This window comes from Neiella litorisoli, assembly GCF_014773395.1.
GTDB classification, from domain to species: Bacteria; Pseudomonadota; Gammaproteobacteria; order Enterobacterales; family Neiellaceae; genus Neiella; species Neiella litorisoli.
Map to the genome: position 1 here is coordinate 115,344 of NZ_JACXAF010000008.1, position 57,671 is coordinate 173,014.

At 50.4% G+C, this 57,671-nt stretch carries 42 protein-coding genes (2 of these 42 cut by a window edge); 11 read left to right on the forward strand and 31 right to left on the reverse strand.

The window, feature by feature from the left end; genetic code table 11:
• The 4 genes from IC617_RS07725 to IC617_RS07740 all read right to left on the reverse strand — a co-directional run.
• A protein-coding gene (locus tag IC617_RS07725) for a CobW family GTP-binding protein (protein ID WP_191144412.1) crosses the window boundary here: on the reverse strand, positions 1–502 show its 5' portion. Its footprint begins 407 nt before the window's first position; 502 of the gene's 909 nt are visible here — the first part of the coding sequence; it begins with the start codon at positions 500–502; its stop codon lies off the left edge, out of view.
• Positions 503–1,903, reverse strand: a complete 1,401-nt coding sequence (locus tag IC617_RS07730) for a uroporphyrinogen decarboxylase family protein (RefSeq protein ID WP_191144413.1) — start codon at positions 1,901–1,903, stop codon at positions 503–505.
• Between the two features lie 79 nt (positions 1,904–1,982).
• Positions 1,983–2,651, reverse strand: a complete 669-nt coding sequence (locus tag IC617_RS07735; RefSeq protein WP_191144414.1) for a corrinoid protein — start codon at positions 2,649–2,651, stop codon at positions 1,983–1,985.
• Positions 2,651–3,679, reverse strand: a complete 1,029-nt coding sequence (locus tag IC617_RS07740; protein ID WP_191144415.1) for a uroporphyrinogen decarboxylase family protein — start codon at positions 3,677–3,679, stop codon at positions 2,651–2,653. Before IC617_RS07740 ends, IC617_RS07735 begins: the two co-directional genes overlap by 1 nt.
• Before the next feature lie 374 nt (positions 3,680–4,053).
• On the opposite strand from IC617_RS07740, the gene IC617_RS07745 reads away from it, so the two are divergent.
• Complete coding sequence (locus IC617_RS07745) at positions 4,054–4,857, forward strand: crotonase/enoyl-CoA hydratase family protein (RefSeq protein ID WP_369410381.1); 804 nt, start codon at positions 4,054–4,056, stop codon at positions 4,855–4,857.
• 6 nt (positions 4,858–4,863) lie between these two features.
• Here IC617_RS07745 and speB read toward each other — a convergent pair whose 3' ends face one another.
• From speB to IC617_RS07785, 8 genes are all read right to left on the reverse strand, one after another.
• Positions 4,864–5,757 carry an agmatinase gene (gene speB, locus IC617_RS07750; RefSeq protein WP_191144416.1) on the reverse strand — a complete coding sequence of 298 codons (894 nt, stop codon included), beginning with the start codon at positions 5,755–5,757 and terminating at the stop codon, positions 4,864–4,866.
• 77 nt (positions 5,758–5,834) lie between these two features.
• Complete coding sequence (gene nspC, locus IC617_RS07755; RefSeq protein ID WP_191144417.1) at positions 5,835–7,025, reverse strand: carboxynorspermidine decarboxylase; 1,191 nt, start codon at positions 7,023–7,025, stop codon at positions 5,835–5,837.
• 305 nt (positions 7,026–7,330) lie between these two features.
• The gene (locus IC617_RS07760) at positions 7,331–8,539 is read right to left on the reverse strand and encodes a saccharopine dehydrogenase family protein (RefSeq protein WP_191144418.1); all 1,209 of its coding nucleotides are present in this window, start codon (positions 8,537–8,539) and stop codon (positions 7,331–7,333) included.
• 10 nt (positions 8,540–8,549) lie between these two features.
• A complete protein-coding gene (gene speA / locus IC617_RS07765; RefSeq protein WP_224745874.1) occupies positions 8,550–10,475 on the reverse strand; it encodes a biosynthetic arginine decarboxylase in 1,926 nt (641 codons plus the stop codon).
• Between the two features lie 218 nt (positions 10,476–10,693).
• Complete coding sequence (gene radD / locus IC617_RS07770; RefSeq protein WP_191144419.1) at positions 10,694–12,409, reverse strand: DNA repair helicase RadD; 1,716 nt, start codon at positions 12,407–12,409, stop codon at positions 10,694–10,696.
• Positions 12,410–12,478: 69 nt separating this feature from the next.
• Positions 12,479–13,201, reverse strand: coding sequence for a YebC/PmpR family DNA-binding transcriptional regulator (locus IC617_RS07775; protein WP_191144420.1), 723 nt, complete (start codon positions 13,199–13,201; stop codon positions 12,479–12,481).
• 162 nt (positions 13,202–13,363) lie between these two features.
• On the reverse strand, positions 13,364–15,325 hold the full coding sequence (locus IC617_RS07780; protein ID WP_191144421.1) for a sensor histidine kinase: 1,962 nt from the start codon (positions 15,323–15,325) through the stop codon (positions 13,364–13,366).
• A gap of 14 nt (positions 15,326–15,339) precedes the next feature.
• The gene (locus IC617_RS07785) at positions 15,340–16,530 is read right to left on the reverse strand and encodes a sugar ABC transporter substrate-binding protein (protein ID WP_191144422.1); all 1,191 of its coding nucleotides are present in this window, start codon (positions 16,528–16,530) and stop codon (positions 15,340–15,342) included.
• A 226-nt stretch (positions 16,531–16,756) separates the two neighbouring features.
• Between IC617_RS07785 and IC617_RS07790 the strand changes: the two genes are divergently transcribed.
• The 4 genes from IC617_RS07790 to IC617_RS07805 all read left to right on the forward strand — a co-directional run bounded on the left by IC617_RS07790 (position 16,757) and on the right by IC617_RS07805 (position 22,583).
• On the forward strand, positions 16,757–17,986 hold the full coding sequence (locus tag IC617_RS07790) for a glycosyltransferase (protein WP_224745885.1): 1,230 nt from the start codon (positions 16,757–16,759) through the stop codon (positions 17,984–17,986).
• Positions 17,987–18,177: 191 nt separating this feature from the next.
• Positions 18,178–19,761 carry an alkaline phosphatase gene (locus IC617_RS07795; protein ID WP_191144423.1) on the forward strand — a complete coding sequence of 528 codons (1,584 nt, stop codon included), beginning with the start codon at positions 18,178–18,180 and terminating at the stop codon, positions 19,759–19,761.
• 12 nt (positions 19,762–19,773) lie between these two features.
• Complete coding sequence (locus IC617_RS07800) at positions 19,774–21,681, forward strand: alkaline phosphatase (protein WP_191144424.1); 1,908 nt, start codon at positions 19,774–19,776, stop codon at positions 21,679–21,681.
• Positions 21,682–21,785: 104 nt separating this feature from the next.
• On the forward strand, positions 21,786–22,583 hold the full coding sequence (locus tag IC617_RS07805) for a hypothetical protein (RefSeq protein WP_191144425.1): 798 nt from the start codon (positions 21,786–21,788) through the stop codon (positions 22,581–22,583).
• A 16-nt stretch (positions 22,584–22,599) separates the two neighbouring features.
• On the opposite strand, the gene IC617_RS07810 is transcribed toward IC617_RS07805, so the two are convergent.
• The 3 genes from IC617_RS07810 to IC617_RS07820 form a co-directional block, all read right to left on the reverse strand.
• Positions 22,600–23,376 carry an alpha/beta fold hydrolase gene (locus IC617_RS07810; RefSeq protein ID WP_191144426.1) on the reverse strand — a complete coding sequence of 259 codons (777 nt, stop codon included), beginning with the start codon at positions 23,374–23,376 and terminating at the stop codon, positions 22,600–22,602.
• Entirely contained in the window at positions 23,373–24,473 is a 1,101-nt protein-coding gene (locus tag IC617_RS07815) for a DUF2817 domain-containing protein (RefSeq protein WP_224745875.1), read from the reverse strand. Before IC617_RS07815 ends, IC617_RS07810 begins: the two co-directional genes overlap by 4 nt.
• 128 nt (positions 24,474–24,601) lie before the next feature.
• Positions 24,602–26,380 carry a polysaccharide lyase family 7 protein gene (locus IC617_RS07820; protein WP_224745876.1) on the reverse strand — a complete coding sequence of 593 codons (1,779 nt, stop codon included), beginning with the start codon at positions 26,378–26,380 and terminating at the stop codon, positions 24,602–24,604.
• A gap of 501 nt (positions 26,381–26,881) precedes the next feature.
• On the opposite strand from IC617_RS07820, the gene IC617_RS07825 reads away from it, so the two are divergent.
• Positions 26,882–27,457 (forward strand): hypothetical protein, encoded by a 576-nt coding sequence (locus tag IC617_RS07825; protein ID WP_191144427.1) that lies wholly within the window; start codon positions 26,882–26,884, stop codon positions 27,455–27,457.
• A gap of 62 nt (positions 27,458–27,519) precedes the next feature.
• Here IC617_RS07825 and IC617_RS07830 read toward each other — a convergent pair whose 3' ends face one another.
• Positions 27,520–29,637 carry a methyl-accepting chemotaxis protein gene (locus IC617_RS07830; protein ID WP_191144428.1) on the reverse strand — a complete coding sequence of 706 codons (2,118 nt, stop codon included), beginning with the start codon at positions 29,635–29,637 and terminating at the stop codon, positions 27,520–27,522.
• A gap of 187 nt (positions 29,638–29,824) precedes the next feature.
• Here IC617_RS07830 and IC617_RS07835 point away from each other — a divergent pair, with 187 nt between their 5' ends.
• The 3 genes from IC617_RS07835 to IC617_RS07845 all read left to right on the forward strand — a co-directional run bounded on the left by IC617_RS07835 (position 29,825) and on the right by IC617_RS07845 (position 32,489).
• Entirely contained in the window at positions 29,825–31,537 is a 1,713-nt protein-coding gene (locus IC617_RS07835) for a proline--tRNA ligase (protein WP_191144429.1), read from the forward strand.
• Between the two features lie 474 nt (positions 31,538–32,011).
• Entirely contained in the window at positions 32,012–32,170 is a 159-nt protein-coding gene (locus IC617_RS07840; RefSeq protein ID WP_191144430.1) for a hypothetical protein, read from the forward strand.
• Between the two features lie 160 nt (positions 32,171–32,330).
• Positions 32,331–32,489, forward strand: coding sequence for a hypothetical protein (locus IC617_RS07845; protein ID WP_191144431.1), 159 nt, complete (start codon positions 32,331–32,333; stop codon positions 32,487–32,489).
• A gap of 156 nt (positions 32,490–32,645) precedes the next feature.
• Here IC617_RS07845 and IC617_RS07850 read toward each other — a convergent pair whose 3' ends face one another.
• Both IC617_RS07850 and IC617_RS07855 read right to left on the reverse strand, forming a co-directional pair.
• Entirely contained in the window at positions 32,646–35,600 is a 2,955-nt protein-coding gene (locus tag IC617_RS07850; protein ID WP_224745877.1) for a TonB-dependent receptor, read from the reverse strand.
• 625 nt (positions 35,601–36,225) lie between these two features.
• Positions 36,226–39,156, reverse strand: a complete 2,931-nt coding sequence (locus IC617_RS07855) for a TonB-dependent receptor (RefSeq protein WP_191144432.1) — start codon at positions 39,154–39,156, stop codon at positions 36,226–36,228.
• A 674-nt stretch (positions 39,157–39,830) separates the two neighbouring features.
• Here IC617_RS07855 and IC617_RS07860 point away from each other — a divergent pair.
• Positions 39,831–40,988, forward strand: coding sequence for a patatin-like phospholipase family protein (locus IC617_RS07860; protein ID WP_191144433.1), 1,158 nt, complete (start codon positions 39,831–39,833; stop codon positions 40,986–40,988).
• A gap of 91 nt (positions 40,989–41,079) precedes the next feature.
• A complete protein-coding gene (locus IC617_RS07865; RefSeq protein WP_191144434.1) occupies positions 41,080–41,946 on the forward strand; it encodes a GGDEF domain-containing protein in 867 nt (288 codons plus the stop codon).
• Here the strand turns inward: IC617_RS07865 and tilS are convergent.
• The 13 genes in view from tilS to IC617_RS07930 are tightly spaced (at most 35 nt apart) and all read right to left on the reverse strand, a layout consistent with a single transcriptional unit that may run on beyond the window.
• Complete coding sequence (gene tilS / locus IC617_RS07870; RefSeq protein ID WP_191144435.1) at positions 41,938–43,251, reverse strand: tRNA lysidine(34) synthetase TilS; 1,314 nt, start codon at positions 43,249–43,251, stop codon at positions 41,938–41,940. The two genes, IC617_RS07865 and tilS, sit on opposite strands and share 9 nt — an antisense overlap.
• Before the next feature lie 7 nt (positions 43,252–43,258).
• Entirely contained in the window at positions 43,259–44,215 is a 957-nt protein-coding gene (gene accA, locus IC617_RS07875) for an acetyl-CoA carboxylase carboxyl transferase subunit alpha (protein ID WP_191144473.1), read from the reverse strand.
• Positions 44,216–44,249: 34 nt separating this feature from the next.
• On the reverse strand, positions 44,250–47,738 hold the full coding sequence (dnaE, locus tag IC617_RS07880; RefSeq protein WP_191144436.1) for a DNA polymerase III subunit alpha: 3,489 nt from the start codon (positions 47,736–47,738) through the stop codon (positions 44,250–44,252).
• 15 nt (positions 47,739–47,753) lie between these two features.
• Positions 47,754–48,329 (reverse strand): ribonuclease HII, encoded by a 576-nt coding sequence (gene rnhB, locus IC617_RS07885; protein ID WP_191144437.1) that lies wholly within the window; start codon positions 48,327–48,329, stop codon positions 47,754–47,756.
• Positions 48,326–49,501: a lipid-A-disaccharide synthase gene (lpxB, locus tag IC617_RS07890; RefSeq protein WP_191144438.1), complete on the reverse strand. Its 1,176-nt coding sequence runs from the start codon at positions 49,499–49,501 to the stop codon at positions 48,326–48,328. The genes rnhB and lpxB overlap by 4 nt, the downstream gene beginning before the upstream one ends.
• A 20-nt stretch (positions 49,502–49,521) precedes the next feature.
• Positions 49,522–50,286: an acyl-ACP--UDP-N-acetylglucosamine O-acyltransferase gene (gene lpxA / locus IC617_RS07895; protein WP_191144439.1), complete on the reverse strand. Its 765-nt coding sequence runs from the start codon at positions 50,284–50,286 to the stop codon at positions 49,522–49,524.
• Positions 50,287–50,288: 2 nt separating this feature from the next.
• The gene (gene fabZ / locus IC617_RS07900; RefSeq protein WP_191144440.1) at positions 50,289–50,744 is read right to left on the reverse strand and encodes a 3-hydroxyacyl-ACP dehydratase FabZ; all 456 of its coding nucleotides are present in this window, start codon (positions 50,742–50,744) and stop codon (positions 50,289–50,291) included.
• Between the two features lie 27 nt (positions 50,745–50,771).
• A complete protein-coding gene (gene lpxD / locus IC617_RS07905) occupies positions 50,772–51,797 on the reverse strand; it encodes a UDP-3-O-(3-hydroxymyristoyl)glucosamine N-acyltransferase (RefSeq protein WP_191144441.1) in 1,026 nt (341 codons plus the stop codon).
• Positions 51,798–51,805: 8 nt separating this feature from the next.
• Positions 51,806–52,303 (reverse strand): OmpH/Skp family outer membrane protein, encoded by a 498-nt coding sequence (locus IC617_RS07910; RefSeq protein WP_191144442.1) that lies wholly within the window; start codon positions 52,301–52,303, stop codon positions 51,806–51,808.
• A 33-nt stretch (positions 52,304–52,336) separates the two neighbouring features.
• Positions 52,337–54,811: an outer membrane protein assembly factor BamA gene (gene bamA / locus IC617_RS07915; RefSeq protein ID WP_191144443.1), complete on the reverse strand. Its 2,475-nt coding sequence runs from the start codon at positions 54,809–54,811 to the stop codon at positions 52,337–52,339.
• Between the two features lie 35 nt (positions 54,812–54,846).
• Positions 54,847–56,187, reverse strand: a complete 1,341-nt coding sequence (gene rseP, locus IC617_RS07920; RefSeq protein ID WP_191144444.1) for a sigma E protease regulator RseP — start codon at positions 56,185–56,187, stop codon at positions 54,847–54,849.
• Positions 56,187–57,395, reverse strand: a complete 1,209-nt coding sequence (gene ispC / locus IC617_RS07925; RefSeq protein ID WP_191144445.1) for a 1-deoxy-D-xylulose-5-phosphate reductoisomerase — start codon at positions 57,393–57,395, stop codon at positions 56,187–56,189. Before ispC ends, rseP begins: the two co-directional genes overlap by 1 nt.
• A gap of 2 nt (positions 57,396–57,397) precedes the next feature.
• Positions 57,398–57,671, reverse strand: the 3' end of a protein-coding gene (locus IC617_RS07930) for a phosphatidate cytidylyltransferase (protein WP_191144446.1). 584 nt of this gene lie beyond the right edge of the window; only the last 274 of its 858 coding nucleotides appear in the window; the start codon falls outside the window, past its right edge; its stop codon occupies positions 57,398–57,400.

Below are 57,671 nucleotides of genomic sequence, written 5' to 3' on the forward strand. Positions count from 1 at the left end.
TCAACTCAGTCAAATCGCCGGGGTAACAATCTTGCTTATTGAGTAGTACGACATCAGCAATCATGATTTGATGACGAGTGCGGGCTAACATTGCCAGACTGCGCTCGATATTAGCGGCATCAACCAGTGTGATGATCTGGTCGAGGACCAACCGCTCGGATAATTCATCGGCTTGCAACAGTTCGACGATGTTAATGGGATCCGCCAAACCTGAGGCTTCAAGCACGATGTAATCGGGTTGATATTCATCCAGTAAGCGCTCGAGAGTATGAATAAAGTGACCGAGCAAACACACGCAAAACACCGAGCCATTATTTATTTCAATTAACTCAAACTGATCATTGGCCAACTTCAGCTCTTTGCCATCAACTCCCGAAGCGGCAAATTCATTTTGGATCACAGCCACCCGGGCCGACTCCCCCCAGTCGCTGAGCATGTGTTTGACTAAGCTCGTTTTACCGCTGCCAAGAAAGCCGGTCACCAAAATGAATTTGCAGGTCATTTACTTCTCCGCCAGCTCCTTCTCTGCCAAGTCCTTCTTCACTAGGTCTTTCTTCACCAAGTAATGCTTAATCTTGGCGGTGATTTCGCTGACTGGCGGAATTTGCGAAACAAATTCAATATTGCCGTCCATGACAATGGTTGGAATATTGCGCACGCCGAGGGTCGCCATCATTTGAATCCCCTCCGCTTCTTTAACCCGATGCTCTTTATAAATGACTTTGCTGCCCGCTGACTCTGCTGCTCGGGCAACGGCATTGACCATGTATTGGCACGGTGCGCATGATGACGAATCCAAGGTGATGACATCGACCACCACTTTATCAGTTTGCCAGTGCTCGGACAGATCGAGCAATTCAACGTCCAAAGTCGGCGCAGAAGCAGCTCTCAGTTGGCTTTGCAACATCTCATCATGAACCAGCTCACTGACCGCTACGAGGTTTTCAGTGGGGGTCGCCATCGCTAAATCACAGCCCGGAGCTAAGATAAAACCTTGCTTGCCGCCCGTGTCCATGCAGGACAATGCATCAAATCGACAATCTTGTTCATTACCCATTAGCAGCGATAAGGTCAGCTTGATATTGCCGCCAAAGCTGACCTGATTGGCCAATGCAATATCGCGAACAAAATCGAGCGGAATGTTCTCATCGATGGAAATATTGTCCGGCTTGGTTTGGCACATTACCTCGATATTCTGCTTGGCGTTGCCACAGACAAAAAACGAACTCAAAGCGCCCTGCTCTCGAACATTGGCAAAAATCTCAGTGCCATATGGTGAGACAAAGGTTTCGAACGACATGGGATCAATTTGACTAGTCATCGGGTCAACGACCGCAATGACATCCGCGCCGGCTTCGATATAGGCATCGGCCATCATATTGGCGACATCGGTCGTAAAGCGCATGATCTGATGGACTTCATCTGGCTCCATCATCATCTTCATGAAAATATCAGTGCCGAGTAAATGCAATGCCAACGTAAACGGCCCAGTGATTAGGCCATAGAGCGCCAGCTCCGGATGTTGGTCGCGCAGTCGCCGAGTCGCTTCCATCACCACAGGAATACGGCCTTTGCAGGGGCAAGGGACTTTCATTTCTGCCAGAGCCACACCTTGACTCAGTGGATGGCTAATCACCGCTGGCGGATTGTCATCGGCCCAGGCTAACTCGCAGCCCAACGCTTCTGCTTCAATCTGCAAATCAAACGCCACCGGAATGCCATCGGGGTTGTAGAGATCAATGGCTTTGTTGACCCCAGCGACAATATTGTCTGCCGATTTAAGAAATTCAGTGGCCGTCATGCCCAATAGGCTGCCCGCATGCGCACCGACAAATGGCACCCATGGAATTCGGTCAACGGGCTTTAACTGCATGGCTTGTTGAATGAGTGATAAACCTTTCATCTGCTTACCCTAGATTGTCAATTCGATTAAATGATGGAGCTCTCGGCTGTTAACAGCAGACCTCAGCAACGCTGGTCTGTTAAGACGCTAGCCGGTTGAGGTACTCAACCACGCCTTGCGGATCTGGGTTATAACTATCCGCCCCTATCTGATCGCAAAATTCCTGATTGACTGGTGCGCCGCCAATGCAAACGGGACGATCCGGCTCTGCTTGTTTGATTTTGGCGACAATGTTCTTCATGTTTTCCATGGTGGTCGTCAATAAGGCAGACAAACCAACCGCAGCGCCGGGGTGTTTTTCCATCTCGGCAATAAAGGTTTCAGCACTGACATCAACACCCAGATCAATCACTTCATAGCCATTTCCTTCAACCATCATCGCGACTAGGTTTTTACCGATGTCGTGCAAGTCTCCCTCGACCGTACCGATAATAAAGGTGCCTTTACGGGCGCTACCTTCCTCGGCAAACAGTGGCTTCAAGTGGTTCATCGCCGCTTCCATTGCTTTGGCCGACATCAACACCTGCGGCACAAACACCTGGCCATCGCGAAATTTAACGCCAATTTTTTCCATGCCAATGATCAAGGCTTGCGACAAAATATCACTGGCGCTATGGCCAGCCTCGAGAAGTTGTTGGGTTAACTCATCAGCGCCATCTTGGCCTTTCATATCGGGTGGGTACGGCGCATCTTTGTTGACCTTGCCGAACTCAATGCAGTGGGCCAGTTGTGCTAGTAACTCGTTCATTATTGATTCAGCCTTTTGTAGTCAGATTGGTTTTGCGCCATTTCGATAAACTTAAGAATGTTCTCTAAACTGGTGTCGCTTTCTACCGAGTGCGATGGCGAGAAGATATAGCCGCCCTCTTTGCCAAGCTCGAGCAAGCGTTTCGATTCTTGCTCTACTTCCTCAACGGTGCCGAATGGCAATACTTTTTGCATCGACAGGCCGCCATGGAATGCCAACCGGCCGCGATATGCAGGTAGAATTTCATCCAGATCCATCACTTCAGGCTGAAACGGGTTAAAACAATTGAGACCGCATTCAATCAGGTCGGGGAATAGCTCATCAACATCACCACAGGAATGAATCATCACGTACTTGCCATGCTCACGCGCCAAGCCGTACATTTTCTTCAGCTGTGGATAGACAAATTCTTTCCAAGTGTCATAACCGAAGATCAGCCCCTTCTGCTGACCCCAATCATCGCCAAAGTAAATAGCGTCAATGTCGTACTCCATGGCTTTGCGCATCTGCGCCATGTTGTATTCAGCAATGCGATCGAATAAGGCATGAACGAAATCTGGATACATCATGAAATCCATCAACAAATTTTCGATGCCACGCATGCTCCAAGCGCGTTCATACAGGCTGAAGCCGATTTGGAACACTCGAAAACGATCGGGCTTTTTAGCGATTTCTGATTCGATGTTGGCGAAGAATCGAGGATCTAAAGGGTCAGGAAATTCAACGCCATCCATCGATGGTTGCTCAATTAGTGGTGGCTTAATCGGGTCTCCAATGTCTTTGTCGACACTGCGGTCCCAAACCACGCCAAAGACATCCTTGTGCATATCCGGCTCAACTTCTTCGAAGAAGCCGATATCGCTACCCAGATTAAGAATGTGATTGCCCAGAGGGATATCTAAGTCATCCTCAGCAAAATACTGTTGCAGCATTTGCTTGGGCTCTTCGGTGAATTTAAAAGACCAAGGCACATAAGGCGGCTTCTCGCCATCCAGTACCATTTTGATCACTTCGCGTTTGGTCACCATGCAACAATCCTTAGCAAGTCATTCGTCTTGAAAAATAATTTACCTTCAGACCAAGACAAGAAATTCAAACGGGATCACACCAGGCAGCACAGAACCCCAACAAATTGTATTAATTACAATTTTTAATAATTGCCATTTTTTTACATCAATCAAACAAATAATTATGTGTACTATTTTTCCCTCAATCTATTCGAAATTTCCTTTCATAGAATTGCCAATTATTAGCCAATCAACCGGCAACAAGCTCCATCTTGGCGATGGAGCGATCGCAACTGACAAATTGGCAGTAATAAACGAGACCTAGGTTTAAGTTTTCACTGGTCCGAGCTGTTAGCTTCTACTCGCGTATCTGTCGGTAAATTAAGGAACCAGCCGTGACCAGCCAATCACCACAACAGCCACTCGTTAAGATGTCTATCGACAGCGGCATCGCCCATGTCAGCCTCAACCGCCCAGAAAAGCACAACGCTTTGGATATGGCGATGTTTGTCGCTATTGATGATGTCATCAAAACCATTGGTCGAAACAGCAGTATTCGTGCCGTTGTGGTTTCCGGAAATGGGCCAAGCTTCTGCTCAGGACTAGACGTCAAATCGGTGCTGTCCGATAGCAAGAGTGCCATCAAATTGTTGTGGAAATGGCTGCCGGGGAATGCCAATTTGGCGCAGCGAGTCTGTGTCGGCTGGCGTCGATTAAAGGTGCCAGTGATCATGGCGCTGCATGGCAAATGCTGGGGTGGCGGGATGCAAATCGCCTTAGGTGGCGATTATCGGATAGCCGCCAGGGATTGTTCGTTAGCCGTCATGGAAGCCCGCTGGGGCTTAATACCGGATATGGGCGGCACCCTTGCCCTACGGGAATGCTTAGGCGCCGATCAGGCGATGTTGCTGGCAATGACGGCGGCGCCCCTAAGAGCGCGGCAAGCGCGCAAACTAGGGTTGGTTACTGAGGTCGTCGATCAACCGATCGCTGCGGCAATGGCGCTGGCTGAACAATTAGCCGCCCGCTCGCCAGATACCAACCGAGCAATCAAGGCCGTTTACCATCGTGCTTGGTGCCCCGCTGAACGGCGTATTTTGGCGCAAGAAACGTTGAATCAAATCCGCATTATCGCAGGCAAGAATCAACGTATTGCAGTGAGGCGTGAGCAGGGCCAGCACGATCTACAGTTCAAATAGTTCAGCTTACTCGACGCTATTACGCTCAACGATACCCATCATTTTGTAGGTCAGTAACGCGGCGCTAAATTCGTAGGCGTGGAACCCTTTGATCGGTGCAAACTCCATGACATCAAAACCGATGATTTGGCGCTGACGGGCGACCGATTCAAACAAGTTGAGGGTTTGATACCAACTCAACCCACCCGGTACAGGCGTTCCGGTTGAGGGGAAAACCGATGGGTCCATGCCGTCAATATCTAAGGTGAAAAATACCTTTGATGGGAAATCCGCAGGCAACTCGAAGCTTTGAATATTGTTTGGCACCAATTCATCGGCATCGAGATAATGCACCCGGCAATCGCTTCGGATCTCGCGCTCTTCATGACAAAACGCGCGGATCCCCAATTGAAATAGTGGGATCCCTTCGTCCACCACGCGCTTCATCACCGATGCGTGGCTATAGGGGTTGCCTTCATAGGCTTCACGCAAATCAGCATGAGCGTCAATTTGAACCACACCAAAATCGCGCTCGCCGGCTGCTAGCAAGCCTTTGATCACGCCATAGGTCACGGTATGCTCACCGCCTAAAGCAATCGGAAACTTACCGGCCTCAACGATGGCTTGAGTGGCTTTGGCAATATTGTTGACCACCTGCTCGGCACTGCCTTCCATCGATACCGGCGGGTGAGTATAAATACCCTGCTCGCTCGGCGTTGATTTGCCATCCCAGGTTTCGAGCTGCCAACTGGCTTCGAGAATAGCGGCCGGCCCCAAGGCCGTGCCGCCGCCGTACGAAACAGATTCTTCGTAGGGCACTGGCAAAATGTGAAAACGGGCCTGCTCGGCACTTGGATGCTCAAACTCTGAGCCTAAAAACACCGGATAGCCCGGCGCAGCAAGTTGATCAAATTGTTCCATTGTTCAGTCCTAACAGCCACTAAGTTCGACGCTTTTAACCATCAGCTAACCATCAGCGGCATCATGATTGATTCGAATTATGACAACCGATGTTTAAAGTCTGGGTAGCCAAATTCTCGCACCACGCGAAGCGCATCGGTTTCAGAGTTCCACAGGGCAATCGCCGGTAAGCCAATGCCATTGAAGGTCGATGTTTTGACCATGGTGTAATGACTCATGTCATCAAACATCAAACGCTGCCCCACTTGCAGTGGCTTATCAAAACTGTAATCACCCATGACATCACCGGCTAAACAGGTTTGGCCGCCGAGTCGATAATCGTGGGCCTTCTGTCCCCGCTCGCCCGCTTGCCAGATCTCCGCGCGGTATGGCATTTCTAAGGTATCGGGCATATGACAGGTCGCCGAGGTATCAAGGATCGCCAAATCCATTTGATTGTGAGTGAGATCCAGCACTTCTGACACCAGCACGCCAGAGCGAATGGCAATGGCCTCGCCTGGCTCAAGATAAACCTGCACATCGTATTTGGCAGAAAAGGCTTTAATCCGCGCAATTAAGCCATCGACATCATAATCAGGGTGAGAAATGTGATGACCACCGCCGAAATTGACCCACTTCATTTGGCCAAGCAAATGACCGAATTGGCGCTCAACCGCAGCCAAGGTTCGGTCTAGGGGTGCAAAGCCTTGCTCACACAAAGTATGAAAATGCAGACCGCTGATGCCAGATAAATCTTGGCCGGAAAACTCTGCGAGCGGAATACCCAAACGAGAGCCAGCAGCGCAGGGATCATAAATCGGCGTGGCGCCTTCTGAATGCATTGGGTTGATCCGCAGGCCGAAATCTAACTCTGGGTTGTCTGCCAACGCAGCCTGAATTTGCGGCTGAAAGCGTTGCCACTGAGCAAAAGAGTTAAACACCACGTGATTAGAAATTTGCAGAATTTCTGGCAAATCTTTGGCGGTAAAAGCAGCACTGAAGGTGTGTACTTCATGGCTACCCTGTTGGCCGCCAAATTCTTCGTATCCGAGCTTGGCTTCATGCAAGCCGCTGGCGCAGGTACCCGACAGGTACTGTTTAACCAGTGGTGCCAGCGCGAACATGGAGAACGCCTTGAGTGCCAACAACACTTTGGCACCGGACTCGTTTTGCACTCGGGCAAGAATCTTCAGGTTATGCTCAACGGCAACTTCATCAACCACAAAACAGGGTGATGGCACGCGGTTAGGATCAAAGGAGTGGAAAGTTGTGGCGACCACATTGGTCATGATGAATTACCTTGAGTTTTTGCAAATGGCCATAGCCAGACAAACTACATCATTGATTAGCAACAAGAGTATGCTGTTATTCAGCGGCGGCCAGTTAGTCGAGTTCGTTACTGAGGGCTGACTCGAGCCGGAGTACACACTGAGTCAGCAAGCTTCACAGCTGAAAATTCGCTCAATGGGAGCCAAGCGACAAGCCGCTGTATGAGACGCCGTAAAATCATCCCTGATGGCTCAGCTGCCGCATCCCTGCGGCAGATGCTCTGACAACTACTTATCCCTCAGCTCCCTTGGTCTGTTCCCTTCCGTTAAACCAAATCGAAACCTGGCTCTTCAATCACCTGCCATGGCAAACCATACTGGTTCAAATCCGCCATAAACGGATCTGGATCCAATTGCTCCATGTTCCACACACCGGCTTTCATCCACTTGCCTTCCAGCATCATTTTGGCGCCAATCATCGCTGGCACACCTGTGGTGTAGGAAATCGCTTGCGACTGTACTTCACCGTAGCAGTCTTGGTGATCTTTGATGTTGTATACGTAAACCGTGCGCTCTTTGCCGTCTTTTACGCCTTTGACCACACAACCAATACAGGTCTTGCCTTTAGTGCGTGGGCCAAGCGTTGACGGATCAGGCAGCAGCTGTTTGAGGAACTGAATTGGCACAATTTCAGTACCATTGAAGTTCACTGGCTCAATGCCGGTCATGCCAACGTTACCCAAAACTTCTAAGTGCTTGAGGTAGCTGTCACCGAAGCTCATCCAGAATTGCGCTTTATTCAGAGTTGGGTAGTGCTTGGTCAGCGACTCCAACTCTTCGTGATACATACGGTAAATGTTGTAAGTACCGACACCATCTGGGCAGGTGAACTCTTGCTTAAGCGACATGGCTGGTGTTTCGACGAACTCGCCGCTCTCCCAGTGACGGCATTCAGCGGTCACTTCGCGGATGTTGATTTCCGGGTTGAAGTTTGTGGCGAATGGGTAGCCGTGGTCGCCACCATTGACGTCAATGATATCCAGCGTGTGAATTTCATCGAAGTAGTGTTTGGCTGCATAGGCGGTAAATACGTTGGTTGAACCCGGATCAAAGCCAGAGCCCAACAACGCCATCAAGCCTGCTTTTTCAAATTTTTCTTGATAAGCCCACTGCCACTTGTATTCGAATTTAGCGGTATCCAGCGGCTCGTAGTTGGCGGTATCCAAGTAGTGGGTGCCGGTCTCCAAACAAGCATCCATGATGGTCAGATCTTGATAGGGCAAGGCCACATTGATCACCATAAATGGCTTCACTTGATTAATCAGCGCAACCAGCTCTGGCACGCAATCAGCATCAACCTGAGCGGTTTCAATATCGCGGCCGTAATTAGCTTTCACTTGCTCAGCAATTGCTTTGCATTTCGACTCAGTACGGCTGGCCAGCACGATTTCACTGAAAACTTCTGGCACTTGCGCGCATTTGTGGGTGACAACCTGGCCAACGCCGCCGGCACCAATAATTAATACTTTGGACATGTCGGTATCCTTAATAGTGTTCTTCTTCGTAGTATGTGTAGCCTTGCATACTGGCGTTAAAGGCTTTCATCATTTGTTGCCGCTCACGGACCGTGATCCGCCCTTCCCTGACGGCGCGCTCCGCAGTTTTACGGTAACGCTCCAGCATTTCTTTTGGCTGGTATTCCACATAACTCAGTACATCGGCAATGGTATCGCCCTGAATTTCTTTAACAAAATCATAGCTACCATCGCTGTTGAGGCGAACGCTCACAACGTGAGTATCACCAAACAAATTGTGCAAATCGCCCAGCGTTTCCTGATAGGCGCCAACTAAAAACACCCCCAGATAATAGTCTTCACCACGCTTTAATTCATGCAGCGGCAAGGTGTTTTTAGCGCCGGTCCAAGGATCAATAAAGCGGTCAATCTTGCCATCGCAATCACAAGTAATATCGGCCAATACCGCTTGCCGAGTTGGTTCCTCATCCAAGCGATGAATTGGCATTACTGGGAATAATTGCTCAATCGCCCAGATATCTGGCAGCGATTGAAACAGGCTAAAGTTGCCGTAATAAATATCAGCCAACGACTCACGCAGCCCTTCCATATCAGAAGGAACACGCGGCATTTGGTCGACAATATCGGCGATCTTGTGAAGAATATCGAGGAACAGGTTTTCAGCAATTGAGCGCGTACGGAGATCGATTTGACCTCGTTTAAACAACTCCCGAATTTCCTGCCGGTGGAAGTGAGCATCGTTGAAACACTCCTGAACGCGTTGCGGTCTCAGGTAGGTCAAAATGTCACGCATGTGGCGCAACTGCTCGTGTTCGTTTTCCGTTGGCTCTGGCAGGTTAGTCGGCTCGAACGTGTTGACATCAAGAATGTTGAACAACAGCATTGACGCATACGCGACCGTGGCTCGGCCGGACTCAGTGACAATCGTTGGGTGAGCAATATCGTAGCGGTCCATGGTGGTTTTAATGCTATCGACAATATCTTCGCAATATTCTTCGAGCGTGTAGTTGCGGCTTTGGCCATCGGTCGAGCGAGCACCTGTGTAATCCACCGCCAAGCCGCCACCAAGGTCAATGTAGGACAGTGCCGCGCCTTCTTTGGTCAAGTCGGCATAGAAGCGGCAGGCTTCGACCACGCCAGAGCGAATTTCGCGGATATTAGGAATTTGCGATCCCAAGTGGCAGTGCAACAACTCGAGGCAATCAAGCATTTCGTGTTGCTTGAGTTGATCAACGACATCGATGAGCTGGGTGGTACTCAAGCCAAACACGCCACGGTCACCACTGGTGGTGTTCCAATGGCCACTAACCTGAGTGGTCATTTTGACCCGTACGCCGATCCGCGGGCGAATGCCAAGCGCCTGACTGCGCTCAATAATAATCGGCAGCTCAGAAGGTGTTTCTAACACAAAGAAGCAATTAAAACCGATCTTGTTGGCATGCAAACCAAGCTCAACGAACTCCGCATCTTTGTAACCGTTACAGACAATCAAACTGCCAGGTTCTTCCAAAGTTGACAGCACCGCAATCATTTCGGCTTTGCTGCCCACTTCAAAGCCATGCTGGTAACGCGCACCAAACGCGGCAATTTCTTCAACCACCTGAGCCTGCTGGTTTACTTTGATGGGAAACACGCCACGGTATTTGTTCTGATAGCCACATACCTTGATGGCACGAGCAAAGGCTTCGTTTAAACGAAACAGCTGGGCATCGAGAATGTTCTCGATTCGCAACAGCACTGGCATCGACATATCACGCTCAGCGATGCCCTGAACAATATCCATCAACGGCACTTCAGTATTGAGCGTTTTGGCTGTGACAAAACCGTCTTTATCGTAACCAAAGTAATCATTGCCCCAACGTTCGAGGCTATACAGCTCAGCTGATTGTTCAGTGGTCCATGGGACCGACGAGTGCAGTTTCTCGTTACCTTCCAACGCGTGATCTCCAGAGTATCCTTGCCACCAGCCAATGCTGGCAGTTCATTTTTTGGCCGTGCAATTTACCCCAAAAAAACCGTTGAATCCACAATAATTTATACTGTTAATTTTTACATTAAATTCATTGGGTTAACTGCTAATTTCGGGTTAACAAATGAAAATTAAAAATGATTGCGAGGAAAGCGTCTGAATGGCGAATCAATGGAGCCCAGCGGCTATGACAGTTGATTGGCTTTACGATACGGGCCAGCGTAATCGAATATACGATACTCGACACGCCAGTGTTTACGGACCTGACGAGCAATGACAAAATCCGGCGCCACCCGCAGGTGAATGCTATTGGCGACCTGCTTTAGACACTTGCTAGGTAGTGGCTGACCGCTATGGCTGCGGCGAAATTCGTTTAGAAATACGCGACGTTGTTTGTCAGATGACCAGTCAAATCGCTCTGAAAGCTCGGCGCCATCTTCGTCGTGATAACTCAGCCGCAAGATGTCGCCATCGGTCGTTGCAGACATACCCGCGCAGCGGATCACCATACGATCGTTAAGGTTCAATGCCTGTCGCAGTTTATCGTCCGGATCAATCAGAATTTCGCCACACTGATGGCATTGGCGCGCCGCAATATCATTTTCGGCATTGCAATGGCCGCATTGTTTAAATTGAAAGCGAAACTGGCACTGCTGCTGCCCCTCTTCCGTGTCGACTAAGCCTTGGCAGCGGCGGCCATGGTGTTCAACAATATCGCCGTCGGCATCAGTCAGGCCCCAAAACAGATTGCTAAAACCACAACTCGGACACGGAACCTGAACCAATTCGCTATGGGGATTTGGCTTGACCGAGCCGATTTCAGGCTGATGCAAATCATAGCCATTGCCCGCGTAATCAACCACCAGACAGTCTTCTTTACCATCGGCCAGACGCAATCCGCGCCCAACAATTTGTTGATACAAGCTGACCGATTCGGTGCGTCTTAAAATGGCGATAAAATCAACGTGCGGGGCGTCAAACCCTGTCGTTAATACCGCCACGTTAACCAAGTATTTAAGCTGTCGCTGTTTGAATTGGGCAATCAACGCATCGCGTTCTTTGAGCGCTGTTGCACCGGTAATCAACGCCGTCTCGCCATCGGGCAATTGCCCAGCAATCTCTTGGGCATGAGCAACGGTCGACGCAAAAACCATGACACCTTGGCGCGATTTAGCCAACTCAACGATGTGCTGACAAATAGCTTGGGTAATACGCGGCGACTTCGCTAAATAAGCATCAAGATCGGCTTCGGTATAAGCCGTTGGCAAGCCACCCCACTGATAGCGAGCGGCTGGCGCATCAATCATCAGCGGCGGCGTTAAAAACTTTCTTCTAATCAGTTGTCGCAACGGCAGCTCAAAAATACAGCGGCGAAATGGCGTTGCCTGCTCGGTACGAACAAAACCATGATAGTGCTGTTGATAGATCCAACCCTTGTCTAACCGATAAGGTGTCGCCGTTAAGCCCAGCACTTTGAGCTGCGGATTGATTTGCTTGAGATGGTCGATGACTTTCAGGTATTGGCTGTCGCTATCATCACTAACCCGATGGCATTCATCGATAATGACGAGGGAATAGAAACCGGTAAATTGCTCAAGATTGCGACTCAGCGATTGAATGCTGGCAAAGGTTACCGGCTGGCCGGATTCTTTGCGCCCTAGCCCAGCGGCAAAGATCCCCGATTCAAACCCGAGCGCCTGAAATTTGGCCTGATTCTGCTCGACCAGTTCTTTAACATGGGCCAAGACCAAAATCGGGTAACGCGCTAAGCGCGCCAACTCAGCGATGACTAGGCTTTTACCCGCACCGGTCGGCAACACGATGACTGCAGCTTCATCGGTTTGCCGAAAATGGCGCAATACCGCATCCACGGCATCTTGTTGGTAATCGCGAAGTTTCATCGAAAGCACTCCAGACACAAAAACGCCCAACCAAGTTGGGCGTTTATTCGGCTCGACGTTTAACCAAAGTTACGCTGGCAATTCCGCGTTATGGTAAACGTTCTGGACGTCATCGCAATCTTCCAGCATGGCAATAAACTTCTCGAATACTTCGACGTCGTCGCCTTCAACCGCGGTGTAAGTTTGCGGCACGAAGCTGATCTCTTCGACGTCAAACTCAATGCCTTCAAAGGCCTCGGTCAGCGCAGTTTTGACGTTGTAGAACTCATTCGCCGGGGCAAACACAGTCACTTTACCGTCTTCCACTTCGATATCATTGGCATCGGCATCGGCCATCATCAGCGCTTCGAGTACGGTATCTTCATCATCGCCGTCAAAGACAAACACTGACAGGTGATCGAACATGTGGGACACCGCGCCAGGAGAGCCAATCTTGGAATTGGTTTTCTTAAAGCACAACCCTACTTCCATATAAGTGCGGTTGCCATTGTCGGTTAAGCAATCGACAATCACCATGCAGTTACCTGGGCCGAAGCCTTCATAGCGCGCGGTTTCGTAGTTCTCGTCGGCGCCGCCTTGGGCTTTTTCAATGGCACGTTCAATCACGTGAGTCGGAACCTGATCTTTTTTCGCACCATCAATCAGGCGACGGAGAGCCAAGTTACTGTCGGGATCCGCACCACCATTCTTCGCACAAACATAAATCTCTTTGCCGTACTTGGAGTAAACCTTGGTTTTTGCCGCAGCCGTTTTGGCCATTGATTCCTTGCGGTTTTGATACGCTCTGCCCATGACAATCGCTCTTTAATGAATACTTAAAAAAATGCTGGCGCGAATTCTAACCCGTTCTTTCACGCAAGTGCCAGCCCATATGCGGTTGGCAAGTGGTTTTCTCAGTTGCTTTTGACGAAGCTCATGCTGACAGTGACTCAACTGTGTATTGAAGGATTGGTGTTACTTGGCATCATTCCGGTTTGGCAACGCTAACGGCATCCGCATGTTGAATTCAACACCATCGCCAATGTCGCTATGCACTTCAATGGTGCCGCCGAGTTTCTGACTCACCACGTTGTAAACAATATGAAGGCCAAGTCCGGTACCTCCGGAGGTTCGCTGGGTCGTAAAGAAGGGATCGAAAATTCGCGGTAATGTGACAGCGTCAATGCCGCGTCCATCATCACGATATTTCAGCAGCAGATGCTGCTCATGGACTTCAAAGCTAATCTGGATGTGATGATGTTTATCGCGATAAAAACCATGTTTGAGTGAGTTCATAATGAGGTTGGTGAGCACCTGACTATAGGCGCCGGGGTAGCTGTGAAGCTGTAACGTTTCATCGCCGTCAACGGAAATATCCAACTGATAGCCTTTGAGTTCTGGCTGCAAGCTTTTGATCAAGCTATTGACGTAATCCAGTAAGCCAAATTGACGCAGATGCTCAGAGCTTTGGTCCGCGGCCACTTCCTTAAAGTTGCGGATCAAATTGGCTGCCCGCTGTAGGTTGGAGCGGACCATCTCGCTGGTTTGTAACGTGCTGCTGACGTACTCCTCTAATGCTCGCCGAGTGAGGCTTTCCTCGGCAACATGTTGCTCCAAATCTTGAGCCTGGCGTTCGAGCAACGTTGCCGCCGTCACCGCGACCCCCACCGGGGTATTGATTTCATGGGCAACACCGGCCACTAGTTGTCCTAACTGCGACATTTTTTCTGCTTCCACCAACTGATGTTGTGCCGCTTTCAGTTGGTCCATGGTATGCCTGAGTTCTTCATTGGTGGTTTGCAGCTCGCTTGTGCGCGCTTTTACTCGTTGCTCCAATTGGTGCTGGTCATCGACGATGCGCTGTGCCATTTGTTCTAATACGGTTGCCATTTGTTGCAGTTCTCGGAACGACAATTTCAGTGATTTTTTGCTGTAATCGCCATTGGCATAACTCGATACCAGTTGATTCACCACCATGATCGGCTGCACCAGATGTCGCGCCCCTAAATAGGCAACACCGCCAAAAATAATAATCAAACCGGCGACGATCGCCCAAAGCTCAGTCCGAAGCGCTTCGACCTGTTGCAATGCTGAAATTCGCTCAACGCCCAAGGTCAGCTCTATTGTTGCCTCGGTGTACTCCAACTCAAGCTGGACTTTGATTTGCAAATGGCGATCGAGCGTCGATCGGTCCAGTTGAGTTTGCAATAAGCTCTGCCCGTCCATGGAGACATCGAGAATCGAAATACCCATGTCTTGGGCGTATCCAAGCCTTTTCTCCGCCGCATTGATTAAGCTATGGACTGGCATCAGCACCACCAGTGCGCCCACCAGCTCGTGCAGCTCTTCTTTATCGGCGGCTGACATCCACAGTGGCGACAACACCATAAACAAATGGTTGCTGGTTAGTTCCACTTGCTCTTTCTGATCACGAGATTGCAGTTGGTAGATTTGCTGGACAAATTGGCCGTTATCAATATCCAGCACATCGGCATTGAGCGCCGAACGGTCAGTAAAAAAGGTGTTTAATTGTGGCGAGATGGGTTCCAACTCCAACAATTCCAACGACGTCGGCGCTACCTCGACAGGCCAGCCAAACGCATCGACGATGACCAAACCATGGGCGGCGGGGTGGATCTGGCGCACCTTCTCTAGTTTTTGTTGTGCCTTGGCACCAAAGGCGCCGGTGTAGGCGGCGTAAATAATGTCCGGATCGGAACTTAACTGCTCAACCGTAGCGAACAGTAATTGATAATCCCGCTCAACATCGTTGGTCAGAAAGCGTGCGACTTGTTCGAGAGCACCAACAGTCGCCGTTTGTGACACGGTGCGAAAGCGCTCAATCAGGTAGCTCGCTGTGAGTAAGCAAGGTAGCAACGCCGCAGCCAAGATAATGCCACTTAAGGTGCCACGCAGGGTCCGCCTCCATTCAAACATCGAACTGCAACTCCTTACTGTTTCGACTCAAGATTGGTCTTTGTGGCTTTCTTCAGCTCATGCTCAGAGAACCGTTGCATCAGCTGGGTCGCCTTCTCAAGGCTGCCATGACCACTCATATATAGTTCAAAGCCTTTTCTCATACCAATCCACGCTGCCGCCATCGCTGGTGTAGGCGGCGCGGCTTTGGCGTGTTGCAGTTGCTCTAATAAGGCTTGCATGTTAGCGGTCGCCGTTTGCTGAATACGATCGACAACTTGCGGATGAACTGGCAACGAACCGATGTCATCGTAAAAGCGCTGCTGTATGTTTTGCGACTGCAGATAATGAGCAAAATCGGTTAATCGTTTACCGGTCTCGCCGGCTAAATCCTGATTCGGAAAAATCAGTACCATGCCGGAAAACATCGGCACCATGGGCCGGCCATTGATGGTTGGTAACAATGCCACCCCAAAGTCATCACCTAATGAGGTAGACACGTCTTTGAACGCCCAGTCGCCGTTGATGGCGTAGGCATATTTGCCATTTTTAAAATCGTCATAGCTGCAGCCATAACCACAACTAGAATCGACCAAGCCATCATCAGCGATCTGTTTATAGAAACTCAGAGCTTGACGGGTTTCTGGGGTGTCGAGAGTGATGGCATTGTCATCGACCGGAAACGCACCAAATGCCGACATAAAGCTAACGAACCAATACATCTCCGCATACTTCCAACCGATTAACTGACTCCCCTTACGTTCAACTTGGCTGCGTTGAGCCACTAGCTCGGCCCAGCTTGTGGCTGGTGCCTCAACGAATTTTTTGTTGTAGAACAGCATTAAGTGATTGCCACCTAGCAGCGGCACGCCATAACGATTGCCATCGTAGGTGGCTAATTGCAACGCCGCGGGCGGCATTCCTGCGGCAAAGACGTTATCGGCAAGAGGGCGCAAACCCAGGCGCCGGTGATCGCCAATGAAGTCGGCGGGAACCATGGCGGCGTGTGGCGAATTGCCATCAAATACGGCTCGCATCAAGTTGGTTTTCAGCTCGCCAGTCGGCAGGTATGACACCTTGATCCGCACGCCAGTGGCTGCCTCATACTGTTTGGCAATTTGTGGAAACCATGCTCGCGCTTCTTCTTTCTGGTGCCAAAACAACAACTCAGAGGCCGCTGCCGAGGTCATCCACCAGCAGCTCAGCAACAATAAAAGCGTCTTCATCTGCGGCTCCGAAATAACAATCAATCTTGCATAGAGTATAGGCACAAGAAACCGGTCCCATGGATTTTAAAACCGATTTATGTATTGTTTTCACTGATGATTATCACGTTGAGAGATAAAAGCTCGCGACCATAGCAGCATCGGCCATGATATGATTCCCAGCCAATAGCCAGTGTCTCAATCATTTCGCATGTCATCGCTCACACCGCCGAAAGCAAGCAATACCTTGCCATTACTGCTGATCATTGGGTACGTCTGGCCAGAACCGAACTCATCAGCAGCTGGCAGCCGAATGATGCAACTCATCAGCAGTTTCTTAGCACGCGGCTATCGGATTAACTTTGCCAGCCCTGCCGACTTTTCCGACCACGCGGTCGATCTACAGGCGTTGGGAGTCGACGTCACCGCCATCGAATTGAACAACACAAGCTTTGATGAGTTTGTCGCCGAATTGCAGCCGCAAGTGGTGTTATTCGATCGTTTTATGATGGAAGAGCAGTTTGCTTGGCGGGTGAGCAACAACTGCCCTCAAGCCATTCGCATCCTCAACATGGAAGACTTGCATAGCCTTCGCCATGCTCGTCAACAAGCGATCAAAGCTGGGGGCAACTCGGATGATGCCGAACTTAATACGGAAATGGCTCACCGCGAGCTGGCTGCGATCTTTCGCAGCGATCTAACGCTGGTGATCTCGCCATTCGAATATCAGTTGATCCACCAGCATTATCAGGTGCCAGAATCGCAGCTGTTGTTGCTGCCATTTATGCTAGCGGAGCCAACTCAGCCCTCGTCGCTTCCATTTGAGCAACGCCACCATTTTGTCAGCATCGGTAATTTTCGCCATGCCCCCAACTGGGATGCCGTGCTCCAGCTACGCCAGTTATGGCCTGCGATCAGACGCCAATGTGGTGATGCCGAGTTACATATTTATGGCGCTTACCCGCCGAAAAAGGCCACGCAATTACACAACAGCGCAATCGGCTTCCACATCAAAGGTTGGGCTCAAGATGTTACGGAGTTGATGAGCAATGCCAGAGTGTTATTGGCACCACTGCGTTTTGGCGCCGGCTTAAAAGGCAAGCTACTCGACGCCATGTGCCATGGTTTGCCGAGTGTCACCACGCCGATCGGTGCTGAGGGTATGACCGTTGCAGCAGACTGGCCCGGCGCCGTTCGTTCAGAGGATCAGGCGTTCATTGATGAGGCGGTGCGCCTTTACCAAGACCGTCAGGCTTGGCAGCAAGCCGTTGCCCAAATTCCCGCTCACCTCGTCCCTTATCAGCGTTCAACACTTGAGCAGGCCTTGTTCGAGCGCATCTATGGTATCGATCAAGACATCAATGGCCACCGCCAGCAACACTTTATTGGCGCCATGCTGCAACACCACAGCCTCAAGAGCACACAGTATATGTCGCAGTGGATTGAGGCCAAAAACAAACTAAAAAGCCAACCCTAGCAATATGTTACAACGTATCGCATTTCATTTTTAATTCACTAAACCACCGCAAAACCGCAACCAATTCGTCACATTTTCACCTTAGCTTCTGTGCTGCTTATTGCTCTTGAGCAATTCCGATCCCCGATGTGCAGTCATATCCAACCGAATCACTGCTGTCGGTTTCAAACATAACCAGGAAAGGTGAAACCATGTTGAAACAAAGCACTGCATTGTGCAGCTTGCTTGTGGCCGGTTTATGTACATCAGCGACCGCTGCGGTACTGCCAGAGTCACAATCTGCGAGCAGCTGGTATCAAGATGCCCAAACGAAAATTGCCGCCAAACTAGCTCGTAGCCAAACCACCAAAGCGAAAAACGTCATCCTCTTCGTTGGCGACGGCATGGGCGTCTCGACCCTAACGGCAGCGCGCATTTTGGAAGGTCAAATGGCCGGTAATTCCGGCGAAGAAGGCTACCTGAGCTTCGAAAAATTTCCCTACTCAGCGCTCGTTAAAACCTACAACGTGGACGCTCAAACACCCGACTCTGCCGGCACCATGACTGCCATGATGTCAGGTGCCAAGACCGATGTTGGCGTCATCGGCGTTGATGAGGATATCGTGCGCGGTGATTGCAGCACAGTCGCTGGCAATGAAATGATCACCGCCCTTGAGTTGGCCGAACTAAAAGGCTTGTCGACCGGTATTGTTTCGACTGCCCGCATCACCCACGCTACGCCAGCAGCAACCTACGCCAAGTCTGCCGACCGTAACTGGGAAGATGTTTCTGACATGCCAGAAGACGCAGTCACTGGCGGCTGTGTGGACATCGCCAGTCAGCTAATCGGCTTCGAAGCGATGATGGAACAACGCTTTGCTGGTGCTGATGTCGATGGCATCGAAGTAGCCATGGGTGGCGGACGCCGCCATTTTCTGCCCAAAGACGCCAGCTTCAACAGCGCCGATGCAGTCAGCTCGGTCGAAGGTGATCGCACCGATGGTCGTGATCTGACTGCCGAATGGCAGCAAAGCTATCCCAACGGCAGCTATGTCATGGATCAAGCTGGTTTTGATGCCATCGACACCGAAAGCGTTGAGCGTGTGCTGGGCTTATTCAATGAATCTCACATGCAATATGAAGCCGATCGTCAAAATGACGTAGCTGGTGAGCCATCGTTAAGTGAAATGACCACCACCGCCATCAATGTGCTTGATAACAACGACAAAGGCTTTTTCCTGATGGTTGAATCGGGCCGTATTGACCACGGTCACCACGCTGGCAGTGCTTACAATGCCCTGACTGACACCATTGAGTTTGCCAAAGCGGTACAAGCCGCTGTTGATGCCACCAGCGCTGAAGACACCCTGATCTTAGTCACCGCCGACCACGGCCACGTCTTTACCATTGCCGGCTACCCGAAACGCGGTAACCCAATCCTTGGCAAAGTGGTTGGTGTCGGTTCCGAGCAAGCCGCGACTGCAGCCGATGGCATGCCGTACACCACGCTGGGTTACACCAACGGCCGTGGTTTCCGCGATCTTGGTAACGAAACCGATGCCGATGCGACATACGGTCTCGACAACGCCAATGGCCGCCAAGACTTAACCAGTGTTGATACCACCAGCTCAGGCTATCACCAAGAAGCGGTCATCCCACTGAGTTCTGAAACTCACTCCGGTGAAGACATCAGCTTGCACGCGATGGGCCCAGGTGCTCACTTGGCGCAAGGCACCATCGAGCAAAACATCGTATTCCACCTCATCGAGAATGCTCTCGACTTGGTAGCAGAGTAAGGAAGGATCCCAATGAACAAGTTAATTTTAAGTATCGCGGTTGCCTCTGCTCTGGCCTTAACCGGTTGTGATGGTGACGATGGTAAAGATGGCGTTAATGGCACCAATGGTGTGGACGGCGCGCCAGGCCAAGACGGCACACCAGGCTCCGACGGTCTTGACTCGCTGATCAATTCAATCGAATTAGCGGCGGGCCATGAGGTGTGTCTCGGTGGCGGTGTTCAGTTCGACACCGGCTTGGACGACAATGCCAACGGCACCCTCGAAGCAGCCGAAATAGATGACACCAGTTACGCCTGTTTGCCTTACGACCCGGTCTCTGAAGCCGTGGTGACAGTAGAAACCTTAAACAATCCGTGGTTTCAACAAGGTCAGCAATACATCGAACAAGCTTTAGCAACACCGTATGACGCAGCCCCAACAGCGACGCCTCGTGCGGCCAGCACCGCTTATGTCGCACCAACGACCAGCCGCAAAGCAAAGAATGTCATCCTGTTTGTCGGTGACGGCATGGGTATTTCAACGGTCACTGCTGCCCGAATTCTGGAAGGTCAGATGAACGGCGGCCTTGGTGAAGAAAACGTACTGAGCTTTGGTAGCATGCCATTTGCCGGCTTAGCCAAAACCTACAACGTCGATGCTCAGACGCCTGATTCTGCCGGTACCATGACGGCGATGATGTCTGGTGTTAAAACCGACGTTGGCGTGATTGGTGTCGACGAAGACATTGTTCGTGGTGATTGCTCAACCGTTGCAGGCAATGAACTGGTCACCGCGCTTGAGCTAGCTGAAATAGCGGGCAAATCGACCGGCGTAATTTCGACCGCACGGATCACCCACGCCACCCCAGCGGCAACTTATGCGAAATCTGCCGATCGTAACTGGGAAGATGTATCTGATATGCCAGCTGAAGCGGTTGCTGCCGGTTGTGAAGACATTGCCTCTCAGTTGGTCAACTTTGAAGCCAACCTCGAAGCGCGCTTTGCTGGGCTCGATGTCGATGGCATTGAAGTGGTGATGGGTGGTGGACGTCGCCACTTCCTGCCCAAAGATGCCAGCTACAACAGCCCTGATGCCGTCAGCTCAACCGAAGGCGATCGCACCGATGGCCGTGATTTGACTGCCGAATGGCAAGCAAGTTACCCGCAAGGCACTTACGTTTACGACAAAATGGGCTTTGATGCGATTAACACCGCAACAACCTCCAAGTTGTTTGGTCTGTTCAACGAATCACACATGCAATACGAAGCTGATCGTAAAAATGATGTAGCCGGTGAGCCGTCATTGCGTGACATGACCACCAAAGCCATCGAAGTGCTCGATAACAACGAAGAAGGCTTCTTCCTGATGGTTGAGTCCGGCCGTATCGACCATGGTCACCATGCCGGTAATGCCTACACCGCATTGACTGACACCATTGAATTTGCCGAAGCGGTGAAAGCTGCAATGGCAATGACTAATGATGAAGAGACCCTGATCATCGTCACCGCCGACCACAGCCACGTGTTTACCATTGCCGGTTATCCAAAACGTGGTAACCCAATCTTGGGCAAAGTCGTTGGCGTTGGCTCTGATACGCCAGCTGAAGCGGCCGATGGTATGCCATACACCACATTGGGTTACACCAATGGCCGTGGCTTTATGAACCTTGGTGACGAAACCAATGCCGATGCTGGTTACGGTGTTGATATCAACGCAGGCCGGATGGATCTGAGCGATGTTGACACCACCACCCCAGGCTATCACCAAGAAGCCTTGGTACCAATGAGCTCCGAAACTCACGCCGGTGAAGATGTCGGTATCTACGCCAGTGGTCCAGGCGCGTCTTTGGTCACAGGCACCAACGAGCAAAGCATCATCTTCCACATCATGGATTATGCCGCTGAGCTGACAACCATGGCCGATCAGGTTGTCGATTAATACTGACAAGCCTTGGCTTTATCAGCCGACTTGAGTGAGCAAGCGCATCGAGCAAAAGCTCGGTGCGCTTGCTCCGTTGTCGGACAACAAATCGGAGAACAACAATGAACTCTCGTTACATTCCTTCCTTCATTATCAGCGCTGCGTGTGCCGCCAGCACCCTCATGATTGGCGCCACCGCACTTTTGTTCAGCACCTCGGTTAACGCCAGTGCAAATGTCGCGGCTCACTCATGCCCACTCAACAAGCAGCGTTTAAGTGCTGATTACACCCTAACCAGAACTTGGGACATCGGCCGTTCGCAAACTAAACAGCTAACCCTTTGGCGCAATGCTAATGAGGTCGCTTTACAATACCCGCAACAAGCGATCACCGAGATCTGGACCCGCGGCAAAGATGGCCGTAGCCGCCCTGTGCGATATTTTGACGATTACCAGCGTGGCATCGAGTACTTTCCCAACGAAGTCAAAGGCAGTGCCACTGCGCAAGTTTGGCAAAGTAAATATCAACTAATTGATGATGACTTTCGTCAACAAATGACGCTGGTTAGTGAAGCGGGCCAAGGCTGCCTGCGCACCGAAACCTATGAGCTAAAACAGCAAGGCAAACGCTATCGCCTAGTCTGGCAACCTGCATCACAGCTGGTTATTCAGTACCAAGAGCAAGCCATGAGTCAGTTGTTTACCATTGAGTTGCAGCAGACATCGCAAGATAGTGGCCAAATTGATCAATTTTTTGCGTCGCGTCAGGCTTATCAAACCACTGATTATGCCGATGTCGGTGACAACGAAAGCGATCCGTTCTTTTTGAAAATGATGAGCTTGGGCTTTGTTCAACACGGCGCATCCGGTTTTTACAACGCCGATGGCAGCAAGCTAGGTGGCAACAGCCACGTTCATTAGTCAATTAACGCAAGCATCAGCTTACAAGCGATGCCTTGCGCTGCACTGCCGCGACAAAATCAACCACCTGCCGCACCACCCAACGGGGCTGATCTAACGGCAGATCATGCCCCGCCTGCGGATGAGTCAGATGGCGACAACGCCAGGCTCGGCTCATTGCCAGCGAGCATTTCGGCGACACCAGTTGATCAGCAGCGCCCGCCAAAATCAGTAGATTGGCACAAGGCGCTTGCGCTGGCCCTTGGTACCGAGCGGCGGCGATTAACTGCCGAAGACTGTTCATTAAGGTTGGTTTAGCGGCGCTGGCGTAATCATCCCAGCGCCTTGCCAAATGGTCGTTGTCGTGGTGTTTTAAGCTGGTCCAGCGCAACACCCATTGCTCTCTGGCAAGTGATTTAGCGGCAAACGCAACCTTAAGCGCACTGCCATAAACCTGTGGCTGTAAGCGATGATAAAACGGGCTAAACCGGCGCAAACTGGAATTGATCATCACCACCCCAGCTATTTCATCAGGGTAACGTTCAGCCCATTGACAGGCGATCATCCCGCCCATGGATAGAGTCACTAGTAGCAACTTCTCTGTGCTTTGTAGTGGCGCGATTTTGGTTCGTAAATCGTCAACCATGGCCGCCATACTGGTGCCGGATTTATCTTGGCAACAATCACCATTGCCTGCGATATCGGGCGTCTCAATCACATAGTTGGGTAATGCTTGGGCCAATTGCTGCGGCCAGTCGTTCCAATGTCGGTGATCGCGGAGTATTCCGCGGAGCAAAACTAGCCGTAATTTCATGTTGTTGCCTCGCCGTCATACCAGAGCTTTATTGCCGCTCGATTGTCTTTATGAATTTGCTCGGGTTTGGTTTTCATCCAATTGCCATAACTGGCCACAGCCATCATGAGAAAATCCAGTAGCGGATAATGACGCCGCAAAATGCGTGAGCGTCGGTGGGGTAATTCGGGATGAAATAAGCTGCGATAACGCAATAACTGTCGCGGGTTCTTCTTCACCCAAAGCCAAGAGCCCATTTCAAGCGTCAGCGGTAAAAACGTTGCCGCTGGCTGTTGCCTGAGGCTGTTGTCATAAAGCAAGTCCCAAACATCGCCGTGGGTGGTGTAGGAATGAGCCTGCGGCTCCACTTGATACAAGCCGTGGTTGGGAAAGGTTTTGACAAATAAACGATTCAGCCGGTACATCACATTTAAGTCGCGAATGGGCTCAAATGCGCCCGCGTAGGGAAACCACAACCGGTCTTTAAAACCAAAGCCACTGTGAACATCGAGGGTCAAACTAAATGGCCGACCACTAATTTGCCCGCTCATGAAATCGTAAAGCGCTCGTAACTCTGGCTCCATCGGCGCACCTTTGGGCCCCCGATACCAAGGTAGTAAACGGCTCAGGCGATGACCTCCGAGCAAGGCCGGCACCTTGCCCTTAGCGTCAATCGGCGCATTTCGCATTAAATCGATGCCATTGGGGTTACAGCGACGGTTGTGATACATGCCGCCGGGGTTGGCAATTGGGATGATCACCAACTTCAATCCAGCCAGTTGGCAACCGACCGAGTCGTCCCAGCGCATCCGCTCAAGCAAACTGTGCAAGTAAGCCAGCAGCACTTGCGTGCCAATGCGCTCCACGCCATGAATGCCACCAATCAAACCAAGTAGCGGCGCATCGGGCGCGGTAGAGCCCAGCTCAATGGCATGGATTGGCAGCAGGCTGTCAGCGACTTCGATTTCGCTGAGCACGGTCGCGCGCGCTCTGTCGCCCGCTCGCGCCAATAAATGCTCCAGTTCAAACAGCTCTGGTAAATGACGCTTGAGAGTAAATAATCGAGTTGAAGCCATATGGCCCTCAACAAACCGAGTGATGATAAAAACTATAGCCAAGACAAGGGCCTAACTGTGGCTGTCACAAATGTTTAATACCACGCTAGAGACCACCTGCTGCCAGAGGCAACAAAGCCAGCTTGCGCTGGCTTTGGAAGTCACTCGATGATGTTAATCAGGAGCATGCTCTATGGGTTATAGCCGGTGTGGGTGTTGTCCAGCGCGTAGAAGGTAGCTTGGACATAATCATTGCCATCTCCGGTATTGTTCTGATTGTACACGCCCGCTTTAAAGTACATATACTGGCTGGCGTCATCATAACCGGATGCTGACATGTCCACTTGTTGCACTACATCGGCCTTACCATCGCGCATGATGGTCACGGTTAGGGTATTGCCAACCACTCGGATTGAATAACTGAACTGCTCATCGAGGGCAATACCGTCAGCTGGGTTGCTGGCACTGCTCGATCGGCTGCCAATCATTTCATAATACTGCTCGCTGCCCGTGCGTGGCTCGTGGGCAATATAAATCGACCCCTTGGCGTTATCTTTCAGTTTGCGATAGTAAATCCGCACAGGCTCGTCGTCATTAGCGTGGATCTGACCGATGATCACGCGACCTTGCTGGCTACTGTCACCTGTTGTGGTGACATGATTCACCGCCAGCGTTGCGGTCAGCAAACCATCAACACCTCCTGCTGCGCTTTGAGCGGATGAAGGCGCACTGCTGAAGACCCAGTTATTGCCACCAACACCTTTGGTGCTGTAGCTGGTGTCGCCCCGGCGCAGCATTTCGCGCAATTCGGAGCGCGTGTAGCTGGTGTTGGTGGACGTTTTAGGGCCATCAACAGGAGCTTTGAACACCATGCCGCCGTCGCTGCCAGTGTAGAACCAACTGCTGTGCTCATAGCCACTCGATAATTCGATTTCCTTAATGGTATCTGATTTGCCATCGCCATCATTATCAACCGGCACGCCGAGGGTCCAATCGAGCAAGTCGAAATTGCCTGACGGCGGCAGATTTGGATCGAGATCGCCCGTAACCGGCGGGTCAACCGGCTCTTCGCCACCACCTTGTTGCCAGTTGCAACCATGCACCTGCACTTCGGTCAAACTGTTCCAAGTATTGGCCGAGTTGCCATAACCGGTGTAGCGAACATAACGGGCATTGGAGTCGGCTAAAGCAAAGCTTTCTAGCGCCAACGAACTGCCAGCGGAATTGGCGCTGGTCAGCACCGGCGTCCAGTTGCTGGCATCGCTTGATGTTTCGAGATCGAATGAAGCGCTGCGTTGATCGCCCTTGTAAAACGCCAATGACATCGTCGAGATATCGGCAGTGCCGCCCAGATCCCAAACGATTTGCTGACCAACACCATTATATGACCAGCGCGTGTTGAGATTGTTATCGATGGTATTGGCAGGACCATTGCCATCATTGCCGCCATCATCTGATGCGGTGGCAATGCTCAGCACATCATTACAGTCGCCTGCTGGCGGCTCGGTCGGGGTGCCGCCTTGATCGATTAGAGCAAAACTATCAAAACGACCTTCAGCACCGTCATATTCACCATACACCGTGACCGACGAAGCGCTGCCAGATTGAAAATCGACGGTTACCAATTCAAAGTCAGAACCACCGCCTGTTGCCGAGTAATTGTTACCATCGACGATCACGCCGATGCGACCAGCGCCTTTGATATAGGCTTGCAGCTGATAGCTAGTGCTACCATTCACCGCAACGACTTGCTCAACGCTGCCACCACTGCCGCTAATCTTGGCGGATTTAGAGCCGCTATGGGCAACGCTCGACAGCGACGATGGATCGGAATCTACCCAACCGTCCCAACTGCTTTCAAATCCTGGGTTTGTGATGGTTGCCGCCATGGCTTGTTGTACAGCAAAGGTAAGCGCAAAGCTCGCAGCAATAGTTAGTTTCTTTGGAGCTGCTTGAATTAGTTGTTTCATTTAAGGGCCTTTTCTAACGGATTATCGAATGCGGTTTGTTCTGAGACCTAAACGTCCGAGTAAAAGAGTTCCCCTGCCGTTGCTGCCACCTGATTATTTTGACCTTCAGCAACCAGCATTACGCAAACCGCGAACGCTATAAAAACACAGTAAAAACAACCGTCAACCAAGCAACCTGTCTGACCAAAAATGACTTATATTAATAATCACCCCAAATTAATTAGTCGAATAGAGCCACCAAACCATATTGAAAATAAGCCCAACCCCCTATGACCAATAACCAAAAATCGTAAACAACAAAAAATTTACATAAAATTAATAATTTTGTTATGACCAAACAAATTTACCAGCGTCACAAAATCGCCAGACCAATCAGCAAGCGCAATTGCAACTTCGCTTGATATGCGCCATCGAAGGTGGAGAATTTGGTCGGCGTCATCTAGTATCGAGGGCGTTATTGCCACCCTTACCCATCTCGCCCATAACAACAAGGAAGAATTTGTGAAAACAAAGCTTTTTGCCATCATCATGGCACTACTGTTCGCCCCGCAAGCTTGGTCCTTGCCGGAATTAAACCAAGCCACTTTGCAGTCAGTGCTGGATCTGATGGCCGATATGAACCAGCTTGCCGAGCAACACCCAGAATGGGATAGCGAGGAAAGCCAGGCTGACTTTTTTGCCGATGATGGCTCAGGTTTTATCGCTCACCTTAAACGCGTTGGCGCCTATGACAGCGTCAACAAAATTGCCGTGAAACACGGTTTTGACGACATTCAACAAGGTTTTGGTACCTTCCGACGCGCTGCTCTGGCAGGCATGAGCTTGCAGTTTGAAGCGGTAGGAATGGACTTTGCTGAGTTTCAACAGTCGCTCAAACAACGCCTTGATATGATGAAACAAAATGGCGCCAGCGCTGAGATGTTGGCAGAGCAAGAAGCGCAACTGGCTGAGTTTGGTGCAATTGCAACGGCCTTAGAGCAAGTGCCTGCAGCCGATAAAGAACAAATGATGCAACACATTCAATGGTTCTTTAGTCAACTCGAAGCCGCAGGATTAGCCGGCGATCTCGGTCAATAACGTCAGTCATTCGGGCCTTGCCGAGATTGCGTCAGGTCGACACGTCGTCCTGACGCAACCTGCTACTTGGCCTTAAACTTGGCCAGCTGAGCGTCCAGCTCAACCACCACGTCATGCATCAGATGACTAATATCCTCAACCTTGCCGGCCATCGCGGCAATTTCCCGACCTGAGTCACCAATTGCCGAGACATTGCGGTTAATGTCTTCAGTGACATGACTTTGCTCTTCAGCCGCAGTCGCGACTTGCGCCGCATTGTCATTAATGCCGGCAATCATGCCGGTCATTTGCTCCATGCCTTGATAGCTGCGCTCGGTTTCTTCAACCGTCACAATGACTCGGTCTTTACCACGGTTAATTTGCTCAACTGTTTTAGTGACTTCCTGTTGTAACCCCTGAATCAGATTATTGATTTCCTCAGTCGAATCCTGGGTTCGTCCAGCTAAGTTACGCACTTCATCGGCAACCACGGCAAATCCCCGACCTTGTTCCCCGGCTCGAGCGGCCTCAATGGCTGCATTCAGCGCCAGCAAATTAGTTTGCTCGGCAATGCCACGAATGGTATCGAGGATCCCTGAAATCTCACTACTGCGCTCGGCAACCTGAGAAATACGCACGCCCGCTTCGTCCATGTCATCTGATACCGCTTTGATTTCATTCACCGTTTGGGCAAACGAAGCGTGGGTTTGTTCGAGCACACTGCCGGCGCTGTTGGATTCATCCGAGGTGCTTTGGGCCAACGCGGAAACTTCCTGCGCGGTGGTCGACATTTCGTGAACGGCTGCGGCAACCGTTTCCGTATCGGAAAACTGCTGTTGCGCAGCAGTACTGGATGATTTGGCTGAACTGGCTAACTCAGCAGACTGCTGGCGGAGGTTTTCCGCATGACGTTGCATCGCCACAATCATATCGCGCAGCTTGCCGGTAAAGGCATTGAAACCGGCAGCCATATCAATCAGTTCTTTGTGCTGCTCAATATCCAGCGTTAGGGTCAGATCGCCTTCAGCGCCCGATAAGTAGGTAAAACGGCGACTCATCGCCGACAACGGGCGGATAAAACTATTGATAATAAAGGCCACCAAAGCCACTGCCAGTGCAGTACTGACGACGGTGAAAATCACCATTTTCCACATGGTGCTGTCAAACGCATTGGAGAGTTGTTGTTGAAACGACAAGGACTGTTGCAGCGCAATGTTTTTGTCGAGGCGGAACACCAGCTGCCAGTTCGAATCGGCACCATCCACTTCGATTGACGCCGTGGTGATGTAAAAATCAGCTGTTTCAATTAATCCGTTGCTGCCGCCAGCAAGCGCCTCGGCTAGTGTGGCATCAGTATCTTTAAGTTGTTTGCCAAGGGCATCAGGGTAACGACTAGAGGCCGCTAATAACTGCATGCCGCTGATCAGCATCATATCGCCCTGACCGTTCATCAGCTCCCCGGCAACGTCGCTGATACGCTGCTGAATGACCGGTAAGTTAATGTCGACGCCGACCAGACCACGGAACTTGCCATCAGCAATCACCGGCCACGACAGAGACGTCATTAACTCTTCTAAGCCCGGCGAGATCTCATACAAATAGGGCTCGAGCAAACAAGGTTTGAGGGTGTCATAGCTGCACAAATACCACTCCGATTCACGAATCCCGAGTTCATCTCGCTCCGCCAAGTATTTTTCATTTGGGTCATCAACCGCTTCATAAACCAATTGATTGCCGTCACGGTACCAATAGACCTCCAGTGCCCCATCACGACTGCTATGGGCCGGCTGATTGACGTTGGCAAAATCGCGACTGTCATAACCGTTCGGCTCAAACTGGGCGTAGATGGAGCTGACCCCCGTATGCGCCGACAACACGTATTCGGTGATTGATTTAACTTGTTGCCGCGGCAGCGGCTCGCCACCGGCATGGCTCGACGTGCGACTCAACACGGTAGCGACAGTTTTCGGAATATCAAAAGAGCGATTGATATAGCCTGCGACCTCTTCGGCCGCACCAAGAGTGGCATAGCGCATGGTGCTAATCACCTGCGTCTCCATGGTCTCAGCCGCAGCAGCACTGGACTCCTCGCCAGTCGCTTGCAATGACTGATACACCATCACCCCCAAGATCCCCTGCGTTAACAGCAAGATAAGTGAAATCATTAACAATAATTTGCGGCGAAGCGACCAAGCTGCCATAACCTTCTCCAAGTCGAGGCGACCAAACAATCGATGCTGAATCCGAAACCGGTACGATGGTTATCGCCCGAGAATTCAACCACTAACATCAATTGAGCTTAGTCAGAACAACGAAAAGGCGCTACAACTCACGCCGCAGCGCTGCTAAACTATCGCTCCTTTGCCAGTCTGACGAGATTTTGTTGCCATGCGCACCAGTCAATATCTGTTATCTACTTTAAAAGAAACGCCTGCCGATGCAGAGGTGATCAGCCACCAGCTGATGCTGCGCGCGGGTATGATCCGAAAAGTTGCTGCCGGCCTGTATAACTGGCTGCCAAGCGGTTTGCGCGTGTTGCGCAAAGTCGAACAAGTGGTTCGCGAAGAAATGAATCGTGCCGGTGCTGTTGAAGTACTGATGCCGGTTGTGCAACCAGCAGACCTGTGGGAAGAATCAGGTCGCTGGGAAGATTACGGCCCAGAGTTATGCCGTTTGAAAGACCGTCATGAACGACCATTTGTCCTCGGTCCTACGCACGAGGAAGTGATCACGGCGTTGGTTCGCAACGAAGTAGCTAGTTACAAACAGTTGCCACTGAATCTGTACCAAATCCAAACCAAGTTCCGCGATGAAATTCGCCCTCGTTTCGGCGTCATGCGTGGTCGTGAATTCACCATGAAGGATGCTTACTCGTTTCACCTGAGCCAAGAATGTTTGGAGCAAACCTATCAAACCATGTTTGATGCCTACTGCCGGATCTTCGAGCGCTTAGGTTTGGATTACCGTCCGGTTATTGCTGACACCGGCTCGATTGGCGGCAGCGCGAGCCATGAATTCCACGTCTTGGCTGATAGCGGTGAAGACGATATCGCATTTTCAACTGGCTCAGATTACGCCGCCAACGTTGAAATGGCCGAAGCGGTTTGCTCGCAGCAACGCCCAGAAGCAAGCGAAGCCTTAACCGAGTTTGATACGCCAAACGCCAAGACCATTGCCGATCTCACCGAACAATTTGGTATTGCTGCTGAAAACAGCATCAAGACGTTGATTGTCAAGGCTGCTGAAGACAGTGAACACGAGTTGGTGGCATTGCTGGTTCGTGGCGATCATGAGCTCAATGAAATCAAAGCTGAAAAACTGGCGGCTGTTGCAACGCCGTTGCAATTTGCATCCGATGAAGAAATCAAAGCTGCCGTTGGCGCCCTTCCCGGCTCACTCGGCCCAGTGAAACTGTCCTTGCCACTATTTGCTGACCGTGCTGTTGCTGCCATGGCCGATTTTGTTGCCGGCGCTAACGTTGATGGTAAACACTATAAGGGCATCAATTGGGGCCGTGATGTAGCCGAGCCTGAAGTCGCAGATTTGCGCAATGTTCAAGCTGGCGATCCAAGCCCATGTGGTCAAGGTGAGCTGGACATCAAACGTGGCATCGAAGTGGGTCATATTTTCCAGTTGGGTGATAAGTACTCACAAGCGATGAATGCGGGTGTCTTAGGTGAAACCGGCAAGCATCAAATCATGACGATGGGCTGTTACGGTATTGGTGTATCGCGCATTGTGGCTGCAGCCATTGAGCAAAACCACGACGATCGCGGCATTATCTGGCCTGACGCTTTGGCGCCATTCCAAGTGGTGATCATTCCAATGAACATGCACAAATCACATCGAGTAAAAGAAGTCGCCGATAAGCTTTATGCGGATCTGCAAGCGGCGGGCATTGATGTGTTGTTTGATGACCGTAAAGAGCGTCCGGGCGTGATGTTCAATGACATGGAATTAATTGGTATTCCTCACACTATCATCATTGGTGAACGCGGCTTGGATAAGCAAGTGGTGGAGTATAAAAACCGCCGCGACGGCGAGAAGCAAGAAGTCGCCATCGACGGCGCCATTGCCCATATCAAGTCTGCGCTGTCTTAATCAACTGCTAGAGACTGCAATAGCTAACGCCACCTTCGGGTGGCGTTTTTGTTTGCTTAGGCTCAATGATTATTTTGAGCGGAGCTGCATCAAGCTGCTCATATCAAAGACGCCGTGAAATCATCCATGATGGCTCCACTGCAGCCTCCCTGCTGCAGAGGCTTTGATATGAGCAACTTGATTCCGCTTTGGTTAGCTCTGGCGCAGCGATTGCTCTGGAAATGTACGAAGAACTGTCAAAAGTGGCTTGGAATTGGTGGCGTCGAGCTTCTGTCGCAGGGATGCGACAGTAGAGCCTATAGGGACATATTTACGGCGTCTCGACGAAATCAATTGCAAGCTGCTTGTCTGGCGACCTCGGTTATTGTCCGATAAATCATTACGCCTCAGCTGCATCAAGCTGCTCATATCAAAGACGCCGCGAAATCATCCTTGATGGCTCCACTGCAGCCTCCCTGCTGCAGAGGCTTTGATATGAGCAACTTGATTCCGCTTTGGTTAGCTTCGGCGCGGCGATTGCTCTGGAAACAGTCGAAGCAGAGTCGTAAAGCGGGTGAAACCTTGAGTCAGCAAGCGTCTGCCGTAGGGAGCGGCAGTCGAGCGGCCATGGATGGCTTCACCGCGTCTTGCTGAATTAAGGTTTTACCCCGCATTGATACACAGTTCAGAGAACGAATCCGACAGCGATTTTCAAAACTTGTATCAATAGCTACATCAAGCTGCTCATATCAAAGACGCCGTGAAATCATCCATGATGGCTCCACTGCAGCCTCCCTGCTGCAGAGGCTTTGATATGAGCAACTTGATTCCGCTTTGGTTAGCTTCGGCGCGGCGATTTATCTGGAAACATTCGAAGCAGCGTCGTAAAGCGGGTGAAACCTTGAGTCAGCAAGCGTCTGCCGCAGGAAGCGGCAGTCGAGCGGCCATGGATGGCTTCACCGCGTCTTGCTGAATTAAGGTTTTACCCGATTTATTGGAAGAAGGCATACCGTTCGTCCTGAACATCGCCGCTCCTGTGCATCCATGCACTCGCGGCATACCGTTCATCCTGAACATAAAAAAGGCCGCTGTTTCCAGCGGCCAACTTAAAGGAAGTGCATGTTTCCTATTAGAACTTGTAGCTAGCACCAATGGCGTAGCGAGCAGAGCCCTGAGTCGCACTCAGCATTTGCTCTTTGTAGCGCCCATGAATGCGTTGCTCTTCTTCCAGTACGTTCAAACCTTCGAAGAAAATACTCAACTGGTCATTCACTTCATAGCTCACGCTCACGTCCAACTGACCGTAAGACTCTGTGAACTGAGGTGCTGGACCACCCGCTTCCGCTTGACCTGTTCCTGACAAGAAATCATCACGCCAGTTGTAAGCCGCTCGAGCTTGCAAGCCATCTTTGTCATAGAACACAGAGAAGTTTGCAGAGTCACTCAAACCAGGCAGAGCGAACTGTTCAGTGGTGGTTTCAACATCGTACTCGGTGTCACCGCTGACGAAGGTCGCATTCGCTTGGAAACCGAAACCAGTGTCCCAGAACCAGTGCTGCCATGCGATTTCCCAACCGTGAGTGCGGAGATCTTCAACGTTATTCGGGCGATTAACCAACCAAGTCACGACTGGATCATCGTCACTTTGACGGATTACCGTGTTGTCACCCACTTGCTCACCATAGCCATTGTCAATCAACCACTGGAACACGTTTTCATCAGTTGCTGGCACACCATCGGCCGCCAATTGTGAGCGAGCCAACTCAGCGCGAGGACCAACATACGGGTCGCGTAGACCGTCGTACTGCACTTCGCTGATGGTGGTTTGCAGGAAGTTTTCTACGTCTTTGTTAAACCAACCTGCAGACACATAACTTGCTTCGTCGTAGTAGTACTCAAGCGACAAATCAATGTTATCGGAGCTGAATGGCTCCAGCCCTGGGTTACCAGAGAAGCCAGTGCGCGAGCCAGGCTTAGGCTGATTAGTTAACGAGTTGGTTGCCTTCATTTGACCCAGCGTTGGGCGAGTAATGGTTTTGCTCAAAGAAACACGGGCAATTAAATCGTCAACGATTTCCAGATTGATATCTAAGTTCGGTAAGAACTCGCTGTAATCACTGGTTTCGCGGGTGTAAGTCTGTTCTTCAGACTTCTGAGTGAACCACTCTTGGCCAGAAATCCACTGGAGTTCTTCGGCAACTGTTTGCAAGCTGCTGGCAGTCACATCAGTTTTTTCGTAACGGCCACCGAGCAGCACATTCAATGGCATTTCCATCAGTTCAGTTTCAACACTCAGCTGAATGTAGGCACTGGTGGTTTCTTCTTGCACCTTATGGTCGTCTTGCCAAGGGGCAGCAACATATTGCACGCCAAACAAGTCCTCAGCTTTCGCCATCGAGGTTTTTTGATTGTAGGTGTAGTAGTAAGGAATACGGATATCTTTACCACCACCAGAGAAGTCACCTAAGAAGTCTTTGCCAAGCAGCACCAACTCCATGTCTTCTTCCCAAATACCTAGGTTAGCAGGGTCGTACCAACCGGCACTTTGCTGGTCATAGCTACCCCAAGCGCGAGTTTCCATATCGGTATAAGCCATACCAAATTCGATGGTATCGACAATACCCGGAATATCGATGAAGTAACTGCCGTCGAACTGATACTGAGTTAAGTCAGTTTCATTCTTCGCAGCCACCATACCCGCGAACAGTGAGTTGTAGTGCTCAGGTAGCAGGTTGACATCAGTACCAGGCACAGGATTGGTGAACACCGCGTCGAGCGTTGGGATCTCAGTGCTTGACGCATCATAGGTCTTGGTGTCGAAGTTGAAACCGCCTTTAATGAAGAAAGTACGGTTAGTGCCGTTGCTCAGCGCTCCATTAGACTCTGCAGAAGAATCATGGGCATCAAAGCTGAGCGCCAAATCATCATTGACCTGCCAATCGATATTCAGGCCCAGCGATTTGTTCTCGTTCTCTGATGCTTCCATGCTCATGGTACCGGAGTAGTCGCCACCAAATTCAGTGACCACATCAAAGGTGCCGTTCTCATCAACATGAGCGGTGTCAACACTGTTATAGCCTTGGAACCAAAGGCCGAAGCTATCAACATAGCTTTCGTCTTCCAGCTTGGAGTAGGTGTAATCAGTGGTGATCACCAAGTTATCCATTGGCGCATATTGGAACACGACTTGAGCGTTATAACGCTCACGTTCAACATCGGTTGAGCTAAAGCCCATGTTACGGGCATAGAAGTAGTTGCCATGAGGGTTTTGGTTGTCATCAACCAACTCACCTGAGGCCGTTTTGTTTTCGAGCCAAGTAGCAAATGCGGAATCTTCAGTATTGAACTGGCGCCAGCCATCGATACCTGCTTTGGTGATGGTGCTGTCGCGTTTTTTGTAAGAAGCAGAAACACCGATACCAATAGTGTCGTCCATGAAGGTGTTGCTGAAGATGCCGGAAACTTCTGGTGTGTAATCATCGCCGCTACCATCAACGCTATCGTCAACGCTGGTATCGTGATGCACTTTACCGGTTACCGTGGCAACCATGCCATCATTGTCAAATGGGCGGGCGGTGCGGATATCAATGGTGGCACCAATACCGCCTGAAGGCAGATCGGCTCGACCAGTTTTGGAAACAGCTACTTCAGACACGCTTTCCGAGGCGATGTTGGCAAAGTCGAATGAACGAGTCGACTCACTGGCAGTGCCAGATGTCGGCATGGTACGGCCGTTGAACAAGACTAAGTTGAAGTCAGGGCCAAAACCACGAACAGTCACCTTGCTACCTTCACCGTTAACACGGTCAATGGACACGCCAGTGATACGCTGTAGCGATTCTGCCAGGTTAGTATCTGGGAACTTACCAATATCCTCTGCCGAAATAGCATCAACTACACCAGCTGAGGTACGCTTTAAATCCATCGCTTTGGCTTGCGAGCTGCGAATACCGGTAACCTGAATTACTTCGGTATCGTCCGCAGGAATTTCATCGGCGGCTTGAGCCGGAATCAATGCCGCAGCACCGAGCACCAAAGACAAACTGGCTGCCAGTTTTGTTTTAGTGAACATTGTGTGTTTCATGAACTGTCTCCGTATAGACTTAATTATTCACGAGTAGCGCAATCACTCATGATTTATAACGGGTGAAAAACCATACTGCCCATGTGAACGCATTTACTTAGCGTGTAACCGCTTACGTAAGCGCTTTCATGATGAATTAAGTTTAATCCGCTACCCGCGAACAAATCAATGTTGTGTCCCTTTCCCAGATCACAAAAACAACATGTGCAACACAAGATACCAATTGCGCCATTACAACCAGCCACAATTAATCATTAATGCTTTAACCAAAATTAAATAAGCAACTGTTAAATAACAATTAAAATTCATACCCCAATCGATAAACAAACGATTCCGAGGATACATTTCAGATCTGCTGGAGACCGCCAAATGGCCCAAATAGAGCATAAGCTCCGATTTTTTATGTCATAAATGAGAGCTGGATCGACAAACCAAACAACCCAATGTAAGCGCTTACCCAATTTTTCATTACACGTTCAAGTGTAAGACCTAACATAAGCTTTAAGTGAGTTGGCATCACAATGACCAACTCCGCCTTGCGACAAGTGTTATCACAGTGACAAACAGCAACGACAAAAAAGCCGCTGTTTACAGCGGCTTCAAACAGTCCAATTAGCCTTCTTGGTTAGAAGGTGTAACGGGCGCCCAATGCATAACGAGCACTGTTTTCTTGTGCACGCAACATTTGCTCTTTGTAGCGACCATGGATACGCATTTCTTCTTCAAAGATGTTAATACCTTCGGCAAACACGGTCAGTTCCTCAGTCACATCGTAACTGATGCTGAAGTCCCACTGGCCATAAGATTCAGTGAACTGAGGCGCTGGACCGCCAGATTCTGCTTGGCCAGTGGCCGACAGGAAGTCATCACGCCAGTTGTAGGCGATTCGCGCTTGCAAACCGTCTTTATCATAGAAGGCAGCAAAGTTAGCCGAATCACTCAAACCAGGCAGTGCGAACTGCTCATCGGTGCGCTCGACATCGTACTCAGTATCACCAGTCACAAAGGTGGCATTAGCAGAAACACCAAATCCGGTATCCCAGAACCAATGCTGAGCAGCGATTTCCCAACCATGAATGTTTAAGTCTTCAACGTTGTTAGGCTGACTGATCTGCCAAGTGATCACCGGATCATTGGCACTTTGAGGGACTCGGCCATCAGCGTCGCCATAGCCATTGTCGACTAGCCAACCATGAACGGCTTCATCACTCGGTACACCACCGGCTGCGGTGATTTCAGCACGAGCAAGCTCCGCTGCTGGACCAACATATGGGTCGCGCAAATGATCGAACTCTTGTTCAACAATGGTGTTCATCAGGAAGTTCTCTACTTCTTTATTGAACCAACCTGCTGATACGTAGCTTGCTTCACCATAATAGTATTCAACCGAGAAATCGAGGTTGTCTGAGCTATAAGGTTTCAAAGCTGGGTTACCGGCAAAGCCTGAACGACCACCGACTTTTGGAATGGCGGTTAATGACGTCGTTGCACGCATTTGTCCCAGCGTTGAGCGCGTAATGGTGTTGCTGTAGCTAAAGCGAACCTTCAGATCTTCAATGACTTCTAAGTCGATATCGAGACTTGGCAAGAACTCTTTATAGTCATGGGTTTCATGGCTAAAGGTCGAGGTGTCAGCAAACTCGGTAACCCACTCGGTTGGATTTAGCCAAACCACGCGCTCGGCATCTTGCTGCAAGCTGCTGGCGGTCACATCAGTTTGCTCATAGCGAATACCAGCCAGTACATTAAGCGGCATGTCATTGAATTCACTTTCGAAGTTGAACTGCAAGTAAGCTGACTTGGTTTCTTCTTCAATGTGATGATCATCAGTAAACGGAATGGCTTTGTATTCGACATCGTACAACTCTTCAGCACGCGCCATTGCTGCGTCTTGATCGTAGCTGTAGTAATAAGGGATCAGCATGTCACTGCCGCCACCGGAAAAGTCACTGAGGAAGCCTCCGCCGAGACTTTCATACGACATATAATCCGCCCACTGCCCTTTGTTGCCATACCAGCCGGCGCTAATCGGACCGGTGTAACTAGCACCTGCGTGGGTTTCCATTTTCAGATAAGACAAACCAAAGTCGATGGCGCCAAGAGAATCAGAGCTATCGTTAATCCAAGTACCATCAAATTGCACTTGGGTGACATCGGTTTTGTTTTTACCAGCGCGAACACCAGCAAATAAAGTGGCGTAATCTTCAGGCTGCAGATGCGGCTCACCGGCAGGATTCAGATCGACGTAGTTGGCGCCAAGCAGCGGAATATCCGTGTTACGGGCATCATATGTTTTGTCTGCAACATTCAATGCGCCAGCAATAAAGAACTTATTATCGGCACTATCACCTAAGGTACCCTCGGCGGTTGCTTCGGAATCGTGGGCATCCAAACGCAATTCAAGCAAATCATTGACCTGCCAAGCGATGTTTAAACCCAGCGATTTGTTTTCGTTCTCTGAAGCGTTTTGTTGCATGGTGCCAGAGTAGTCACCGCCAACTTCGGTGGCGTATACGAAGGTACCATTTTTATCAACTTCAGCTGCGGTCAGGTTACCAAGGCCCGAGAACCATAAACCAAAGGTATCGGCTTCAGACTCATCTTCGAGTTTCGAGTAGGTGTAATCAACCGTGACTTCCATGGTGTCGATGGGCGCATACTGCAATACCAACTGCGCATTGGTACGCTCACGCTCGGTATTGGTGATGCCAAAGCCAATATTACGCGCATAGAAGTAGTTGCCGTATGGGTTGCTGTTCATGTCATTCAAATCAACAGTCCCCGCTTCGGCGCGTGCTTTCAGATCGATCACATCCTGTGAATCGTCATTAAACTGGCGCCAACCATCGATGGTTGCGGCATTGGTGGTACTGTCACGTTTGACATAAGAGCCGGAGAAACCAATACCAAAGGTTCCATCCATAAAGGTGTTGCTGATTAAACCGGAGATCTCAGGGGTATAGTCATCGCCATCTTCAACACCGGTATCATGGTGAACTTTCGCCCCTACTGTTGCGACCAAACCATCATTGTCGAATGGCCGAGCCGTTTGGATATTGATGGTGGCGCCAATACCACCTGAAGCCACGTCCGCTTTACCAGTTTTGTACACTTCGACGCCGCTAACGCTGTCAGAGGATAAGTTGGCAAATTCAAATGAACGAGTTGACTCACCTTCAACCTGTGCCGTTGGCATCACTCGGTTGTTGAGCAATACCAAGTTAAAGTCTGGACCAAAACCACGAACGGTTACCTTACTACCTTCGCCATTGACCCGATCAATCGAGACACCAGTGATGCGCTGAAGTGATTCGGCTAAGTTGGTGTCAGGGAATTTACCAATGTCCTCGGCAGAGATCGCATCTACGACACCTGCGGAGGTACGTTTCAGATCCATGGCTTTGGCCTGCGAGCTGCGAATACCGGTGACCTGAATGACTTCTGTATCATCAGCTGGTACTTCTTCGGCGGCCTGTGCTGAGAACAAGGTTGCTGCGCCAAGAACTAAAGAAAGGCTTGCCGCCAATTTAGTTTTAGCGAACTTTGTGTGTTTCATGAAGAGCTCCATTTTATAATTTTTGATGCACCACGATTCCGTGGTTGCAGTTTTTTGTGCGGATAAAAATCCTGCTTCCCCCGCTAACGCTTTTCTTTTGAATGCCAACAACACATTCAACCACCAAGTAAGCGCTTTCACGGCAAAGCAAGTCTACTGCCGAAAACTTGCGTAAAGCAACGCACAAAATCGCCTTCAGATCACACAAACAACAAAGTTTAAGCAAATATTTAACGAGACAAAAAAATATAATCAGGATTATCAAAAACTATCTAAGAAACACACAACAAGCCCAAATAAAAATAAATATACACTTAAAACAGATAGTTGAAATAAACTAAAAAATTAGTTGATTTAATATCATGTAAGTAAGCAACTACATCAAGCGAGTTAACAAAGACATCTTGCCTATTTTTCGAACGATTCGTTGTTTACCAACGAAAACCTAAGAAAATACATGTAAGCACTTTCTTTTATGGGCGTTTTATCACAGTAATTCGAAGTAATTTAGTTTCGATTAGGCCACACATCGACAATGGCCGCATCGGTGGGAGTTTGTATCAAATCAAGAATTTGATCATTGCTAAACCAGGCGGTCGGCTGATCAGCCATACTGACAATAAAGGCATTCAGGATCTGTTGAACTAGAGCCTGTTGACGAAGAAAGGAAGTTTGTGAGTCTGAGATTTCGCCAAAGCAACGTACAAGCTCAACCGAAACCGAATTCAGCGATTGTCCTGACCGGTGGCGGTGCGCGCGCCGCTTATCAAGTTGGCGTACTCAAAGCCATCTCCGAGTGCTTTCCTGGCGGCAAAAAACTACCATTCGACATTATTTGCGGCACGTCGGCCGGTGCCATTAACGGCACCGCCCTATCATGCTACGCCGCCAATTTCCGCTTGGGCATCAAGAAAATTGAATGGGTGTGGCGCAATTTTCAGACCTCCAAGGTCTACCATTCCGACATCCGAGGAATCTTCCGGCAGCTACTCAGGAACATCATGCCCATTGCCGCCAGCCAGCCCGACCGAGCGCTAGCGGTCCTGAATAATGCCCCGCTCCATGAGTTGCTTAGCAAGCTGCTCGATCTATCGAGGATTGAGCGCAATATCGACCGCGGCTTTCTCAAGGCGGTGTCAGTCAGCGCGTCGAGTTATGCCACCGGCAACTCGGTGTGCTTCTTCCAAGCTGAGCCTGAGATAGGTGATTGGTATCGTGTGCGTCGGCGTGGCGTCAGAACGCCGCTCGCGTTCGAACATTTAATGGCTTCTTCCGCGCTTCCTATGGTGTTTCCAGCCAGTAAGATTGGCCAACGTTATTATGGTGATGGCTCCATTCACCAACTTGCGCCGCTCAGTCCGGCCATTCACTTGGGTGCTAGGCGGATCCTAGTTGTCGGCACCAGTGACTTGCCCGATCGCTCCTCCACTGCGGCGATGCCACCACCGAGCGCTGCCGATATTGCAGGTCATTTACTCGATACCATCTTTAGTGACAGCCTGCGAGCCGATTTAGAACGGCTGCAGCGGATCAATAACACCCTAGCAATGCTGTCGCGGGCAGAGCAGCAAAAGGTCAACTTATTTCCCATCCATACCCACGTCATTAATCCGTCAGAAGAACTAAAGACGCTTGCCGCTCCCCATTACCACCGTTTGCCCGCCAGCGTAAAAATGCTGCTGAAGTTGATCGGCGCAAATCCGCAAACCAATACAGCATTGTTGAGTTACTTACTGTTTGAAAAGGAATATTGCCAGCAATTGATTGAGCTCGGTTATCGCGATGGGCTGCAACAGCGGCAAGCGGTGATGCAATTTCTATGTGAAAAGTAGGATCCATCGACACTTTGGCACGCAGCCTGCTTTATATCTCCTGAAGCGACAATTTTTTGCCGGAGTGAGCCTTTTTATGGATACCATGCAGATGTCTCCATCAGCGTTCGATGCCAACATGGACCAGGCGCGCGCCTCAGTTTTTAGCGTTTACTACAATGAACGCCCTAGCTCGTTACTGAGCATTCTACAAACGGAAATTGAATTAAAACCCTTGTTGAGATTGTACTTAGAGCAAGCTCGACAACGTGTCAGCCTTGATGGCATTAGCCTTTTCTGGAACAACCAGCAGTATCACGTGGGTGATACCTCAAAGAGCTACCGCCTCACGGTTGAGTGGACCATTGACGATCATGAGCCAGTGAAACTGGCCTACACCAGTCGTCACAAGTTTGACAATCACAAGCACCAGCAGCTCGATTGGTTGCAGCGCCAGCTGCATTTCCCGCTTCGCAACGCCCTGCGCTACGAAAGCATGAGACAGCAAGCCCGCACCGATCACCTAACCAACATAGGTAATCGAGGCGCATTCGACGATCACGCCTATCGTTACATGTCACAGGCCAGGCGTAGCCGGCAAAATCTTGCCATCGTGTTGCTTGATTTAAATGACTTCAAACAGGTCAATGACCACTATGGTCATTTGATGGGCGACCGAGTACTGCAAGCCGCCGCCGAGTGTTTGCAAACGGCGATTCGTGGCTCCGATCTGCCATTTCGTTTTGGTGGTGATGAATATGCCGCCCTGCTGGTCGACTGCTGCGAAGAAGCGTGTTTGTTAGTACAACAGCGGATCACTGAGCAGTTTGAGCAGCACCCGCTGCTGACCAAACTTGGCATTTCCGCCAGTATCGGTGCCGCGATGTACACCAATGCCGATAATATAGAAACGTGGCTTGCTCGAGCTGATCAGGCTATGTACGACATGAAGCGTCACAAGAAGTCACTGTCAGCTTAATTCAATGTGCCAGCCTGATTCGCCTGGCTGGCACTCATATCCTTGCGCGACCCAGTAGCCAATCGCCGCGACACATTCCTCACCATAAAATAACAGCGGGATCTGCTGCCTTAACCAAGGTGGAACCGCCATTTCTTGCCACACTTTTTTCAGCTCTCGCGAGCCCTGCCGCATTGCCGGCCTCACCCGCTGTTTTAATTGCCCAAAACGAATGCTGACTGGCTGACCATCAAGTGGCCCCTTGAGACGCCGCGCAGCCGTGTCGCTTGGCTGTGCCGATAGCGTCCCGTTGGGTAGCGACAGCGGCTGCGGCCACTGCCAAGTCAACTGCTGCGGATACGAGGCAATATTGCCGTCAAGTAACACCAAATCATCGCGGTATCGTCGCAACTGCCACCCAGCCCAGCTCAATTGGGGTTGTGCATCTTGTTGCGCGAGCGCCACCGATTGCCACGCTTGTTGCTGCTGACGGTATGACCACAGTGGCACGCAACGCTGACGAAGCCAATGGCGCATGACCCGCTCACGGCGGGCATTCGATAGTGACTTGAGCGCACTAATCGATAAGCCATTTGCAGTGACGCAACTTTGGTAGTCTTGTGCCGTGATTTCCTCAAGAACCGCCCGGTCTTGCGCCAATAAGCTTACGCTACGACTTGCAGTCTGATTAAAGCTGGGCCAACGCTGCTGACACAACGGCAATAATTGATTACGAATGAAGTTGCGATCAAATCGGTCGTCTTGATTGCTCTCATCTTCTATCCAGCTTAATTGCTGCTCATTGGCATACTGTTGTAATTCGGCGCGAGATAACTGCAACATTGGCCGCGCCAACCAACCGCGGGCAAATGGCATCAGCGACGGCATTGCCGATAAGCCATCCAAACCACTGCCACGCTTGAGTGACAAAAACAGGGTTTCAACCTGATCGTCCTGATGATGGCCAGTTAAAACAGCACAACTTGGATGATCAACCAGAGTTTCTAGCACCCGATAGCGGGCATCACGAGCCACCGCTTCTAGACTTTGGCGGCTGCCCCTGACGAGTTGCACACGCTCATGGATAAATGGAATCGCTAATTGTTGGCAGCTGGCTTGACAGTGTTGTAACCAGCTATCGGCATTAGCTGACAAACCATGGTGAATATGGCAAGCAGAGAGTTCAATGGCAGGATGTTGCTGCTGATAGAGCGAGCAGCCATGGAGCAAAACTTGTGAGTCGATACCGCCGCTGTACGCGACAATAAAGTGAGCAACACCACGCTGTTGCAGTTCATCGAGTTGACAAAACAGCGTGGTGAGCATGGCGTTATTAGCAGTAGCCGTAACCCATTAAGCGTTGGTAGCGACGCTCTTTCAGTGCTTCGCTGTCCAATTGCTGTAACTCTTTGAGATCAGCACAAATTTGCTTTTTCAGGGTTTCCGCCATTAATACTGGGTTGCGATGGGCACCGCCAAGTGGCTCTTCCACCACATTATCAACCAACGCCAGCTCTTTCAGTCGTGGCGCGGTGATCCCCATTGCTTCTGCCGCAGTTGATGCTTTTTCCGCACTTTTCCACAAGATAGAAGCACAGCCTTCTGGTGAGATCACCGAGTAAGTGCTGTATTGCAGCATGTTGACCTTATCGCCGACGCCAATCGCCAATGCGCCACCCGATCCACCTTCTCCGATCACGGTGCAGATCACTGGCACATTCAGCTGTGCCATTTCTTTCAGGTTACGAGCAATCGCTTCACTCTGACCGCGCTCTTCTGCGCCAACTCCGGGGTACGCACCTGGGGTGTCAATAAAGGTGATGATTGGCATGTTGAAACGTTCTGCCATCTTCATCAGACGCAGTGCTTTGCGATAGCCTTCTGGACGAGGCATACCGAAGTTACGCTTGATTTTTTCTTTGGTTTCGCGGCCTTTTTGGTGGCCAAGTACAACCACTGGAATACCATCTAATCGGGCGGTACCGCCGATCAGCGACTGATCATCCGCATAAGCACGATCACCACATTGTTCATCAAATTCAGTGAACATGTTGTTAATGTAGTCTTGCGTGTACGGGCGCTGAGGGTGACGCGCCACCTGTGCGACCTGCCACGCTGACAAATCAGCAAAGATCTTTTTGGTCAGCTCGTAGCTTTTGCCACGCAGTTTTTCCAGCTCTTCATCTAAATTGACATCGACCGATGTCTCGCTGGAAACGTGCTGTAATTCTTCAATTTGGGCTTCGAGTTCCGCAATCGGTTGCTCAAAATCCAAGAAATTCAGGTGCATAGCCATTCAATGCAGTCCTATTTTGTAATTTTTATCAGAAGGCCAGAGAGACCTGCTTCGGCCCCATTAAACTTTCTAGCTCATTCATCAGGCGATCCGTTGGCGTCACCCGCCATTGGGTCCCTAATTCTAGTTCAGCCTCAGCAGTGCCGGCATCATAACAGATCCGAACGGGAGTCGTCCCGTGTTGCCATTGGCTTAACACATTTTGTAGTTCAGCCAGCCAATCTTGCCGCAATGCATTTTTGGCTAACTTAATGTTCAGACTCAAGCAGTGTCTTTCTCGAGCCTGTTCAATGTCTAATATTGAATCGGCGGACATTTTAAGGCCGCCGCTGAAGTCATCAAAGCTGACCTCTCCCTCAACGATCAATATCTTATCTTTGACGCAAAGTGATTCAAATCGTTCGACTGAATCACCAAATAAACCAACATCAAGCCGCCCAGAGCGATCATCAAGGCTCAGAATACAAATCCGTTTGCCCGATTTTTTGCTGACCATCATCCGCACGCCAATCACAAGGCCAGCCGCTTTTACTTTCTGGCCGCGATTGGTTGGGCTGACATCTTTTAATCGGTTCGAGGTATAGTTTTTCAGCTCCGATAGATACTGATTAATCGGGTGGCCGGTTAAATACAAGCCGAGCGTTTCACGCTCATATTCGAGCCACACAGACTCCGGCCAAGGATTGACCGAGGCAAATGCCTGCTGTACTTCTTCAGGCTCAGTGGTCAACAAGCCAAACATGTCGCCTTGCCCTAAGGCTTCAGCTTTGTGGTGCTGCTCGGCAGCGCGCATTGCTTCTTGTAACGTTGCCATCAAGGCTGCTCGGTGAGGGCCGAGCTTGTCCATTGCGCCTGATTGAATCAACTTCTCTAGAATCCGGCGATTGACTTTCTTCAGATCGATGCGAGCACAGAAATCAAACAAATCACGGTACGGGCCATTGGCCTCTCGCTCTTCGATAATGGCTTCAACCGGGCCTTCGCCAACGCCTTTGATGGCGCCAATGCCATAAACAATTTCACCCTCATCATTCACCGAGAACTTGTAGTAGCCCGAATTCAAATCCGGCGGACTTAACGCCAACTGCATCCGCTGACACTCATCGACCAAGGTGACGATTTTATCGGTGTTGTCCATATCGGCGGACATCACTGCAGCCATAAAGTAGGCCGGATAATGGGTTTTCAACCACAGCGTTTGATACGACACTAGGGCATAGGCTGCCGAGTGCGATTTGTTAAATCCGTATCCGGCGAATTTCTCCACCAAATCGAAGATTTTCATCGCCAGCTCGCCATCAACGCCGTTATCCTGCGCCCCCTGCTCGAACACCGCCCGTTGTTTAGCCATCTCCTCAGGCTTTTTCTTACCCATGGCACGGCGCAACAAGTCAGCGCCACCCAGTGAATAACCGGCGAGCACCTGAGCGATTTGCATCACCTGCTCTTGGTACAAGATGACGCCGTATGTCGGCTCCAAAATCGGTTGCAACGATTCATGTTGGTATTGGGCGTCGGGATAGGAGACTTCTTCGCGGCCATGCTTCCGATCGATAAAGTTGTCCACCATGCCCGAGCCCAATGGGCCGGGGCGGAACAAAGCCACCAAAGCGATGATGTCTTCAAAGCAGTCGGGCTTGAGGCGCTTGATCAGCTCTTTCATGCCGCGCGATTCAAGCTGGAATACGGCCGTGGTTTCAGCCCGCTTCAACAGATCAAAGCTAGCTTGATCGTCGAGCGGAATCGATTCAATGAAAATGGCTTCCTGACCTTTGGCTGCGCGGCGCGGATTAAGCATATCCAACGCCCACTGGATAATGGTCAGCGTCCGCAACCCAAGAAAGTCGAACTTCACCAAGCCCGCTTCTTCAACATCATTTTTGTCGAATTGGGTAACGGGGTTATTGCCTTCGTCATCACAATATAACGGCGAGAAATCGGTGATCTTGGTTGGTGAAATGACCACGCCACCGGCGTGTTTACCGGCATTACGAGTCACCCCTTCGAGGGTGCGCGCCATATCGATAATTTCACGAACTTCCTCATCGGCCTCGTAAAGTTCGGGCAGTTTAGGCTCGGCCTCAAACGCTTTGGCCAAGGTCATACCAGGATCGGGTGGCACTAATTTAGAAATTCGGTCAACAAAACCATAGGAGTGGCCCAGCACCCGGCCAACATCGCGGATAGCCGCTTTCGCAGCCATGGTACCAAAGGTAATGATCTGGCTCACCGCATCACGGCCGTATAGCTCGGCAACGTGATCGATCACTTCATCGCGGCGATCCATGCAGAAGTCGACGTCAAAGTCCGGCATCGACACCCGCTCAGGGTTCAAAAATCGCTCGAACAGCAAATCGAATTCGAGGGGGTCAAGATCGGTAATTTTCTGCGCATAAGCCACCAGCGAACCGGCACCGGAGCCTCGCCCCGGGCCAACCGGAATGCCGTTGTCCTTCGACCACTGAATGAACTCCATGACGATTAAGAAGTAACCGGGAAAGCCCATCTGGTTAATGACATCGAGTTCAATTTTCAAGCGCTCGTCATATTCAGGTCGACGCTTGGCCCGCTCTTCAGGATCTGGAAAGAGGAATTCAAGCCGTTCTTCTAAGCCCTCTTCAGACACTTTGACCAGATAATCTTCAATGGTCAGATCGCCCGTTGGAAAGTTGGGTAGAAAGTACTCCCCCAAGCGCACCGATACATTACAGCGCTTGGCAATCTCAACGGTGTTGGCGAGAGCTGATGGTACATCGGCAAACAGCTCACACATCTCTGCTTCAGAGCGCAAATACTGCTGCGGCGAGTAACGTTTGGGCCGGCGCTTATCGGCGATGGTAAAACCATCATGGATGGCAACCCGCACTTCATGGGCTTCGAAATCGTCTTGGCTGAGAAAACAAACCTCATTGGTCGCCACTACCGGCAACTGCTGTCTTGCGGCCAACTCAACGGCTGCATGCAGGTAGTCTTCTTCTTGCGAACGGCCGGTTCGTATCAATTCAAGATAGTAGCGATCAGGGAAGTATTCTTTGTAGAACGCTACCAATTCGTCGACCAATTGCTGATTGTTTCGCAGCAAAGCGATGCCCATATCACCTTCACGGGCTCCTGAGAGCACCAGCAAGCCCTCGTTGAGCTCCGCAAGCCATTCTTTCTCAATAACCGGGCGATGCTGGACATGGCCTTGTTCGTAGGCTCGTGAAATCAACAAGGTAATGTTTTTGTAGCCGGTGTCATTGAGGCAAAGAACCGTCAAGCGAGTCAGTTCATCGGCAAATTCTGCCGAGCGCATCCACATATCAGCGCCAATAATCGGCTTAACGCCAGCGCCTTGCGCCTTACCGTAAAATCGAACAAGGCCACAGAGATTTCCTTGGTCAGTGATGGCCATCGCAGGCATGTTTTGCTCTGCCACTGCGTTGATTAAGGCCGGCACCTTTTTCATGCCATCGACCATGGAGAAGTCAGAATGGATGCGCAGGTGAATAAATTTAGGGTCGTGATTGTCAGTCATTGCGATCTGGCCCTTTCAGTGCTGCTCAAGCACGCGTTGCACTGGTTTAAAACTGCGGCGATGTTCAGGACAGGCACCATGCTCAACCAATTTTTCCATGTGCAGCTTAGTTGGGTACCCCTTATGACGGGCAAATTCATATTGGGGATATTGTTGATCGAGGATTGCCATTTCTTCATCGCGAGCCACTTTCGCGATAATCGATGCCGCGCTAATGGCCTCTTCGAGACCATCACCACCAACCACCGCTTTGGCTTCCATTGGCAGTTCTGGGCAACGATTACCATCAATTAACACTAACTGAGGTTGCTGTGATAACCCAGCAACAGCGCGCTGCATTGCCACCATGGTCGCCTGCAAAATATTGATTTCATCAATTTCACTGGCTTCGGCGCGACCAAGCGACCAGCAAAGCGCTTTGTCTTTAATTTCTTCGGCCAGTAACTTGCGCTTCTTTTCCGATAACTTTTTCGAGTCATTTAAGCCTGTAATCGGATTAGCCGGATCGAGGATCACCGCTGCTGTGACCACCGCGCCAACCAAAGGGCCGCGGCCGACTTCATCGACACCTGCAATTAACTTCGTGTTCATTGATTACTACCTGAGTTGGCTTGCTTTGACTTAATCAACACATCAATGGCATCGGTCGCCCGAACACTGGCATCTTGCCGAATGAGACGGTGGAGCTGCTCAAATTCAGCTTGCAGAGTTGCATTGGGACTATCCAACTGACGATTCAACTCTGCGACCAAGTTTTCCACCGTCATCTCATATTGAAGGTATTCAGGCACTAATGCTTTATTCGCTAGCAAATTCGGCAGCGAGGCATATTTCACCTTCACCATGCGTCGAGCGATTTGGTAAGTCAGCCAGTGAACTTTATAAGCCACCACCATGGGTCGCTTGACCAACATGGCTTCGAGCGCCACGGTTCCTGATGCAAGCAACACCGCATTGGCTGCTGCCATGGCATCTCTGGCATTACCATCAATGACCGTGGCATTGAGTTGCGGGTAGTTGGCCAGCAGCGCTTCGATTTGTTGTCGGCGCTTATCATTGGCGGCCGGAATAACAAACTGCAGATGAGGGCGTTGCTGTTGCAATTGTTGCGCGACTTGCAAAAAGGTATCGCCTAATTGCGCTACTTCGCCGCCGCGACTGCCGGGAAGCAATGCCACAACTTGTTCGGCATCGACTAAACCAATGCGTTGTCTTGCTTCACTGCGATCCAATGACATGGGGATTTCATCGGCCAGCGGATGGCCAACAAATTCACAAGCAACCTGATGGCTGTCGTAGAATTGCTTCTCAAACGGCAACAAAGCCAGAACTAAGTCAGTCGCTCGGTCAATTTTGAAAATTCGTTTTTGACGCCAGGCCCATACCGATGGGCTGACATAATGCACCGTGGTAATACCGGCGTCTTTTAATCGTTGCTCAACCCCCAGATTAAAATCTGGCGCATCAATGCCAACAAACACATCCGGTTGCCAATCGATTATTTTGGCAACCACGTCTTTGCGCAGTTTTAGCAACTCTGGCAATCGGCCCAATACTTCAAACAGCCCCATGACCGATAAAGTTTCCATATCGAACCAAGACTGGAAGCCAGCTTGAATCATCTTCGGGCCGCCAATGCCGGCAAATTCGGCATTGGGATAACGGTGTTTAAGCGCCTGTAACAACGAAGCCCCCAGCACATCGCCGGAGGCTTCACCTGCTAATAACGCAATTCGGATCGGACGGTCTACGCCTGCAGTCATGTTGTGATGTTTACCGAAATTTAGCGAACAATGCCGCGTGATGATTTCGCCAGATAATCAACAATGACTTGTACTGCTGGCGATTCCTTGCCCTGCTCTGCTAATACCGGCAGTGCTTCTTCCGTGGTGAAACCTTCACGATAGAGCGTCTTGTAGGCTTTACGAAGCGACTGAATCGCTGGCTTATCAAACCCTCGACGTTTTAGACCTTCGTAATTCATGCCAAATGCTTCGTTGTGGCGAGCCATTACATAGGGCGGAATGTCTTTGAGGACGATCGAGCCTGCTGCAGTGAAGCTGTGCGCACCAACCCGACAGAACTGATGATAGCCACTCATGGCACCAGCGATAGCCCAGTCTTCGACATGAACGTGGCCGGCTAAACCGACATAGTTGGCAAGAATAATGTTGTCGCCTAACACGCAATCATGGGCAATGTGAACATATGCCATGAATAAATTATTGCTGCCAACTACGGTTTTGCCTTGGTCTTGCGTGGTGCCACGGTGAACGGTGACACACTCGCGAAAGATGTTGTTGTCGCCAATAATGGTTTCTGTTGGCTCACCGGCATACTTCTTGTCTTGGTTTTCTTCGCCAATTGAGACGAATTGAAAAATCCGGTTTCCTTTGCCGATTTTGGTCCGTCCTTTGATCACCACATGAGATGCGACTTCAGTGTCGTCACCAATCTCAACATCAGCGTCAATATATGACCACGGGCCAATTGTGACGTTATTGCCAATGCGAGCATTTTCATGAACAAAAGCTAGAGGACTAATCAAGATTAAGCTTCCCGTTGTGCACACATAATTTCAGCCGTACAAACAACGGCACCATCGACCTTGGCAGTCGCCTGGAATTTACCCATACCTCGCCGAGCCTTGAGAAACTCTACTTCCAGGACCAAGGTATCGCCTGGACCAACTGGGCGTTTAAAACGGGCATTATCGACGCTCGCAAAGTAATACAGAGTGTTTTTACCCGGCGTTTCTTCGGCCGATTTGTAGCTCAAAATACCGGTAGCCTGAGCCAAGGCTTCGAGCATCAAAACGCCAGGGAAAACCGGCTTTTGAGGAAAGTGGCCAGTGAAGAAAGGCTCATTAAAGGTGACGTTTTTAATCGCATGAAGCCACTTGCCCGGCTCATAATCGGTAACCCGATCAACCAGAAGAAATGGATAGCGATGAGGCAGACAGTTGAGGATTTCCTCAATGTCCAATTGCTTGAGTTCTCTAGTCAAGACTCAATTCCTTATTCTTGTGAGTGTTCAATCTTGTTTCGCCAACTGTGCTTCGAGTGCTTTGACCCGCGAAAACAAATCGCCCAGCTGGTTATAACGGTTGACGCCGCGGCGCCACTCTCTGTTGCCGGTAGCCGGAATGCCACTAGAGTACAGCCCAGGCTCGGTGATACTTTTGACGATCATGGAATAACCGGTGACATGGACGCCATCACAAATTTCAATGTGACCGTTGATGCCGACACCGCCCCCAATAACACAATGCTTGCCAATACGAGTACTGCCGGCAATACCTGTCGTTCCAGCCACTGCGGTGTAATCGCCAATCTGGCAGTTGTGACCAATCTGCACCTGATTATCAATAATAGCGCCTTTGCCGATGATGGTGTCATCCAGTGCGCCACGGTCAATGGTTACGCTAGCGCCAATGTCGGCCCCTTGACCAATCACCACCCGGCCCATTTGCGGAATTTTCTCCCATCGACCTTGATCATTGGCAAAGCCAAAGCCATCGCTACCCAACACGGTATTGCTATGAACCATGACATCATCAGCAAGCACAGTGTGGTGATAAAGCGTCACATTGGGCTTGATGGTGACGTTATTGCCGATTTCAACACCAACGCCAATGTAGCTGCCCGCGCCAATGCTGACGCCATCACCAATGCTGGCTTCGGCTTCAATCACGACGTTGGGGCCAATGTGGGCGTTGCTGCCAATAGTGGCCGCCGAGTCAATGGTTGCTGAAGGGTGGATAACCGCTTCGGGTACTGGGCTAGTATCCAATAATTGCGCCGCTTTGGCGTAACCTAAGTATGGGTTTGCCATGACAAGAGCGCGGCCTGCAACCAGGGATTGTTCTTTCGGGCTGACGATAACAGCCAGTGCGTTGCACTGTTCGAGTTGTGATTTGTACTTCTTGTTAGCAAGAAAGCTAACTTGTTGCGAATCGGCATTTTCTAAGGTGTTTAAACCGACGACGACGGCCGAGCCGTCGCCATCAAGTGTTGCACCGATATGTTCTGCAAGTGCAGCGAGTGTAATGCTAGTCATTTAGCCAATTACTTTTTGCTCAAGTGTTCAACAACTTTAGCTGAAATATCTGCTTCTGGCTTGGCGTATAGAATGGTTTGACGATCCAAGACAGCTTCATAACCTTCTTTTTGTGCAATTTCACTGATGGCTTTTTGCACGATGACAAAGATTTTTTTGTTTTCTTCAGCTTGGCGGCGCTGACCATCTTGCTGCAATGCTTTGGCTTTCAGCTTCAACGAAGCGTCCATTTCTTGCAGTTCACGGCCAACTTTCATTTTCTGTTCTTCAGTCAGCAAAGCTTCGTTACGACGCGCCTCTTCTTGCTTGTCAGCCATTTGCTTTTCCAAACGCTTGATTTCGTCAAGGCGGTCGGCAAATTCACTTTGCAGCAACTTCGCGGTTGCTTCGCTTTGTGGAATATTTTTCACGATGCGGCCCAAATCAACAACCGCAATTCCTTTGGCTTGTACTGCGCCGGCCAACATGGCCATTCCTAAAGCAGCAACGGCAACCAATTTTTTCACAATAAACTCCTTAGAGATTAGGACGTCACTTTGTTAGAAGGTTTGTCCGACATTAAACGAGAAAGTTTCTGTTTTATCGCCAGTGTAATCTTCAAGCGGTTTAGCAAAGCTGAAGATCATCGGTCCCATTGGTGACAACCATTGGACCGTCAAACCGACTGACGCACGAATTTTAGTGGGATCTGAGTAGTCGTAGATCTTATCGAGCTGATCGCGATGCAGATCTTTGTAGCTATCATAGTCAAACTCAGTGTCCCACAGGTTACCAACATCGAAGAACAAGCTGGTACGCACCGAATTCTTATAGGCTTCATCCATAAACGGCGTCGGTACAATCAATTCCAACGACGCCACTGCAAGGGCGTTACCACCAATCGAGCCGCTACTCACTTCGAGGAAGTCATCCTCGCTTGGTGACGGAATCACCGCACCACCACCAGGGCCTGGGCTTGGCGGAATGCTACCGACCGCGATTCGGCGAACACCACGAGGACCAACGCCTCGGGATTCAAAGCCTCGCAAGCTGGAGCTACCACCTGCACGGAAGTTTTTAAAGAATGGCATGATGTGGTCATGACCACTCTCTGAACCATAACCATTGCCGTAACCAAGTTGCGCCGAGGTTGCAATCACCCAGTCGTGACGACGGTCCAGCGGCCAGTATTGGCGGTAGTTATAGTTAATGGTGAAGTAGTTCAGATCACTGTTTGGCGTGGTGATCATGGCATTAGCGCTGTTTGACGAACCACTGGTTGGGAAAGTACCGCGGTTCAAGGTAACGCGCGACCAACCAGCATTGAAATCAAAGGTGTTGAAGTTAACCTGACCATCAGGGTTCGACTCATCACCATAGATGAGATAGAACTGACGAACCTGATCGTAATCGTCAAGATTCGATAGTTCGTTGTAGTTGTAACCAACGCCTAAGTTAATGCGGTTGTATTCATCGAGCGGGAAACCAAGGTTAGTTGACAAGCCATAGGTGGTGTTGTCATAGCTAATCAAGTTAGCGTTGCCGGCATCAAATTCGGAGTAGAAGATCCGGCCACCAAACGACACGCCGTCTTTGGTGAAGTATGGATCGGAATAACTAAAATCAGCCCGACGATTATATTTGTTGGTGTTGATTTGAGCGCCGATTTTATTACCGGTGCCAAGGAAGTTACTTTGCTGAACACCGGCCTGCAAACTCAAACCTGAGTCAGTACCATAACCCAAGCCCGCGGTGAACGAGCCTGAAGGCTGCTCTTTAACGGTGAATTCAAGGTCGACCATATCATCTTGCTGCGGCAAGCGATTGGTCTCCGATTCTGCCGTTTCAAAGTAGCCCAAACGATTCAATCGGTTTTCAGACAACTCAACTGCAGAGTTTGATAACCAAGCCCCTTCTAACTGACGCATTTCGCGACGCAATACTTCATCTTTGGTAATGGTATTACCGGCGAAGTTGATGCGGCGAACATAAATACGCTTACCTGGGTTGATGTTTACGTTCAGAGTCACTTCGTTGTTTTCGTCATCCAACTCAGGGAAGGTCGTCACTTCCGGGTAGGCATAACCAAAACGGCCTAAATATTTGCTGATCCGCTCTTCCGAGAAAGTCACTTCAGCGGCGTTATACAAGTCGCCTTCGCGCTGGGTGAACAAAGCCTGAAGTAGCTCTTTACGATTGAGTAAGTTGCCCGACAGCTTCACTTCTTTAACGTGGTACGGTTCGCCTTCTTTGACGTTAATCGAGATGTAAATCGATTTTTTATTTGGCGTCATCGCCACTTGGGTCGATTCCACTTCGAAACGAATGTAACCACGGTCGCGATAATAACTGGTCAGGGTTTCCAGATCGCCTTCGAGGGTTTGCTTCTGGTAGCGACGGTTGCCCATGATATCCCACCACGGCAAGGTGTCGCGCAGCTCTAGGGTCTCAAGCAGCTCCTGATCTGAATAGATGGTGTTACCAACAATATTAATCTGATCGATCTCAGCAGCTTCGCCCTCGGTGAAGACAAACTGAACACTCACTCGGTTACGCGGTAGCGGTGTGACAATCGCTTGAACTTTGGCGTTGTACTTACCAATGGAGTAATAGAAATCAGCAAGACCCTTTTCAACATCGGCAATCACACTACGCTCAAGTGATTCACCAACCTGAATTTTCGACGAATCTAAGCTCTCTTGTAGCTGCTCGTCTTTAATGTCTTTGTTACCACTGAATTCAATGTTACTGATGGTCGGCTTCTCGCGGACCTTAATCAATAACGTGGTGTCATCTTGAAAAACACGAATATCTTCAAAATGGTTGGATGCGTTTAAACTGCGAAGAATAATGGCGGCAGTTTCTCCATCTACCGTATCGCCAACTTGAACAGGTACGCTGAGCAAGGCTGCACCAAGTGCAACCCTTTGAAGTCCCTCAATTCGGATATCTTCTACGACAAAAGTATCCTGAGCCTGCACTGAGGCACTGGCAAAGAGCGCTATAGAAGCGATAAGTGCAGATCGAATAGCCATGTTTTCTTATGTTGTCCTTTATACCGCCAAGAGCATTAAAACCGGGAAAAATCGTTAAAGAGCGCTAAGCCCATCAGCATCATCAATGCCGCAGATCCAATACGAAATCCGATCTCTTGAACCTTTTCCGGTACGGGTCGCCCCGATAGAAGCTCAATAAAGTAATAGAGAAGGTGGCCGCCATCAAGCACTGGTAGTGGTAATAAGTTGATTATTCCAATATTGACCGAAATTAGCGCCACAAATCCCAAAAAATAAATAAAGCCGAATGATGCACTGGCACCGGCTCCCTGTGCAATGGAAATTGGCCCACTTAAGTTCTTAACTGAGACATCGCCCGTGATTAGCTTACCAATCATACTGACGCTCAGGGTAACCAACTGCCAAGTCTTATCCACTGCTTTGCCTATCGCCTCAATCGGGCCATAGGTCAATTCGAACACGTAATGCTCCGGCCAAGGTTCAACGGTTGGCGCTATTCCCAAATAGCCGCGGCCGCTTTTTTCACCTGGAGTCGCCGAAAGCGTTAACGTTTCGTTATGACGTACGACATCAAATGTCATCACTTGGTTCGGCGATTGTTGAATTAATTTTGCAATTTCGGTCCATTCCGGTGCGGCCTCACCATTGACCGCAACAATTTCATCGCCCACCTGAAAACCGGCTTTGGCTGCGGGTGTGGCGTCTTGTACTTGCGCGATAGTGAGATCAATTTGCGGCCGAAACGGCAACAGACCTAGGCTGCGAACTGCTGACTCTTTATCGGGATCAAACTGCCAGTTGCGCAAATCTAGTTGATAACTAATCGGCCGACCGACGCCCGGCTCTTGCGCCTTTAGCGTCATCGTTGGCTGACCGATATGAGCAACAAAACCTAAGTTCACGGCTTCCCAATCAGGCGTCTCACGGCCGCCCACCGCAACAATTTGCTGGCGCCCATCAAGGCCAGCAATCGCCGCTGGCGACTCTGGCACCACGCCATCAAATATAGGTTTAACCGTGGTCACACCCGCTAGGAACATCAACCAGTACGCGACCACCGCTAGTAACAAATTAGCCAGCGGTCCGGCAGCGACAATGGCAATCCGCTGCCAGACGGTTTTGTTGTTAAATGCTAGATGGGCTTCTTCTGCCGGTACTTCATCGACCCGTTCGTCGAGCATTTTGACATAGCCGCCCAACGGAATGGCGGCAACCACATACTCTGTGCCGGTCTTGCCGTAGCGTTTTAATAAGGGCTTACCAAAGCCAACAGAGAAGCGCAGCACTTTCACGCCACAACGACGTGCAACCCAGAAGTGACCGAGTTCATGAAAGGTGATGAGCACACCAAGTGCCACCACAAAGAAAATTAGATTCCAGAAAAACTCAAACATTACACGCCTTCACGTTGTCGCTGAGCACAAAACTGTGCGGCTAGTTGACGCCCTTGTTGATCAATGGCCAGCACATCTTCAAGGTTGGCAATACGAATGTCGCTGCCTGCAGCCATAACCTCGCCATTGACGGCGGCAATATCGGTAAAACGGATTTGCCCAGCCAAAAAGCGCTCCACTGAAATTTCGTTAGCGGCATTGAGCAAGGTACAAGATTCCTGATCCTGCTGACAAGCTTCTATCGCCAGTCGCAAACAGGGGTAGCGGTCAAAATCAGGAGGAAGAAAGTCCAGCTTGGCGATGTCGGCAAAGTTCAGCGGCTCGACGCCTGACTGCCCTCGCTCTGGAAACATCATAGCGTGAGCAATTGGCGTGCGCATGTCCGGTTGGCCTAACTGCGCCAACACTGAGCCATCACTGTATTGCACCATGGAATGGATCACTGATTGCGGATGGATCACCACTTCAATCTGATCAGGGCGCGCATCAAAAAGCCGGCATGCTTCGATAAACTCAAGCCCTTTATTCATCATGGTCGCTGAATCGACGGAAATTTTCTGGCCCATCGACCAGTTTGGGTGAGCCACAGCTTGCGCCGGTGTCTTACCGGCCAACTCGGCAATCGGCGTTTCTCTGAATGGGCCACCTGAACCGGTCAGTAGAATTTTGCTAACGCCTCGCTCAAACAATTTGCCTTGCTGTTGTGCTTGCCACTGCGCCGGCAAGCACTGAAAAATGGCGTTGTGCTCACTATCAATCGGCAATAATTCGGCGCCATGATCACGCACGGCATCCATGAATAGCTTGCCAGCTGAAACCAGCGATTCCTTATTCGCCAACAGCACCCGTTTGCCAGCTTGAGCAGCAGCCAACGTTGGTAACAACCCCGCGGCGCCAACAATGGCCGCCATCACCTGATCAACTTCTGCAGCGGATGACACTGCCACCAGCCCTTCTGGGCCAGATAAAACCTCAGTATCGCACTGCGCTGCCTTTAATTGCTGCTGCAATTGTTGGGCCTGCTCAGCAGTGGCAACCACCGCATAGCGAGGCCGGAATGCAAGGATTTGATGATAGAGTTTTTCGACCCGCGAATGGCTCGATAAGGCGAATACGGAAAAGCGTTCTGGGTGGCGTTGAACCACATCCAAAGTACTGACGCCAATTGAGCCGGTAGCGCCAAGAATCGTCACTTGCTGCAAAGGCATTATTAAACCGCCCAGTAAATCGCGCCGAGAGTAAAGACAGGCACCGCCGCAGTCAGGCTATCGACTCGATCGAGAATACCACCATGGCCGGGCAGAATCTTGCCGCTATCTTTGATCCCTGCATCTCGCTTGAGCATACTTTCAACCAAATCACCCAACACGCCGGCAATCACGCTCAGGTAGCAAAACAGCAAGTAAACAGCCAGGTTATTCGCTGCTGCTGGGAAGTACCACAAGCCACCAACAACAATCAGCGAGGCTAGTGCCAAACCACCA

What these genes read in the sequence shown, in the direction of transcription:
- IC617_RS07805 (WP_191144425.1), top strand. Translation starts at nt 21,786, where the DNA reads ATGAACTCTCGTTACATTCCTTCCTTCATTATCAGCGCTGCGTGTGCC.
- IC617_RS07730 (WP_191144413.1), bottom strand. Translation starts at nt 1,903, where the DNA reads ATGAAAGGTTTATCACTCATTCAACAAGCCATGCAGTTAAAGCCCGTT.
- IC617_RS07760 (WP_191144418.1), bottom strand. Translation starts at nt 8,539, where the DNA reads ATGTCCAAAGTATTAATTATTGGTGCCGGCGGCGTTGGCCAGGTTGTC.
- IC617_RS07830 (WP_191144428.1), bottom strand. Translation starts at nt 29,637, where the DNA reads ATGGCAGCTTGGTCGCTTCGCCGCAAATTATTGTTAATGATTTCACTT.
- IC617_RS07800 (WP_191144424.1), top strand. Translation starts at nt 19,774, where the DNA reads ATGAACAAGTTAATTTTAAGTATCGCGGTTGCCTCTGCTCTGGCCTTA.
- speB (WP_191144416.1), bottom strand. Translation starts at nt 5,757, where the DNA reads ATGGAACAATTTGATCAACTTGCTGCGCCGGGCTATCCGGTGTTTTTA.
- ispC (WP_191144445.1), bottom strand. Translation starts at nt 57,395, where the DNA reads ATGCCTTTGCAGCAAGTGACGATTCTTGGCGCTACCGGCTCAATTGGC.
- IC617_RS07845 (WP_191144431.1), top strand. Translation starts at nt 32,331, where the DNA reads ATGAGCAACTTGATTCCGCTTTGGTTAGCTTCGGCGCGGCGATTTATC.
- lpxD (WP_191144441.1), bottom strand. Translation starts at nt 51,797, where the DNA reads ATGACTAGCATTACACTCGCTGCACTTGCAGAACATATCGGTGCAACA.
- IC617_RS07740 (WP_191144415.1), bottom strand. Translation starts at nt 3,679, where the DNA reads ATGGTGACCAAACGCGAAGTGATCAAAATGGTACTGGATGGCGAGAAG.
- IC617_RS07865 (WP_191144434.1), top strand. Translation starts at nt 41,080, where the DNA reads ATGTCTCCATCAGCGTTCGATGCCAACATGGACCAGGCGCGCGCCTCA.
- IC617_RS07795 (WP_191144423.1), top strand. Translation starts at nt 18,178, where the DNA reads ATGTTGAAACAAAGCACTGCATTGTGCAGCTTGCTTGTGGCCGGTTTA.
- accA (WP_191144473.1), bottom strand. Translation starts at nt 44,215, where the DNA reads ATGCACCTGAATTTCTTGGATTTTGAGCAACCGATTGCGGAACTCGAA.
- IC617_RS07735 (WP_191144414.1), bottom strand. Translation starts at nt 2,651, where the DNA reads ATGAACGAGTTACTAGCACAACTGGCCCACTGCATTGAGTTCGGCAAG.
- lpxB (WP_191144438.1), bottom strand. Translation starts at nt 49,501, where the DNA reads ATGACTGCAGGCGTAGACCGTCCGATCCGAATTGCGTTATTAGCAGGT.
- rseP (WP_191144444.1), bottom strand. Translation starts at nt 56,187, where the DNA reads ATGTTTGAGTTTTTCTGGAATCTAATTTTCTTTGTGGTGGCACTTGGT.
- tilS (WP_191144435.1), bottom strand. Translation starts at nt 43,251, where the DNA reads ATGCTCACCACGCTGTTTTGTCAACTCGATGAACTGCAACAGCGTGGT.
- IC617_RS07820 (WP_224745876.1), bottom strand. Translation starts at nt 26,380, where the DNA reads ATGAAACAACTAATTCAAGCAGCTCCAAAGAAACTAACTATTGCTGCG.
- rnhB (WP_191144437.1), bottom strand. Translation starts at nt 48,329, where the DNA reads ATGAACACGAAGTTAATTGCAGGTGTCGATGAAGTCGGCCGCGGCCCT.
- nspC (WP_191144417.1), bottom strand. Translation starts at nt 7,025, where the DNA reads ATGACCAATGTGGTCGCCACAACTTTCCACTCCTTTGATCCTAACCGC.
- IC617_RS07775 (WP_191144420.1), bottom strand. Translation starts at nt 13,201, where the DNA reads ATGGGCAGAGCGTATCAAAACCGCAAGGAATCAATGGCCAAAACGGCT.
- radD (WP_191144419.1), bottom strand. Translation starts at nt 12,409, where the DNA reads ATGAAACTTCGCGATTACCAACAAGATGCCGTGGATGCGGTATTGCGC.
- IC617_RS07785 (WP_191144422.1), bottom strand. Translation starts at nt 16,530, where the DNA reads ATGAAGACGCTTTTATTGTTGCTGAGCTGCTGGTGGATGACCTCGGCA.
- IC617_RS07855 (WP_191144432.1), bottom strand. Translation starts at nt 39,156, where the DNA reads ATGAAACACACAAAGTTCGCTAAAACTAAATTGGCGGCAAGCCTTTCT.
- IC617_RS07840 (WP_191144430.1), top strand. Translation starts at nt 32,012, where the DNA reads ATGAGCAACTTGATTCCGCTTTGGTTAGCTTCGGCGCGGCGATTGCTC.
- IC617_RS07810 (WP_191144426.1), bottom strand. Translation starts at nt 23,376, where the DNA reads ATGAAATTACGGCTAGTTTTGCTCCGCGGAATACTCCGCGATCACCGA.
- IC617_RS07835 (WP_191144429.1), top strand. Translation starts at nt 29,825, where the DNA reads ATGCGCACCAGTCAATATCTGTTATCTACTTTAAAAGAAACGCCTGCC.
- IC617_RS07850 (WP_224745877.1), bottom strand. Translation starts at nt 35,600, where the DNA reads ATGAAACACACAATGTTCACTAAAACAAAACTGGCAGCCAGTTTGTCT.
- dnaE (WP_191144436.1), bottom strand. Translation starts at nt 47,738, where the DNA reads ATGACTGACAATCACGACCCTAAATTTATTCACCTGCGCATCCATTCT.
- IC617_RS07780 (WP_191144421.1), bottom strand. Translation starts at nt 15,325, where the DNA reads ATGTTTGAATGGAGGCGGACCCTGCGTGGCACCTTAAGTGGCATTATC.
- bamA (WP_191144443.1), bottom strand. Translation starts at nt 54,811, where the DNA reads ATGGCTATTCGATCTGCACTTATCGCTTCTATAGCGCTCTTTGCCAGT.